Here is a 57671-nt window from a genome sequence, read left to right on the forward strand (position 1 = left end):
ACTGAGCGAAGTTAGGACTTGCCCGATTTTTTTGCAAACACAAAAAAAGGCCGTCTCATTTTGAGACAGCCTCTTTTTACTTAACCTAAATCTAACCTTTAAATCATAGTCTATGAAAAATCGATTCACTAACCAATCATATTATTAATTTAATTTGTAAACCTCACTTCCGGCGAGCAGGAAACACCCTACTCCAAAATCTTCAAAATCGGGTACTTTATCGTATGTGACAGGTTGACTGTCTTTCGGTTCTTTTCCGGTTCCTTGTACAAGTCCTATGAAGCCGTTAGGGTGAACGGCATCCTTCACCATAGCATTCCATGCTTTCAACAAGACTGGCAGGTATTCTTTTCTGTCCAACAGTCCGTTACGTACCCCCCATGCCATGCCATATACAAATAAAGCGGTGCCACTGGTTTCTTTACCTCCGAAGTTTGATTCGTCATGCATACTTACATTCCAAAAACCATCAGTACGTTGGCAATTTTTGATAGCTTTACTCATGGTCAGGAAGTCATTGATATAGTCGGCGCGATGTTTTTCATCAGTAGGAATTTCATCCAATACACGTACCAGTGCTGCATATACCCATCCATTACCACGACTCCAATAGCAATTCTTACCGTTAGGTTCTTTGTAAGGGGGATCAAAGTCTTGGTCTCTCCACCACAAACCTTCTTTTTGGTTGTACATGCCATTCTCACCATGTTTGTTACGGGTATATTCATACATATCCCACATTTTGTCGAAATATTTTTGTTTTCCGGTCAATTTTCCCAGTTTGGCAAATACAGGCATTCCCATTTGGATGGCGTCAATCCACCACCAATCATTTACTTGAGGAGTGTTGACCAGCATATCTATATTGGCTTTGACCTTACGGATTCTTTCCGGATCGGGACAAATGTTATATAAATCAATGTAAGTCTGGCTGGCACAGTAATCATCAGCATTGCGAGTGGTGGTACCGTTGCGGAATCCCCATTCGTGGTAATTTGACCAATCGACAGCGTATTTATAATAGTCATCGCGTGGATAGACGGAGTAAAGAGCCATTAATCCTTCATAATATACTCCGCGTGTCCAGATATTACTGGGACGGGTTACATTTTTTACAAAAGAAGGAGTACGATAATCGGCATACTTCTTCATGAAGTAATCATTGACTTTTGTAACAGTTTTCAACGTTTCTTTTTTGTCCGGCAAGTCTTGTGCTTTTACAACTCCAAAACCTAATGCAACAAAAAAGAATGATAGTATTAATTTTTTCTTCATCATGTTGTTTTAGTGTTTTAATGGTAGCGCAAAAATAGGATGGTCTGGGATTTCCTACAATGGAAATGTGTACATCTTCCTTGAATATTATGCATGTGTACGCATTTCGAGTGTATTTTTTATTTAACAGTGTTCTTATTGGGTTATTTGTCTTTATTTGCAGACCGTTCATAAATCTTTTCTCCTTCTTTTATCTCTAGTTCCAAACCTTTAAAATTAACATTGGCCACATTTGAGATGCTTAATCCTTTTTGAGCTTTGATATGGCAATTCTCAAAAAAGAATGTATCATTTCCGAATGGAGCCTCTTTAAAACCATACATGGTTCCTGCTGATTGTGCTTCTCCATTTATATTCTTGAAATGGATATTGCGCAAACAGGTCAGCGGATAATGTGCAGGTGAAAGCGGAGGAACCATACGCCATTCCATATTGATATCAAAGATACTGCGCGCTCCTTTGATGGTAATATCTTCAAAAGTGATATTTTCCACAGTTCCGCCGCGGCTGGGCTGACTTTTAAAACGTAAGGGGCTCCAGTTTTCGTTATCCATCAGGCAGGAACGTATGGTCACATTGCGTATGCCGCCTGATATTTCACTGCCCATAGCCACTCCACCATGACCGTATGCAAAATGACAGTTTTCTATCAGAATGTTTTCACTGGGACGTCCTACTCTGCGTCCGTCCTCGTCTCGTCCGGATTTGATGGAGATGCAATCATCATGTGCCTCAATGCGGGTGGAAGTAATCAGTATATCATTGGACGAATCAATATCTATGCCATCGGAACTGGGTATATATTCCAATGCACGGATATCGATTCCATCTATAGTGAAGCCATTTGTGTAAAGTACATGATACAATTGATAGATTAGACTCAAGAATGGGTGAATATTATTTGTTAACTGCAAAAGAATCAAAGTTCTCTTTGTCTGAATATCTATTCTTTTGATAGGGATGCTACCTTGAACTTTGGTTATTGTATGCTTTCTTTTAATTCATATGATAAATCATGGCTTGATTTCATCGTGGAAAGCAGGAATGGCCAGCAGCCATGGATATGATGAGTGTATAAATCTATAATAAAAATAAGGAGGAGATGAAAGATCTTTTATTATGGAATAAGATTTCTCGCATTGTTATGTTATTAGCCGAATGTCTTGACATATCTCCGGTGCGTGCTTTGGATATCTTTTATAATAGGGAGAATTGCCAATTTCTGTACAATTCCAGTTTTGGATTTTATTTGACGAGTTATGTTTATATTTTAGATGATATTATACGAGAACTTCTAACGAAAGGTTACTAATTTTTAAAGGTATAGGCATAAAAGCGCATAATCCTTATCTGAAAAACAATAATGGACCTCTAAATCTAAAGCATATAGATGAAGAGGTCCATATATTATCAGTGATATATTACGGTTTAATATCCCGGATTCTGCATGGCACTTTTTTCTTCATTAGTTAATGTTCCACCGTTTTCATTGGTAATTCCGTCCAAGAATGATTGTGGTAGTGGACGATAATAATGAACCTGAGGATTGAATTCACCCAAGCCACGACTTACTCCATCGTTAAACGCATGCCAACGGTCATTCAGGCTCTTTGTACGGGCTAAATCTTCCCAACGTAACATTTCACCGCAAAGTTCACGGGTACGTTCGTTCAGTAAAAAACACATCATCTTTTCTGCATTGGAAGCACAACCCAATTTTTCATAGATCGGGATGTCTACTTGTGAATTGTACACGTCTTCCACACTGTTCAAGGTCATAACTGATTTGGTGGAAGCTGTAGTTTCCTGACCTTCCATATTATTAGACTCATAATAGGTGTTGATTTCCCAATAAACAGCTCCTTCAGCCGAGTAACCTCCACCTTTTCCTGTACAATATGAATTGTTCTTGTAAGACTGTCCGCCATCTACGTGTTTACTTCGGTCTTCACCTTCAGCATACCCGGCACGGGTACGGAGTTTGTTTATCCATTCAATAGCCTGTGGATAAGAGGATTCACCTTTACGGATATAGGCTTCGGCTATCATTAACACATCTTCAGCGGAACGGGCTATAATGGCATCACGCGTACCAAACTGTGAAGCGATCGAATTACGTGATCCGTCACGATATTTAGACAAAGCGACTGAACGCTTATGGGGAATCACCTGATACCAGTTGCCAGTCAGATTGGAAATGTCAGTATTCCAGTTGTGAGTTTCTCCCTTGAAGTAACGGACAAACGTGTGAGGAGCCTCAATGACATTGTTCTTGGTCACTTTTACATTTTTGTTACCAAATTCATAGTCTTCGTAACGAGTATCTCCCGGATTGTTGACAATATACTTGATGCCCAGTTCACCTCCTGTAAAACGCTTGTCTCCTGCACTTACACCAACAGGAGCTTTGCCGCTTCTGATATCAGCTTCAGTCCAATCGGGTGCACCTTTGGTATTATTACATCCATAAGTGGTAATGAATGATTTCCAGAAACGTGAATCGTTTACACGGTCAAATACATCCATGGTATATTGGGTCGCACTTACATAGCAGAATTCACGGCCACCGGAAATGTCACGGTTCGTTCCATTCATATCTTGATAAACTGAAGGAAAGCATAAGTGCATTTGGTTACCATATCGTCCCCAGGTGGATTCATCGTTAGAGAACTGTGCTGCCAATACTACTTCCGATACTGTTTCGTTAGCACCGTTAGGTGCTGTGTAATCCCATAATTCTACAAAGTCATTGCATAAGGGGTGTGCACTTACCACTTCCTGTCCGTACTTAATTACCGCATCTAGGTCAGCGGCTACGTATTGTGTATTCCAGCTAGAATACAGTTCAGAAGCACGGAATAAATGCGCCTTGGCTAGGAAGTGGGCGGCTGCTGACTTCGTGATGCGTCCAGTTTGCTCCGGCTTTTCGGGCAATAACTTGTAGGCTTCCTCCAAGTCGGCAATGATTTGTGCATATACTTCTTCTTCACTATTGCGGGTGAAATAGGTTTCCACTCCTGTCGAAGGAGTTAATTTCAGAGGAATTCCACCAAACTGTTTCACCAGTTCAAAGTAACCATATCCTCTTAAGAAATATCCTTCTCCCAAACGGGCATTATAAGTAGGAGACTGTGGATTATAAAATGCCGGTACATTTGCTATAATCAAGTTGGCCGGTTCGATAGTACCATACAAGTTGTCCCAAATGGGCTTGATTCCGGTGGTTTCACCTGAATTTAGTGATTGTCCGTAGTGGTTATAGTGTGCAGCTGTATTGTTGCCATCTGTAAACTCATCCGTTCCTTCGCAATAAACCAAGTATCCCCATTGATAGTTAAATTTGGTTTTCAGCATTAGATAGGCGCCATTTACCAAATCATCAATACCTTCTTGTGTCTTGAAATAATCGGTATCGTATGCATTAATTTGGTTCTCGTCTAAAAAAGACTCACTGCAAGAAGTCAATGCTGCACTTCCTAACGCCATACATGCGGCAGCAGAAAATAATATGTGATTCAATTTCATATCGATAATTTGTTTTTATCCGTTATATATTAAAATCCAACATTTAAGCCAACGACGAAACTTTTCAGTGTCGTTGCTGAACCGAAAGTTTTAGTATTGTTATCATAGTTCAGCAAATCTGTATCTAACCAGTCGCATGCTTTATAAATAGAGAAAGGATTCATGGCCTGTACATATACTTTTAAATTACTCAAACCTGTATTTTTCAGTTGTTTGCTTGTGAAATTGTAACCTAATGAAATATTACGTACCTTGATGTAAGAACCGTCCTGATAATTCATTGAAGAATTATAGGTATCAGCTGCCTCGCCGTTTGATCCTGGAGAATAGTATACTGCGTCTTCGTTGCTTCCGGCTACCCAATAGTCTAACTTACGTTGCATGTAGCGCCCATCCAATGTAGCGGCACCTTGTGGCACATCGAATCCCATACGGGTGATGATAAAGCAAGATAGTTCCAAATTCTTATAGCTGAAAGTGTTATTCCATCCTCCTGTCCAACGAGGACGTTCTTTACCAACAATTTGACGGTCATTAGTTGCGTCGATAGAACCGTCATTGTTTAAGTCTTTCACTTTGATTTGTCCTGGCTTGCGACCATATTGGGCTGCCTGCTCAGCTTCTGAGGTCTTCCAGATACCGTCATATACATAGTCATAATAGACTCCGATTTCTTCGCCTACGAACCAACGGTTGTTTACATCTTCTGTGTTTCCGTTTGCCAAGGCATCAATTTGGCTGCGGTCCATAGACCAAGTCAGTGTGGTATTCCAGGTAAAATCATTGGTTTGCACAGGAATAGCATTCAGTTGTAAATCAATACCCCAACCCGATGTTTTTCCAACATTAGCTAGTGTGGAAACATATCCAGTCAGTGAAGGAATGGTCATATCTAGTAACAAGTCCTTGGTTTTGGTCTTGTACACATCAACGCTACCGCTGATACGATTGTTTAAGAAGCCATAATCAATACCGACATTATATTGAGTCGTCTTTTCCCAGGTCAGTTCGTTATTGGCCATTTTACTAGGATTCTTTGCAGAAACATCAGACGGAAGATAGCCGATAGATGGGCTTTCACTTCCCCATTGATAATAGAGTGACTGAATAGCTCCTTTAGTAGAATAAGGGTCAATAGCCGCATTACCAGTAACACCGAATCCCAAACGAAGCTTTAATTGGCTAATCCAATTAATATCTTTCATAAAATCTTCTTGGTCAATGCGCCATGCCAAAGCGGCAGAAGGGAATGTTGCCCATTTGTGTCCGGGAGCTAGTACGGAACTACCGTCCCAGCGAACAGATGCAGTCAGCAAATAGCGATCTTTGAAACCATAGTTCATACGAGCCATGTAAGAAGTCATTTGGCTTTCAGTTAAACCGGTACCAAAACCACTCAAGCTTCCGGCCGAATGCAGATTGTACCATAATTCTTTAGAAGAAGCTACGTTGGTAGCAGTCATATCTCCCATTTCATAATGATATTTGGAAGCCGACTGCATCAATGTCAAACCAAGGCTATGGTCTTTGATTGTCTTGTTATAGTAAATCAAGTTATCCAATGTCCAAGAACGCTTTTGTTCATTTTTGTACTGGGCTTTGTTATTACCGTCACCATTGATACCTTCGGCTGCATTGGCAATACCTAATGTGTAAAATTGGAATTCAGGACCAAATTGGATGCGATAGCTCAAGCCTTCCAACGGTTCCCATATTTTGCCAAAATCTATCTGAGAATACATGCTGGCATTGGCACGGAACGTACGACGCTGGTTAGTATTGTAATCCAATTCACGAATGGGATTGATGATGTTGATATCACCATTTGGAAGGCGAATATAATCACCGTTGGCATCGTAAGGTACTGTCCAAGGGAGCATGCTGCGCAATGCTCCATAAAAGTCTCCGGCACCGGTGACTGATTTGGAGAAATTATAACCATAATCCTGGTCGGCATATGAACCGTTGACAGAGGCTCCCATTTTAAAGAATTCTACGGGATTAGCGTCAAATGACACTTTTAGTGTATAGCGTTCGTAGGCTTGTCCAGGCTGAGTTCCTTTTTGATTCAGGTAACCGAATGAGGCGTAACCTTGGAATTTGTCAGAACCACCTGATGCGCTCAATGTATGTTCGTGTGTGATGCCGGTTTGTTTGCCATGGTCAGTCCAGTTGTATGAGCCTACTTTCGATGGGTCATAGTTTCCGTTTGACCATGCTTGGTCTATGTTTGCCCAAGAAGCAGCTACGCCACCGAAAGCCAAACGGTCTGCTTCATAACTTGGAGCAAAAGCAGCGTCTCTGTTACCGTATGCTCCCATGTTGTATTTTGCTAGACGGGCATAATCCAACCATTCGCTGGCCGACATCATGTCAGTTACATCGTGTAACGTTTCAAATGTAACAGATCCGGAATAGTTTAGAGTAACTCTTCCTTCCTTACCTTTTTTAGTTGTAACCAAGATAACACCATTTGCACCACGTGAACCATAAATGGCGGTAGCGGAAGCATCTTTTAAAATGTCAATAGACTCAATGTCTGAAGGGTTAATATTTTCAATACCGCCATTTTGGATAACCATACCATCAACTACATAAAGCGGACTTTGTTCTGCTTTGATAGAGCGTACACCACGGATATTGATATCGCCTACTTCACCAGGACGCTGGCTGGAAGTAATATCCACACCGGCAGTTTTTCCCTGCATACCTTCGAGGGCATTTTTGACAGGCATGGATTTCAGTTCTTTTTCACCCACACGTGCCATAGCACCAGTCACATCACTTTTTTTCTGAACACCATAACCAACCACTACCACTTCATCCAGTGTTTCGGTATCCTCCTCCAAGATTATTTTAACGGTAGATTGTCCTTTCACTTGGATATCTACGGTCTTGTACCCCACAAAACTTACTTGGATCGTTCCATTATCAGGAACATTCTGAAGTGTGAACTTACCATCAAAGTCGGTAATTGTACCATTGGTAGTACCTTTCACCACCACACTGGCACCGATTACAGACTCACCTGTTTTGTCAAGGACAGTACCCGAAACGGTTTTGCTCTGTGCAAAGGCCCCTACAGCCAATACGGATAACAAAGCAACGAAGAACAGCCGCTGGAACTTCTCCAAACGACGTAACAGACTTGAATTCTTTCTGTCTTTCATACTTTAATTATTAAGTTAAACAAAAGTTTACTTGATATATAAAGTTGAAAGTATCAAAAAAAGCCCATTTCATCGAATTTTATAATATAGATGATACAATAATAGAGAATATAAAGTGCTCTTATTACTGTTGGAAAAAAAACTCTTTTAGTTAGTATTTATGAAATATTTTACTTTGCTCTCAAATTTATATGGAGTAGTTTATATCCTGACTTGAACTTAAAAAATATCTCCAAAAAGTAAGTGTACTTTATCAGCTGTCTAAGTGCATTTGCTTGATTTATGAACCACACTTACTTTTTAAGGTAATACAATAATAACATTTACATGATATGAAAGACATTTATGCATATATAATAACATTGACTATTTAAGCAATTGATCGAAGATTTCTCTAAAAACTTTATCGGCGTGCTCTTGCATTATTCGTATATAATTAAATATAGGACGATTGTTTTTCATACTATGACCAATACAATATTCTATTTTTTCTATTTCGATACCTATATCATAACCATGTTGTGCAAATGTTTTTCTTGCAGAATAATATGAAACCTTTCTATTTATGCCTGCCAGATCAGTCACCTTCCCTATATGTCTAAAGACCAAACTATATACTTTTTCATAAGATTCATATTTGCCAAAAACTAATTTCCCATTTTCAGAAATATATCGTTCAATAATTGTCTGTGCTTCTGGCTGGATAGTGAAAGCTATTTCATTTTCATTTTTTTTGCTATTACGGGTTTTATGTCTTATATATCTCATACAGTTCCCTTTAGTGAAATCATACTCCATTAGGTCTCTTAGATTAATGCCACCTAAATAATAAGTTAACATAAATATATCTCGAGCCATGATATGCACAGACTTGAATAATTTCACATCACGTATTTTTTTTAATTCATCAACGGACAGATCTAGTTCTCTGATATTACTAACTGGCATTTTAAATAAAACAAAAGGATGAACTAAATAAGTTACATAATTCATTTTCCTAGCATAGTTCAATATTACTTTTATTAAAGTGAGGTAAATTCTGATAGAAGTTTCTTTTAATCCTTCAGCCTTCATTACATCAGCGAAACTTTGTATATGTGTCGGACTGAGTTGTACCAAAGGAAAATCACCTTTCATATGTTTAAGGAACTTTGCACAAGCTATATTATATAATTTATGTGATTTTTTACGATCGTCTGCTTCCATCATTGAAAGATATTCTTTCACTACCGTATTAAAGGTTATTCCTTTTTTTTGTTGTTCCCGAGTTATAACATGTATCAATTCAGTGCATGAAATATTCGACTGATAATGAATAGACGAAAGAATCTCTTCGTATTCATTAATCAACTTGCGCAAACAAGCATTTATATTAGCTGCATTTTCATGTTTTACTACTCGTCCATTTTTCATTTGATTTGCAGAATCCAAAATGAATTGGGTTGAAATATATCTCGTTTGTGAACGATGAGCCACTGCGATCCTGACTCTATGTCTACCGTTAGATAATTTTTTAGCAGGTACAATTACTATTGAAAGATTAGCCATATTCAAATTTTAGTTTATACGTTTTACAATACAATATTAAAGTAACAATCAGAAATAAAAGCACTCTTGTATAACAAAAATGCTCTTGAAACTATCCATTTTGAGATTGTTCACAGAAGTTTGTACTATTTTTCAGTTGAAAAGACGGAAAATTCCATGCTTTTGTACAATCCTACATTGGCTTTTTTAATATTCGCGCATATATTTGCAACACTTTTTCACAGGTAGGAGACCTATTTCTCCTGAGAGAATAGAAAACTAACTTTTGTTTAACTTAATAATTAAAGTATGAAAGACAGAAAGAATTCAAGTCTGTTGGGACATCGATTAAAATTTCGGTGGCTTTTTCTCTTTAGTCTGTTTGCAGGTCCTCTGCCCCTTTCCTTTGGAGGACAGTCGGCAGTAGCTGCAAACAATATTATTCAGCAACAAAAAATATCAGTGACCGGTAAGGTCGTAGATAATTTAGGAGAGCCTATTATTGGTGCCAATGTTGTTGTGCAAGGTCAGACAGTAGGTACTATAACCGACATTGATGGAGTTTTTAAGCTGGATGTTCCTAAAGGAGCTAAGTTATTGATTTCATTCATTGGATATAGTTCCAAAACTGTAGAAGTAAAACAATCTAACATTGAAATAGTTTTGGATGATGATTCTCAAATGTTAGGAGAAGTAGAGGTTGTAGCTTATGGCGTTCAGAAAAAGGTTTCTGTGACTGGAGCTATTTCCAGTGTAAAAGGTGAAGAATTGACAAAAACTCCAACAGGCTCCATTTCTAATATGTTATCAGGGCAAATGGCAGGTTTGACTACCGTACAGTATTCCGGTGAACCGGGGAGTGATGCAGCGAATATTTTTGTCCGTGGTCAAGCTACATGGAATCAATCTGCTCCTCTTATTCAAGTAGACGGTGTGGAACGTAGTATGAATGATATTGATCCTAATGAAATAGAAAGTATTTCTATATTAAAAGATGCTTCTGCTACGGCTGTTTTTGGTGTACGAGGTGCAAATGGCGTTGTTTTAATTACGACTAAAAGAGGTAAGGAAGGAAAGGCTAAGATTTCATTTACGACTTCCTCAAGTATTATTGCCCCGACCGAAAGTATTAAAATGGCTAATTCTTATCAATATGCTACTTTTTATAACCAAATAAATACTGGTGATGGTTTGAATCCTACGTTTTCGGATGAAATAATTCAGAAATTTAAAGATGGTTCAGATCCCGTTCGTTTTCCAAGTGTGGATTGGGTAGACTATTGTTTAAAAGATATGACCCTTCAAACACAGCATAATGTTAATATATCAGGTGGTACAGACCGTGTACGTTATTTTATTTCAGCAGGAGCTTATACACAAGGCGGTTTATTTAAAGAATTTGACTTGCCTTATAATCTGTCTTATCAATATAATCGTTTCAATTACCGTTCAAATCTAGATATTGACGTAACCAAAACGACAACATTATCAATGAATATTGCTGGTAATGTGAATAATGCTTCTAAACCTTATACTGGACTGGGTAGTGCCGGGATGTTAATAAACATGTATTATTCCACTCCGTTTTCTAGCCCGGGACTTGTCGATGGCAAACTGGTTAATGCAAGTACGGACTATCCGGATTTGAGAATGCCTTTTACTGGTGGTAGCGGCATGGGATACTATGGTGGAGGTTTTATGCGAACCAGTAATAACACCTTAAATGCTGATGTCCAATTAAAACAAAAACTGGATTTTATAACTAAAGGATTGTCATTCCATATTAAAGGATCATACAATAGTGGTTTTACATCTTATACACAGGCTAGTGCTAGTGTTGCAACTTATACTCCTGTATTACAAGAAGATGGTACGATTGCTTATAAGAAATATGGACAAAATTCTCAGTTGAAATATGAAGATAAGGATCCGGCTAAATCACGTGATTGGTATATGGAGGCAGCCTTAAACTATGCCCGGGAATTCGGTAACCATCATGTTTCAGCATTATTGTTATACAATCAGTCTAAGATATATTATCCTAGTGCATATTCTGATATTCCTCGTGGGATGGTTGGTATAGTGGGACGTGCAACTTATGATTGGAAAAACCGCTATATGGCAGAATTCAATATTGGATATAATGGTTCCGAGAATTATGCACCCGGCAAACGCTTTGGTACTTTTCCGGCCGGTTCTTTTGGTTGGATTGTTAGTGAGGAAAAATTCTGGAAACCTATAAAATCAGTAGTAAGTTTCTTGAAATTTCGTTATACAATCGGTCTAGTTGGTAATGATAGTTTTGACGGAAACAAGCAACGTTTCCTCTATATGTCTGATCCTTATGTAGTTAATAATTCTTCTTTAATTAACCGTGATGGTCATGGTTTTTTGTTTGGTATCAATAATTCCACAGTAAGTCCTGCTGCTTATGAAAATGGAAAGAATAACCAAGATATTACATGGGAAAAAGCGTTGAAAACCAATTTGGGTGTAGATGCTAATTTCCTTAATGATCGTTTACGCACTTCATTTGATTATTATCATGAAAAACGTACAGACATTATGTTGAGTGACGGTACGGCTCCTTCTGTATTAGGATTTACTCCTCCATTGGCTAATCTTGGGGAAATGAGAAGCTGGGGTTGGGAAATCACTTTAAAATGGAATGATCAAATAGGTGACAATTTCAGGTATAACGTAGGATTGAATTTGATGTACAATCAAAATCGGGTGGTAGAGAGAAAAGAAGCTCCGCAAAATGAAGAGTATATGTATCAAAAAGGACGTCGTCTTGGTTCACGCAGTCAATATAAATTCTTTGAATATTATAATTCGGAAACAACCCCTGCTCATTACAAAGAAGTATATGGTACGGATATGCCAGAACAATTAGTCAGTGATTTAAAAAATGGTGATTGTGTATATGTCGATTTAAATAACGATGGTAAAATAGATTCTAACGATATGTCACGTCAATTTGGTTTCACAGATGATCCGGAATACATGGCCGGTCTTAATATGGGATTCAGTTGGAAGGGATTTGATGTTTCAATGCAATGGACTGCCGCATGGAATGTAAGCCGCAGTATATCAAGTGTATTCCGCCAACCTTTTACAGACCGTACAAACTCAGATCAAGGAGGTTTGTTGGAATATATGTTAGATCATACATGGACTCCAGAGAATCCGAATCCAAATGCGGAATATCCGCGTGCGACATTTATCAACGATACCAATAACTATGCGGAATCAACTTTGTGGGAGAAAGATGCTAAGTATCTTCGTTTGAAAAATCTGCAAATTGCTTATAATTTCAATCTTCCGTTTATGAAAAAACTGAAACTGAATACTATGCAGTTAGCGTTAAGTGGATATAATTTATTGACCTTTACTCCATATTTTTGGAGTGATCCGGAATCAAAGGCTAGTAATTCTCCCTCTTATCCGCTGACAAAAACATATTCATTGAGTTTGAAACTTGGTTTTTAATCTTAATAATGCAATCAAATGAAAAAATATAATAAATGGATTTTTAATGTTGCTTCAGGACTGGCTCTGACATCTGTCATCGCTACTTCATGTGTCGATGAGATTAAGTTTGGCAACTCTTTTTTGGAAAAGGCTCCGGGAGGGTCGGTTACAAAAGATACAGTATTTAATAATGCTGAATATACCCGACAATTTCTGACTAATCTTTATGGCATGCAATATTATGGGCTTCCATATAAGAATGTGGCTAATCAGGAAAGTTCCAATCAATATGTAGGCAAGCCTGAAGCTTTAACAGATTTGTATGTTTTCACTTATCCGTCATGTGGAATCTCAGGACCATATTATAAAGGTACTCACACTGCCAATTATGGTAAACGTTCTGATAAATTTGATTATTTAAGAAATAATGTCTGGGAAGCTGTACGTGGAGTATGGATGTTGATTGAGAATATTGATAATGTACCGGGGCTAGGGGAAGATGAAAAAGCTTCTATGGTGGCACAGGCGAAATGTATTCTTGCTTCCCGTTATTTTGATGTATTTCGTCATTATGGTGGCATTCCTTTAATTAAAGGTACATTCAGTGGAACGGATACAAGCTATGAAATGCCTCGTAACAGTGTGGAAGAAACAGTGAATTATATGGTACAATTGCTGGATGAAGCTGCTGCTGTACTTCCTTGGACTGTAGAAACACCTGCATCTGAATCCGGACGTTGGACTAGAGCGGCAGCTTTAGCTTATAAATGTCGTATTCTTCAATTTGCAGCCTCACCTTTATTTAATTCCGACCAGCCTTATTACCCGGGAGCGACAGGCAATCCTGCTATTTGGTATGGTGGTTATAAACCGGAACTATGGGATCGCTGTCTGGAAGCGTGTGAACAATTCTTTAATGAACTGGCTTCTAAAGGTGGATATAGTTTACAGCAGGCGAAAGGTACTCGTCCAGAAGATTATCGTTTGGCATATCGTGCAGGCTATGCTAATTTGGATAGCCCGGAAGTATTGATAAACACACGTGTAATTGATATTGATGCATTCAAATCAAGTCATTATAATTGGCACCAATGGGGAGATCCTCTTATGAGCATTCATCGTGGTTACAGTCCTACACAAGAATATATGGAAATGTTCCCTTGGAAAGATGGTACGCCGTTTGATTGGGATAAGGCCAAAAGTGAAGGAAAACTGGATGAAATGTTTTTGAAAGGAACGGGCACAACCAGTGACGGACTGATAAATATAGAATTGACCCGTGACCCGCGTATGTATGAAGAAATCATTGTAAACGGTCAGCAAGAATCTTTGGATTGGACCACAGGAAATATGTCAGGTTATTGTTTTGAATCGTGGTTGGGGGGAAAGAGTGCCGGCAATGGTCCTACCAGTCAAACAGGTTCATTTGCTACGGGATATGCACCTATCAAATTCTTAATGGGAAACGATATGCTGCGTAGATATGTACATTGGCCTTGTATCCGTATAGCTGAACTGCATTTAATTTATGCGGAAGCATTGTGTCAAAGTTCACGAGGCAGTATGGATAAAGCTATAGCTCAAGTAGATATTGTACGTGCACGTGTAGGAATGAAAGGATTGGCAGAATGTAATCCGGATAAAAATTTACAAAGTAACAAGGATGCTTTTATCGAAGAACTTCTTCGTGAACGTGCTTGTGAGCTAGGTATGGAAGATGCACGCTTCTTTGACTTGATTCGCTATAAACGAGCAGATATATTTGAAAAACAATTGCATGGACTTTTCATTTATCGTTTGGATGACAACGGAGTACGAAGAGATTTGCCTTGGCGTGGAAACGATGAAGGGAAGATGGCTTATCCGACCCATTTTGAATATGAAAAATTTGAATTGAATAACCCAACTCGTTATTGGTGGACAAATGGATTTGACCCTAAATGGTATCTTTCTCCATTCCCGTCAACAGAAGTTAATAAAGGATACGGGCTTGTTCAAAATCCCGGATGGTAATAACTAATGAATACTTCAATTACAATTTGAATTAATTATTATGAGAAAAAATAGATTAATTATTCCGGCACTCCTTGCTTTTTTGAGTCTGCAAGGGTATGCACAGGAACTCAATGATAGCATAACTTCCGGTAAGCCGGCAAAATATTCCGATGAAGTTGTAGAAATCGGATATCATAAAGCTCAACGTCTGGAAGAATCTACCTCATCAATTTCTACCGTATATAATGAAGATTTCAATAAGCGTAGTGCTAAAAATATAGCTAATTCGCTTTTTGGATATGGTACAGGGTTGACAACTTTGCAAGGTAGCGGACGATATGCAGATGCCGAACCTACATTTTTTATTCGTGGTCTACAAAGTTTATCCACTAATAATCCGTTAATATTGGTAGACGGTATTGAACGTGATATTACAGATGTCACTCCTGAAGAGGTAGAAACTGTCACTATATTGAAAGATGCTGCTGCAGTAGCAATTTACGGGCATAAAGGTATAAATGGTGTAGTAAATATTACTACCAAACGTGGTATTTATAATACACGTGAAATCAAGTTTACTTATGATCATGGTTTCGGTTGGCAAGCACGCAAGCCCAAGTTTGTAGACAGTTATTCTTATGCAAATGCCATGAATGAAGCATTGGCAAATGACGGGTTAACAGCGCGTTATACACAAGATGAATTGAACGCATTTCGTAGTGGTCAATATCCATATCTGTATGCTAATGTGGATTGGCTTGGAGAAACTTATCGCGATATGGATGCTACCAATATATATAATATAAGTTTCCGAGGTGGGGCAAGCAAATTCCGTTATTATGCTATGGCTAACTTGACTACTAATAAAGGGTTTATTGCCAATCCTTATATGAATGATGGATATTCTACACAGGACCAATACTCCAGAGCCAATTTACGTACTAATTTGGATATTGATCTGACAGAAAAAACAAAATTGAAATTAAATGTATTAGGTATCCTGTCAGAAACTAGAACTCCGGGAGCGAATGGTCAGGGAGGTGCTAATTTATGGGATATGATTTATACTTTACCTTCCGCTGCTTTTCCCGCTCGTTTGGAAAATGGTACATGGGGAGGTAGTGCGACTTGGGCTGGGACCAAAAATCCTTTAGCTGTATCACAAGCAGCGGCTTACACAAAGTTCCACGAACGTACATTGTTCGCTGATATGACGCTGACCCAGGATTTATCATCTATAACTCCAGGACTAGGAGCAAGCGGTATGTTATCTTATGATAACTATGCCCAATATTGGGAAAATCATTCTAAAACTTTTGTTTATGGTAGTAATTCGGTAACTGCATGGGAAAATGGTGTACCTTCAAGTACGACTTATTATACTGATGGTAAAGAAAGTTCGATGAGTAGTGATGCTAAATGTATTGCATTTACACGGGTATTCAATTTTGCAGCAACTTTATTTTATGACAAACAGATAAATAAGGACAATAAAATTTATAGTCAATTAAAATGGGACTATGAATACCGTAATACCAAAGGGACCGATCAGACCTGGTATCGTCAGAATGCCTCTTTCTATACTCATTATGGATACAAAGATAAATATTTTGCTGATTTGAGTGTAGTTGCTTCAGCGTCTAATAAATTGGCACCAGGACACCAATGGTCTATATCTCCCACTGTTGGCTTAGCTTGGGTCATGTCAAAAGAAAATTTCATGAAAGATCTTTTTTGGATTAATTTTATGAAACTGAGGGCTTCGTTTGGTGTCATTAATACCGACCGTCTTCCGTTGGATGATGACAGTGAGGTTACTAACTATTGGGAACAAACATATGGTGGCGGTGGTTATTATCCATTTGATACAAATTATTCTGTAGGAACGCAAAGTTGGTCATTAGGTCGTTTGGCTTCTTTGAATTCTACTCATGAAAAAGCATATAAATATAATTTGGGTTTAGATGCCAGTATGTTCAATGGGTTGGACGTATCTTTTGATGCTTATTATGAAAGACGTTCAGATATTTGGGTGTCTTCAAGCGGTCATTATTCAAGTGTCTTAGGATTTACTGCTCCTTATGAGAATGGTGGTATTGTCGATAGTTGGGGAGTTGAAATTGGTGCTAATTATCGTAAAAAAATTGCTGACATTACTTTAAATATAGGAGCCAATTTTGCTTTAGCCAAAAATGAGATTATCGAGCAAATGGAAGAACCGCGTATGTATGATAATCTTATAACTACAGGTAAGCCTCTGAAGCAAACTTATGGTATGGAAGTTATCGGATATTTTAAGGATCAAGCTGACATTGAGAATAGTCCTAAACAGTCATTTGGTGATGTAAAACCTGGTGATATAAAATATAAAGATGTTAATGGTGACAATATTATTGATGCGAATGATAAAGTTGCTATAGGACATAGTACTACTGCTCCTGAAATTTACTATTCATTCAATTTGGGAGCAGAATGGAAAGGGTTAGGCTTTGATGCTATGTTCCAAGGGACAGGAAGATATTCTGCTGTATTAAATACGAAGAGTTTATACTGGCCGTTAATAAATAATACAACGATTTCACAGGAATATTATGATAACCGGTGGACTCCAGAAAATCAAGATGCTAAATATCCTCGTTTGAGTTCTCAAAGTAATGAGAACAATTATCAAACTAATACTTTGTGGTTGGCAGACCGCTCATTTTTGAAACTTCGTTCAATAGAGTTGTATTACAAGTTTCCACAAATATGGGTAAAGAAAAGCAAGATATTGAGCAATGCAAAGATTTATGTGAGAGGTGTTGATCTTTTGTGCTTTGATAAGATTAATATTGCCGATCCCGAAGTTTATGGAGCGACTTATCCTTTAACTCGTAGTGTAGTGGCTGGATTAACTATTGGCTTTTAATTGTTGAACTTAAATTAAAAACATGATTATGAAAATCAAAAAAATAGTGAGCGGAATAGCATGTATGGTAACTTTGGCTGCATGTAATCTGGATTATCACGAATATGCCAATTACGGAAAAGACTATATAGATGAAAGTTATGAAAATGTAATTGGTATGATTACCAATGTTTATTCCATATTAGACTATGACTTTGGCCAAACATATAAAGGTGGAATGCTGGCATCTGCTTGTGATGAAGCTGAATATGCTTATACAAACAATGATATATGTGATTTTGTAAACGGATCTTGGAGCCCGGCTAATCCAATGTCTAACATCTGGTCTAGTAGCTATAAAGCAATTCAGATATGTAATCAGTATCTGGCTGAATTTCAAGGATTGACATTTGATGAGCTAAAATTGAATGATGACTATCGTGCACAAATGTTCCGTTATACCAACAGTTTCAAGGAAGCTCGTTTTTTGCGTGCATATTTTTATTTTAATTTAGTACGTGCTTATGGAGATGTTCCATATTTTACAGAAATGGTAACTACAGATCAAGTAAACAGTCTGACACGCACCCCTGCACAGGAAATTTTTAACGCCATTATAGCAGAATGTGACAAATTATCTACAGAATTACCTGCAGACTATACAAAACTTGGATTGGACGGAATTGCCCCAGCAGAGAACGGTCGTGTTACTTGTTATGCAGCTTTGGCATTAAAAGCACGTGCTGCTTTATATGCTGCCAGTCTATTATTTAATCCGGGAAATAACAAAGATTTGTGGCGTAGAGCGGCTGAAGCTAATAAAGAGGTAATTGAAACTTGTACAGCTAATGGTTTTAAATTAAGTAAATATTCAGAATTGTGGGGACCTAACAACTGGTCAAATAATGAAATGATTTTTGTTCGTCGATATAATGGTAACATCAGCACATTGGAAGAATATAATTTTCCGATGGGAGTGCCAGGTGGAAACTCCGGTAATTGCCCAACACAAAATATGGTTGACGCCTATGAAATGAAAGCTACTGGAAAAATGTGGAATGAAACAGGAAGTGGTTATGACGCTTCTAATCCATATGCCGGACGTGATCCACGTTTCGATATGACTATTGTAAAGAATGGAGATACAAAATGGCCGTCAAAGAATGCCAATCCTATTGAAACTTTTTATGGAGGTTTAAATGCTGAACCTCTTTCAGGTGCAACCCCTACCGGATATTATTTGAAAAAATATTTGGATTCAGCCATTGATCTGAGTGCTAATAGTACAACAAAAACCAGCCGCCATTCATGGATCACTTATCGTTTAGGAGAATTTTACTTAAACTATGCAGAAGCCATATTCCAATATACGGGTTCTGCTGATAATGCTGGTGAATTCGGAATGACAGCTTGTGAAGCGGTAAATATCATACGTAATCGTACTGATGTTAAAATGCCGGAATTTCCAACAGGTTTGTCGGCAGATGCCTTTTGGAATAAATATCAGAATGAGCGCATGGTAGAATTGGCTTTTGAGGGACATCGTTTTTATGATCTGAGAAGATGGAAAGATGGTGATAAATTAAAGAGCATCATAGAAATGAAACTTACAAAAAATGAGGATGGTACTATCACTTATAAACGAAATGTTGTCAATCGTGTTTGGGATGATAAAATGTATCTTTTCCCAATTCCACAATCGGAACGTATGAAAAACCCTAATTTGTCTCAAAACGCAGGATGGTAATAGAATAAACGTACAATAATAAGAGGATGCATCAATATGTATAAAGCATCCTCTTTTACCTTTAAATTATAATTTATAGAAATGTCATGAAACAATCTAGATTTTATATCCTCTTTTTCTTTGTAGTTTGTATCGGGCTATTTTGCTCTTGTCTCAGTAATGACGATGATGCGCAATGGTCTAAATTTAATGGTGTATATGTTACGGTTGGTGGAGACAATATTCGTGGCTACAAGTTATACACGGATTTTGGTGCAATTTTAGTTCCAACAGAAGAAAGTCTTAATCGTATACCTTGGTTAAAAGAAGTGCAACGTGCCATAGTTAGTTTTAACTTATTGGATGAAAATGAAAATACAACTCAATTGGAGGACGGAAAAACTTATGATGTTATATTAAACAGTACGAATGGAATGAACCAACAGATTCCTACTTTTACAGTTCATGTTGACACTTTAAGTGAAGAGTATCAAATATTCGGTCAAGACTCTATCCAACTAAAAAATAAGAGTATTTATTCATTAGATAAAACGGCCGGAGCATTCTATATAAAAAATGGTTATATGAATATTGTTCCAACTTTTGAGTATGATTTATATAAGCCGGTTTTCTTTTTATTATACTATGATGGCGAAAAGGATATAGATACTTCTAATAATAAGTTAAATTTAAATTTGTATTTTAATAATAGTATACAAAGTAGTAATAACTCAATTTCTTCGTTTATAAGTCTTGAAATGCCTGGAGAAATTTATTATAAATTTCAAGATAAAGGTATGAATGATGACGATCTTATCGATGTATATTTGAATTCAGAAACCGTTTCCGGGCAAGAACAAATACATTGTAAAATGGCTTTGAAAGATTTTATGCTTCCTTAAAACATTGGATTCTTCATTGTGATAGTTCGTTAAAAATTAGCCAAGTCTAAGCAGCTTTGGCAGTAAAAAAATGAGTTCTTTGAAAAGTTTGTCAATAACTTGTGGGCCTAAGTTAATTTCAAATATGCAAATAAATCGTTCATGTATATAAGCATTGTGTATAACTGACTTGCAAGAGGAATGGAATATGTTATTCCGGGTTTCTTACATATCGCTTTGACCAAGTTGATGGCAACGAGCGATGCATTGAAGTGAAAATCCAGCTTTCTGAAGTCTGTTGACTGACAGTTGGTGATTCCAGCATGTTGTTTGTTGTCTTTAAAGTAAAAATCCAATTGGAATCTGGTTCTGTTAAATTATAAAAAAAACAACGAATTACGTAATTTTTTCTTCTTTGTTATCAGCTATTTAGTTACTTTTTTATCTACAATTCTTATTGCCTAACCATCTGTTTTTGACAATTTTTCAATGATCTCTTATATGTTTATTGAGCTAGTTTCAGTCTGCTCTATGTTTAACTTTTAACATCCCGGTGAAAATTTACCGAAGTAGTGCTTTTATAAAATAGCCTTTTTATATTTTCTTTGTTTAATCTAATAGTTAATAATATAATCGGAAAAAATAAGACTTTGTTTGCTTATTTTTAATAAAACTGTTGACTATTTTTTTCTAATTTGCTTGAAAGAACAATGCCAACATTGATATTATTTTGAATTCAATACGCTTTAACAAATCGGATTGTAACCTTATATTTTATAATTAAAATTTTGTAGTATGAAATCATTTGTAAGGAAATTGTGCGCCGGATTGGTGTGTGCATGTGGAATGTCTGTTTCTGTTTATGCAACAGATTATTATGTGGCAACTGATGGAAATGACATGAATGTAGGTAGCATTGAAAAACCTTTTGCAACCTTGTCTAAAGCTCTAAAGTTGGTTCAACCTGGTGATAATATATATCTGCGTGGAGGAGAATATAATGTTACTGAAGATTGGATAATGGATAAAAGTGGAAATAAAACTTATGCTAAAGTGTTTGATATTAAACAAAAGGGCAATCCATCAAGTCCAATTTGTGTTATTGGCTATAAGAATGAGCGTCCGGTACTTAATATGGAGCAAATCAAACTTACAGATCGTCGTGTTGCCGTATTCTATATTGCTGGTAGCTATTGGAGATTCAAGAATTTTGAAGTTGTAGGCACTCAAGTAGCAATTAAAGGTCATACTCAGTCTGAAGTTTTTCGTATTGAGGGAGGAAATAATAATATATTGGAAAATATAGATGTACATGATGGTATGGCAATTGGCTTTTATTTGGTAAAAGGTATGAATAATTTAGTTTTGAATTGTGACGCTCATGATAATTATGATGGATATTCTGAAGGTGATTCTGGAAATGTAGATGGATTTGGAGGGCATGCAAATAAGGAAACTAGTACTGGAAATATATTTAGAGGTTGTCGGGCTTGGAACAATGGAGATGATGGTTTTGATTTGATTAATTGTTATGCTTCATATATTATAGAGTATTGTTGGTCATTTCGTAATGGGTATAAGCCCCATTCTATAGAATCTTCTGGTGGAAATGGAGCTGGTTTTAAATCTGGTGGATATGGTATGGGAGACATAAAAAAGGTTCCAAATCCGATACCGCAACATACAGTGCGTTATTGTTTAGCATATTATAATCGTCAGCAAGGATTCTATTCTAATCATCATCTTGGAGGATTGATTTTCGAAAACAATACGGCTTATAAAAATCCAAGTAATTATAATATGTTGAATCGAAAATCGTCAAATGAGGCTGTTGATGTACCTGGATATGGACATATTATTAAAAATAACTTATCATTAAGTCCTCGTAATTCGGGAGGTTTTCCACAACATTTAATTAATGTAGATAATACCCTTTCTGAAATTAAAAACAATTCATTTGCACCAAATGATTTGAATTTATCAGAGTCTGATTTTGAAAGTTTGAATGAACAAGAATTAATGGGATCTCGTAAATCTGACGGAAGTCTTCCTGATATAAATTTTTTACGCTTGACAAATCATGCAAATTTTCGTTTTTCTGGTATGGGCTGCTTTATAAATGAAGAGGCTGTTGATTATAGTTGGATACAAGAACCTGCTATTGTATTGGAAAACGGAGTGGCTCGTATTGTTGGTGAAGACTCTAAATCTTTTAATAAATTTTACGTTAATGGAGAAGAAGTAAGTATAGAGAATGGAATTGTGGATTTGACTTCAATGAGTGGTGAATTAAATTTGAAAGCAATAAGTGAAAATGGAGCGGTTACAACTCTTATTATTAATAAATGATAAATATTCATGCTATGAGAAACTTTTTTAACAATCTGTTTTTCTATCTTTTATTTTTAGGAATAGGTACTAATGTGTTAACCTCTTGCAAGGAAGAGGTGGAGAGTATATCTGAGTTATCTCTTGAACAAACTAAAATTCAGATAAAAGAAGGAGAGACAGTTACTGTGAAAATAATTGGTGGAAGTGGAAATTATCAGATTTCTTTATCAGATGAGAAATTAGCTGTTGCACAGATAGAAAATAATGAGATAAATATCCGTGCATTATTGACAGGTTGTGTAACTTTAACTGTTACTGATGAGAACGGTCAAACAGCACTTCTTAATATTATTATTATCTCTAAAATACTGGATTCAGATAAACCAAGGTTTGTTTGGACAAATAGTATTGCTCTAGATGAACCTAACGGTTGGGGATTGACAGTTTTTGGGAATAAGGTTGCTGTTACTTCTTGTGTGGAACAGATTCAATATGTATTAGAATGGGAGGGAGATTCTACAATGGGGAAGAAGTTAAATGCTTTTTTAACTACTTTAAAAAAGGGGGAAGCTCCTGTTAAAATAAAATTAACTGGACTTGAAATATTAGATATTAGGGAACAATGTTACTTTATTACTTTTTCTGTTGATAATAAGATTGGTGAACTTGTTTTTATAAAATAGTCATTAATTCTTTTAAGTTATTTTTATTAATGATTGATTTGCTTCAATTTGACGTGACGCTAATGTTGACAATACTTTGGTAAAAAATTGCTGAAGTATTGTCATTGAATTTGCGTAAGTTTTACCAATGAAAACGGTAGGGGCTTAGTTAATCAAGAAAAATATGATGCAAAACTTGGGAAATGAAATACTGATATATGGATTTTTCAATTGAAAACAATTTGAGCAATCCATATATTAGTATTTTTTTTAAGTCACATCTTTTATAAAGTTAATAGTTTCTAGGTTGAAGTTCTTAGACATCATTCATCTAATAAAGACCATTATTGGGATTATGCAGGAATGTGCAGGTTTTATTATTATTAAAGATACCCAAAGTACATATTGGGAATATGCCAAGATGTTCAGTCAATAACATGGTAATACGGAAAATCTTCTTCTTTTTTATAGATTTATACACTCCTTAAATTCCCAATAAGCATCAAACATCTGTTGACTAAGCATACAAATCTAATAATTGAGTCTTAGTTCTCAATCATGTCAGATCATTGTTTGGACTAAAATTCTCCCTATTTTTATAAAGGGTATTCTACTTTAAAAGAAGAACTATAGTAAAGATCCATCATAAAGTTTTTAGTTTTTTATTTCTGCTTTCATTTTGTATATTCATACTTGAAAAATAAAAATACTTTTAAGAATCGTATCCTATCTTTCCTATGCTTAAAAAGTTATTTAAAAGAATTCGATGTAATGTCAAATTATCGTCAAGGGGAAGGTGTATCAAAAAGCATACCTTCTTTTTTATGGGAGCAGTATATCAGTGAAAAAATCTAGGATATATAGAGAATAGTTGGTTTAAAGTGAACAATTAACCATATAAATGGATAAAATTCTATTTGATATAATTTCTCTCATGCATAAATTTGTCGTATCAGATAAAAAATGACATACTATGAGAAAGACATTTTTAGCTATTACATTATTTTTAGCTTTTAGTAAAGCCGCATTGGCTCAGTTTGGAAACTGCACTGCATCGGAAATGCGGACTTATGTAGATAGTGCGACCGGCAATACTATCACTATGTTGACCGACACGATGAAGAATGACCGTTTTCTTTATCAGACTGATCCCATGTGGACGGCTGATGGCAAATACTTATTGTTCAGGTCTTCCAGCCGTGGAAATGACAAAGAGGTGGAAAGTACGCTTCCTAACGGAGAAAAACGTAAATGGACTCCTACACAGATTTACTTTATTGAAATGGCCACCGGTAAGATTATTCAAGCTACGGAAGGACCGAACTTGGGCAGTGCTTTTTTGGCTAATAAAACGAATCGTATGTTTGTCAGCCGGAAAGAAAAAGAAAACTGGAACATGTATGTAATGGACTTGAATAAATTCTTTGCCGATGTAAAACAAGGAAAAGTAGGTAAACCATCCGCTTATGAAACTTTCATAGGCACTTTCCCCACTGAGATGGGACGTCCGGGAGGATATGCTGTGGATTGTAATGATGATTATGCCTACATAACTGTTGAGCGTGAGGGTACGGAAGAGGAAAAGGAACGTATGATGAAAAACGCTTTCCTGCCTGAAAGTAACCAGCCGGTAAAGATAAAGCCAACTCTTTGCGGAATTCGTAAAATGAATCTCAGTACGGGAGAAGTAACTAAGGTTATTGATACGGAGTTTAAAACAGGACATATACAAGCCAGCCGTTTTACTCCGGGTGAAATCGTTTTTTGTAACGAAACCGGTGGCGATGCCCATCAGCGTATGTGGTTTTGCACGGCAGATGGAACAGTCTTTAAACCTTTATATAAAGAAACTCCGCTAGATTGGGTGACTCATGAAACTTTTGCAACCAAAGATTTTGTATATTTCAATATCTTAGGATTTCAGCCGCGTCTTCGCAAACAGGCAAGTGGTATTGTGCGTATCAATTTGCGTACGGATGATGTAGAGTTGATAGGGCAGGTGGAATTAGAAAAAGACCGCCAAGCGATTGACGGCCAATTGGTAGGAAGAGGTTTCTGGCATTGTAATGCCAGCCGTGATAATAAATGGGCTGCCGGAGATACTTTTGGAGGAAATGTATGGTTGGTTAATGTACAGACCGGGGAGCGTCATTGGTTGGCGTCGGATACCAAGATGAAACCGGATCATGCACATCCCAGCTTTAGTCCGGATGGTACGAAAGTTCTTTTCCAATCCGGACATTTTACAAATGGAAAAAGATTGAATTTAATGATGGTGGATATTTCATCCTTTAAATAAAGTAAGGTTGGATATGAAAAATACACGTAAGATATTATTTTCCGCAGCTTTGTTGTCTTCAGGGCTTACGATGGCCCAGACTACAACGGCAGAGAAATCGCCCAATGTTATTTATATTATGGCGGATGATTTGGGAATAGGTGATTTGGGATGCTATGGTCAGCGTCAGATTAAGACACCGAATATTGATGGGATAGCTCAGAACGGGATGAAGTTTATGCAGCATTATTCCGGTTCTACGGTCAGTGCTCCGTCCCGTTGTGCTCTGATTACAGGAAAGCATATGGGACATGCCGCAATCAGAGGAAATGCAAAAGTGGCAGGTTCGGATGGATTGTTATATGAAACTCCGCTTCCTGCCGGTGAAGTTACCGTAGCCGATATTTTTAAAACAAAGAATTATGTTACCGGATGTGTAGGCAAATGGGGAATGGGAGGACCGGGTACGGAAGGTATGCCCGGCAAACATGGTTTTGATTATTTCTACGGTTATCTGGGGCAACGTTTTGCTCATAGTTATTACCCTGAGTTTTTGCATGAGAATGAGCAGAAGATTATGCTGGATGGGAAATATTATTCGCATGACTTGATGTTGGAAAAGGCTTTGAATTTTATTGATGAAAATGCGCAGAAACCTTTCTTCCTTTATTTTTCACCGACCATACCCCATGCGGATCTTGATATAATGGGGGAAGCGATGACGGAGTATGAGGGGGAATTTTGTGAAACTCCTTTTGGAGGAAGCAGAGACGGTTATAAATCGCAGCAAACTCCGCGTGCGGCGTATGCGGCGATGGTTACTTATTTGGATAAAAGTGTGGGTTTGATTATTAAAGAGTTGAAAGAGAAAGGTTTGTATGATCATACGATCATTGTTTTTACTTCCGATAATGGAGTCCATTCGGAGGGAGGGCACGATCCATCTTATTTTGACAGTAATGGTCCGTTCAGAGGCCAGAAAAGAGATTTATATGAAGGAGGTATCCGTACTCCGTTCGTCATTCAATGGCCGGGAGTTATTCCACAAGGGGTAGTTACCAATCATATTTCTGCATTTTGGGATTTTTTGCCTACTATAGGTGAATTGGTGCAGGCGGATATTCCTCAAAATATTGATGGTATATCTTATTTGCCTACTCTTACGGGAAAAGGTACTCAGAAGGAGCATGATTGTATTTATTATGAGTTCTTTGAATTTGGAGGAAAGCAATCTATTATGACACCTGATGGTTGGAAGTTGGTGAGACTGGAAGTTAGTGATTCGTCTAAAACTTATGAAGAATTGTATAACATTTATACAGATCCGGCAGAAACTACTAATGTGATAAAGCAATATCCTGATGTGGCAAGGAAATTAAAGAATATGATAGGTGCTCAACGTGTTGAAAATGCCCGTTTCCATTTTTAAACAAGTAAGATTTATGAAGCAATCCTTATTTTTAAAGAAATGCAGTAAGTTCTGTTATGTACTTTTTGCAGTTTGTGGCTGTTTGGCTTGTACACAGAATCAGAAGATTGAATGGCCGCAAGTGACTAACGAGACCAAGCCTTGGACGCGATGGTGGTGGGAAGGCAATGCGGTCAGGACTACTGACTTGGATACGGTTATGCGTAAGTACCAGGAGGCAAATCTGGGTGGATTAGAGATCACTCCTATTTATGGAATACATGGTTATGAGGACCGCTTTAAAGATTTTCTTTCTTCGGAATGGGTTGATTTGTTTCTGTATACTTTGCAGGAAGCAAAGCAGTTGGGGTTAGGAATTGATTTGGCTAATGCTTCGGGATGGCCGTTTGGAGGACCTTGGGTTACTCCCGAAGATGCGTGCAAGACGGTGGGTTATAAAACTTATCAATTGAAAGAAGGCGAACAATTAGGTGAACCTGTCCGATATAAGGAAGAAGGCTTTGTCAGATTGGCAGGGCATACTCCGGTAAAACTGGCGGATTTGAAAGAACCGGTCAGTGCGAATGCTGATTTACAGACATTGGCATTGGATCAGGTACGATATAAAAAGGAACTTCCTTTGATTATAGTGACTGCTAATAGTGATAAAGGTGAATGTCTTGACTTGACTTCAAAAATAAAGCCGGATGGTACATTGGACTGGACGGCTCCTCAAGGTGACTGGACTATTTGCGCTCTGTTCCAAGGTCATCATGGAAAAATGGTAGAACGTGCAGGACCTGGTGGTGAAGGTGATGTGATAGATCATTTTTCAGCTTCGGCCATTGATCATTATCTCAGTAAATTCGATGAGGCTTTTAAAGGAAAGGATATCAGTTATCTGAGGTATTATTTTAATGACTCTTATGAAGTGGACGATGCAAGAGGCGAGTCGAATTGGACTCCTGCTTTTTTTGACGAATTCCAAAAATATAGAGGATATGACTTGCGTCAGCATTTACCCGCATTGTTAGGTATGGATACACCGGACAAGAATGCAAGGGTGTTGTATGATTATAGACAAACCATAAACGATTTATTGATAAATCATTATTCCATTCGTTGGCAACATTGGGCGGCAAAACAAGGAAAGGGTATAAGGAATCAGGCTCATGGTTCTCCTGCCAATATTCTGGATTTGTATGCAGTGAGTGATGTGCCCGAAATAGAAGGGCGTGATTTGGTCAGTATAAAAGCGGCTCCGTCTGTAGCCCATACGGAAGGAAAGAAACTCTCATCTTCGGAAAGTGCGACTTGGCTGGATGAACATTTCCAATCGAATCTGGGAGATGTAAAGAAAGCACTTGATCTTTTCTTTTTGGGTGGGGTGAATCATATTTTTTATCATGGCACTTGTTTCAGTCCGCAGGAGGCTCCTTGGCCGGGATGGTTATTTTATGCGGCAGTCCATTTTCATCCGAATAATCCGTTTTGGGAGGATTTTAAATATTTGAATCAGTATGTTACTCGCGTGCAGTCATTTTTACAGGATGGCACTCCTGATAATGATGTTCTTTTATACTATAACATAGCCGATGTGATGTCTGAACAAGGGAACAGAAGTCTTCAGCATTTTAGCGGATTGGATCGTAATATGTTGGAATCTTCGGTCAGAGAAAGTGCGGTAACTTTAACAGAGAATGGTTATGCGTGGGATATGATTTCTGACAAGCAACTTCTTAAAACTAATATTGAGAAAGAAATGATTGTAACGCCCGGTGCCGCATATAAAACCGTTCTTGTTTCGGCGGCGCAATATATTCCTTATGAAACAATGGAAAAACTGATGGCTTTGGCTGATGAAGGTGCTACCGTTGTGTTTCATAAGGGAATTCCTCAAGATATGGCCGGAATGATTCTTTCGGAAGAGAAACAGGCTCATTTTAAAGAAATGCTGGATGCTCTGGACTTTCATGCTGAAGGTGCTGTTAAATGTGCTCGTGTAGGTAAGGGGAAGATTTGTTTGTCAGATGATATTAATGCTCTGATGAATGAGGCGAATGTGGGTGCCGAGAAAATGTATCAGGCAGGTCTGCAATGTATCCGAAGAAATAGTGCGACGGGAAAATATTACTTTATAGAAAATAGTAGTGACCGTAAAATAGAGGATTGGATTCCACTTCGTACAGAAGCTCGGAGTGCGGCGATTTTCAATCCGATGACTGGTGCCAGTGGTTTGGCTGCTATGAAACGCAATGACGGGCAAACAGATGTTTACCTGGAATTGAATCCGGGTGAAACTGTCATTGTATCAACTTCCAGTCAGAATTTTACAGGAGATGCCTATGCTTATTATCAAAATGCAGGTGAGCCAAATCCTGTTTCCGGCAGTTGGACTGTTTCTTTTGTTCAAGGAGGTCCTCAACTTCCTGCTTCTATAACGGTTGACAGTTTGGGCTCATGGACTGATTTTGTAGGGGATGAATATAAATCTTTTTCTGGAACAGCCGTTTATACGACTACTATAAATAAGGTGCCTGTAGCGGATGTGATCAAATTGGATCTTGGCTCTGTAGCGGAAAATGCATCTGTCTATTTGAATGGAGATTATATCGGTACAGTGATTGACTCTCCTTATCAATTGTATATCCCTGCTGAAAAATTCAAAGGACAGGATGAGTTAGTTGTCAGAGTAGCCAACTCTATGGCGAATCGAATTGCTTATATGGATAAGAAGGGAGTGGACTGGAAGATTTTCTATAATGTAAATATGTCTGCAAGAAAAAAGGAAAATGTGAAAAATGGTATCTTTGATGCTTCTGATTGGGAACCAAAATCTTCAGGGCTATTGGGACCTGTAACGTTGACTCCGGCTATGGTGAAGCAATGAATTATATAGTCCTGATGTTGCAACCTATAGAATAAATGTTTCAGGGTGTTTGTGTAATATGTTGAGTATTAATGCAATATGTGAATATGCGCAACATGAATACCCTGAAATTTCGTTTTGAACGAATTTCTATATAAATGTATCTTATTCTATGGTAGGCAAGAGGACTTTATGCTAGTTTTGCAACAAACAATTTGAGATAGCTATGAGAAACAAAATTCTTTTATTTTTATTGACTTTTATAGGAATAAGTCAGATTGCGGCAGCATCATCTGTCCGTGATAAATACAATTTTAATTCTGAATGGTTACTTTATGTTGGCGATACACCGGAAGCCAAAGAGGTACGTTTCCAGGATACGGATTGGAAGAAAGTAACATTACCCCGTCCTTTTAATGAAGATGAAGCTTTTCGTTTGAGTATAGAACAACTGACAGATACTGTGATGTGGTATCGTAAACATTTCCGTCTGCCTGCCGATAGCAAGAACAAAAAAGTCTTTGTTGAATTTGAAGGGGTTCGTCAAGGAGCTGATTTTTATATCAATGGCGAATATATCGGCTTGCATGAAAATGGTGCGATGGCTGTAGGTTTCGATTTGACTCCTTATATTAAATATGGACAAGAGAATGTAATGGCGGTCCGCATTGATAACAATTGGAATTATAAGGAACGTGCTACCGGCACCAAATATCAATGGAGTGACCGTAATTTCAACGCCAATTATGGAGGTATACCAAAGAATGTATGGCTTCATGTTACTGATAAACTTTATCAGACACTTCCCTTGTATAGTAATTTAAAAACGACCGGTGTCTATATCTATGCGGAAGATATCCGTGTGAAGTCTCGTAAGGCTGTGGTTCATGCGGAGTCTGAAATAAAAAATGAATATAATCGGGATAAGAAAGTCGCTTATAAGGTTGAAGTGTTTGATCGTGACGGGAAAAGCATAAAAAGTTTTGAGGGTACTCAGACGGTAGTAAAACCGGGTGAAACTGCGACTTTGGAAGCTTCAGCAGAAATAGACGGACTTCATTTCTGGAGTTGGGGATACGGATATTTGTACACAGTAAAAACCAGTTTATGGGTGGATGGCAGAAAAGTAGATGAAGTGGCTACCCGTACCGGTTTCCGTAAAACTCGTTTCGGCAAAGGAATGATTTGGTTGAATGACCGGGTGATTCAGATGAAAGGTTTTGCACAGCGTACCAGTAATGAATGGCCGGGAGTCGGTATGAGTGTTCCTGCATGGCTGAGTGATTATAGCAACGGTCTGATGGTGGAAGATAATGCCAACTTGGTTCGTTGGATGCATATCACCCCTTGGAAGCAGGATATTGAATCGTGTGACCGTGTCGGATTGATTCAGGCGATGCAGGCCGGTGATGCAGAAAAGGACCGTGAAGGCCGTCAATGGGAACAACGTACAGAATTGATGCGTGATGCCATTATTTACAACCGTAATAATCCGAGTATTTTATTCTATGAATGTGGAAACGAATCAATCAGTCGTGAACACATGATAGAAATGAAAGCGATTCGTGATAAGTATGACCCTCATGGAGGCCGTGCCATCGGTTCCCGTGAAATGCTTGATATTCGTGAAGCCGAATATGGTGGCGAGATGCTTTATATCAATAAGAGCAAACATCATCCGATGTGGGCCATGGAATACTGCCGTGATGAAGGTCTGCGCAAATATTGGGATGAATATTCTTATCCATATCATAAAAATGGGGAAGGAAATAATTCATTCCGTTCTGCAATGACTAATAAGGTCCAGAAAAAGGTGGATGCCCGTGCTTATAATCACAATCAGGATTCCTTTACTATTGAGAATGTGATTCGTTGGTTTGATTATTGGCGTGAACGCCCGGGTACAGGTGACCGTGTCAGCTCAGGAGGTGTGAAAATCATCTTCTCGGATACGAATACACATTATCGTGGTGTGGAGAATTATCGTCGTAGTGGTGTGACAGATGCCATGCGTATCCCTAAAGATCCTTTCTATGCACATCAGGTGATGTGGGACGGATGGGTGGATATAGAGAATCCCCGTATTCATATCGTTGGTCATTGGAACTATAAAGAAGATGTGGTTAAACCTGTTTATGTGGTATCCAGTGCAGAAAAAGTGGAATTGTTCCTGAATGGTAAATCTTTAGGAAACGGTCAAAGAGATTATCATTTCTTGTATACTTTCAAAGATGTGGCATTTGTTCCGGGCAAGTTGGAAGCTGTAGGGTATGATAAGAATGGAAAAGAATGTTGCCGCGCTGAATTGCAGACTGCCGGCAAGCCGGAACAGATTAAACTTAGTGTGATTCAAAGTCCTAAAGGCTGGAAAGCGGATGGAGCTGATATGGTATTGCTTCAAGTGGAAGTGATGGATAAAGATGGCAGACGTTGCCCGCTGGCTAATGATCTGATACATTTTGACGTAGAGGGACCGGCTGAATGGCGTGGTGGAATAGCACAGGGCAAAGATAATTATATTCTTTCAAAAGATTTGCCTGTAGAATGTGGAATCAACCGGGCTTTGATACGCTCTCTTACGACTCCGGGAGCAGTTCGTATAACAGCCAAGGCTGATGGATTGCAATCTGCCGAAATCAGTCTTTCTTCCGCACCGGTTGAAGTGAAGAATGGCTTGAGTAACTATATTCCGGGAGATGAACTGGAGGGCAGGCTGACCCGTGGAGAAACTCCGTTGACTCCTTCTTACAAAGATACGAAAGTCGATGTGAATATCTTATCGGCGGTTGCCGGAGCCAACCAGGATGAAACGATAAAAAGTTTCGATGATAATGAATTGAGTGAATGGAAGAATGATGGCAGACTGAACAGTGCATGGATAACTTATAGTTTGGAACGTGCGGCCCGTGTGGATGAAATTTGCATGAAACTTACCGGTTGGCGTTTGCGTAGCTATCCTTTGGAAATATATGCAGGTGATGAACTGATTTGGAGTGGTGAGACTGAAAAGAGTTTGGGATATATCCACCTGAATGTAAAACCTGTATTGACAAATGAGATAACCATTCGTTTGAAAGGTGCCAGCAAGGAAGGTGACGGTTTCGGACAAATTGTAGAGGTTGCTGCGCCTGCTGCGGGTGAATTGGATTTGTTTAAGGCAAAAAATGGCGATAAAACCAATCACGAGTTACGCATTGTTGAAATTGAGTTTAAAGAGAATTTGTGGCAATAGAGATGTGGATATTTTTTAGAGGTAAAGATTGATAGACAGGAGTTTCTTTTTTAAGTAGATAGGCGGGGAAACTCCCCGCTTGTATTAAGGTTTTATAAATTGTTAGATGAAACATTGGGTTATGATGAATATGCTTCTGCTTGTCGGAAGCATATTCGCTTTCTCCCAACCTTATAGTGGAGAAAAGCTTTCAAGAGGATTGATTGGAATTCCTACAGAGGAAGGAATGTATTTTAGCTGGCGCATGACCTTGGAGGATGCAGCCGGATTACAATTTGATTTATACCGTAGTTCCGGTGGAGGTGCGGAGGTAAAATTAAATAAAGAACCGATAGATCGGACTTCCGATTTTTTAGACCGTACGGTTGATTATACGGTGGATAATCGTTGGACTTTAAAAGCAACTACCGGGGAAGTCGCTACCTGGACCCGTTTGAAGGGAGAGAAACGGAATCCTTATTTAAGTATTCCTGTTTGTAAACCGGAGGACGGAGAAATAGCAGGTGAATCATTCACTTATACAGCTAATGATTGTAGTGTAGGTGATCTGGATGGTGATGGAGAGTATGAGATTATTTTAAAATGGTCTCCTTCTAATTCAAAGCGACCGCCACAACGTGGCTTTACCGGTAATACCTATTTGGACGCATATAAAATGGATGGAAGAAGATTGTGGCGTATTGATTTGGGACCGAATGTACGTTCCGGAGCAGCCACTACTAATTTCTTGGTTTTTGATTTTGATGGAGATGGATGTGCGGAAATCTGTTGTAAGACAGGAGATGGTACTGTCGATGGGCTGGGACATCGGATAGGAGATGCCCAAGCCGACTGGAGGACATGGGATAAAAAAAGTCCTACGTATGGTAAGATAGTAAATGGCCCGGAATACCTCACGGTTTTTGAGGGACGTACCGGAAAAGAACTGGATTCGAAAGAATATATTCCAACCCGTTATCCCTTGGATGGTTGGGGAGGTGTCGGTGGCAATTGTGGTAATGATAATACTGGTGGTCGTTCAGACCGTTTTACAGCTGGAGTAGCTTTTCTGGATGGAAAAACGCCTTCACCTATCATGGTAAGAGGATGGTACGGACGGACGGTGGTGGCTGCATGGACTTTTACAAACGGGGCATTGAAACATACATGGACTTTTGATAGTGCGGCACCGGGGTGGGAGGCCTATTCGGGCATGGGAAATCATAGTGTGACCGTAGCGGATTTTGATGGTGATGGTTGTGATGAAATCTGTGTGGGGGCTATGACTGTAGACCATGATGGTAAAGGACTGTTTACTACGGGCTTGCGTCACGGTGATGCTTTACATGCCGGACGTTTTATTCCTTCCCGTCAAGGTATGCAGGTTTTTGGCGTGCATGAAAATGAAGGCGATAATGAAATTGTAAAGCGTACTCCTGCCGTAGCTATGTTTGATGGAGCGACCGGAGAAATTATCTGGCAGGATGGTTTGGGACAAGATGCCGGTCGTGGAGTAGCTGCTGATATTGATCCGCGTTATGATGGAGCAGAGTGTTGGTGCAATATAGGAGGTTTGAGAAGAGGGGATACCGGAGAAATAATCAGTAATAGAAAGCCTGACTCCTGTAATTTTACCATTTATTGGGACGCTGATCCCTTAGCGGAATTACTGGATCATGTTTCCATCAGTAAATGGAATTGGAATGCGGAAAGTACAGATTTATTATTGAAAGCCGAGGGAGTTGTTTCCAATAATGGAACAAAAGGTAATCCGTGTTTGTCGGGTGATATTTTAGGAGATTGGCGAGAAGAGGTCATTTGGCCTTCCGAAGACCAGACGGAATTACGTATTTATTCTACTACCATACCGGCTGTGGACAGACGTGCCACATGGATGAATGACCGTCAGTACAGGTTGGCGATAGCTTGGCAGAATGTAGCGTATAACCAACCGCCGCACCCTAGTTTCTAGCCTTGTCGCTACTCTGATTAGGATATATGTACTATTGGTTGAACGAATAAACAGGAAAATGAATGAATTTCTATTCTCCGGTTTGTTCGTTCATCTTATTTTTGTGAGAAATTTGAAATGCAATAAAAGAAAAACACTATAAATGTCATGAAAGGAAACAAACTTTGTTTATGCTTTTTGTTAGCTGCCGGAGTAGGATTGGGAGCACATGCTCAAAATAAAATAGCTGCTCCGATGAAGGATGTGAATCAAGTCGTTGATAATACACTTGATAGTTTGAATGTGGCGCGTTCCGCCCGTCCTGTTTCAGGTTCCAGCCGGAAAGGGGATAATCCGGTGTTGTTCCTTGTTGGAAATTCAACGATGCGTACCGGTACGTTGGGCAATGGAAATAACGGTCAATGGGGATGGGGATATTTTGAACACGAGTATTTTGATGAAAATAAGATAACCGTTGAAAATCACGCATTGGGAGGAACCAGCAGCCGTACTTTTTATAACCGGTTATGGCCTGATGTCTTGAAAGGAGTTCGTAAAGGTGACTGGGTTATCATAGAATTGGGACATAATGACAATGGTCCGTACGATAGTGGCCGTGCCCGTGCCTCTATTCCGGGAATTGGCAAAGACAGTCTGAATGTGACTATTAAAGAGACAGGAGCAAAAGAGACCGTATATACGTATGGGGAATATATGCGTCGTTTTATTCATGATGTGAAGAAAAAAGGCGCTCATCCTATTTTGATGTCCCTGACTCCTCGCAACGCTTGGGAAGATGCAGACAGCACTATTATTACCCGGGTAAATCAGACATTTGGATTATGGGCGAAGCAGGTAGCTAAAAAAGCGAGAGTTCCTTTTATTGATCTGAATGATATCTCGGCACGCAAATTTGAGAAATTCGGCAAAGAAAAAGTAAAGTATATGTTCTATCTGGACCGCATTCACACAAGTGCTTTTGGCGCACGTGTCAATGCAGAATCAGCAGCCGAAGGAATCCGTAATTATAAAGGGTTGGAACTGGCTCGTTATTTGAAACCGGTAGAAAAAGATACGGTTACGGGGGCTACCCGTAAAAAGGGGAATCCTGTATTGTTTACGGTGGGAGACAGTACTGTGAAGAATGCCGATAAAGATGAAAAGGGTATGTGGGGATGGGGAAGTGTTATTCACGAACTGTTTGACACGGAAAGGATCTCTGTAGAGAATCATGCGAAAGCGGGCCGCAGTGCGCGTACTTATTTAGATGAAGGGCGTTGGGATAAAATCTATCATGCACTTCAGCCGGGAGATTTTGTTTTGATACAATTCGGACATAATGATGCAGGTGACATAAACACAGGGAAAGCGCGTGCGGAATTACCCGGTTCAGGAAATGAAAGCAAGGTCTTCAAAATGGAGAAAACCGGCAGCTATCAAGTGGTTTATTCTTTCGGCTGGTATTTGCGTAAGTTTATTATGGATGTAAAAGAAAAGGGAGCTGTTCCTATTGTCCTGAGTCATACACCCCGCAATAAGTTTGATAATGGTGAGATAGAGCGCAATACCAGTTCTTTTGGTAAATGGACGCGTGAAGCGGCAGAAGCGGCCGGGGCTTATTTTATAGATTTGAATAAAATATCAGGAGACAAGCTCCAGGATATGGGATACAATCAAGGTTTGCGTGTAGTAGGAACGTATTTCAATCATGACCATACCCATACCTCTTTGAAAGGTGCCCGTATGAATGCCCGGAGTATTGCTGACGGGCTGAAAGCTACGGACTGTCCGTTAAAAGACTTTTTAAAGTAAATGAAAACAAAACAACATCGTATGAAAAATCTGTTTCTGTTTTTATTTCTATTAGTTGTCTTTACGTCAAAGGCACAGGATAATAGGGTTTCCGGTTTAAATTCCCGTCAGTTTACTAAATACTGGAAGGTTGAATCGGAATCGCCTGATTATAAAGTGACGTTTCAGGGAGATACCGCTGAAATAGTATCTCCCAAAGGATTGACTCTTTGGAGAAAAGAGAAGATGAGTGGAAAAGTGACCATTGAATATGATGCATGTGTGGTGGTGGAGTCGGATGGAGATCGTCTGAGTGATTTGAACTGCTTCTGGATGGCATCAGACCCTCAATATCCCGATAATTTATGGAAGCGCGAAAAATGGCGTAGCGGTATATTTTTGAATTGTTATTCTTTACAGCTTTACTATTTGGGATATGGTGGCAATCATAACTCTACTACACGTTTCCGTCGTTATGATGGGGATGAGTCGGGTATTACAAATCCTAAAGCCCGTCCTGCTATTCTAAAGGAATATACGGATGCCGGACATTTGCTGAAGCCGAATCATTGGTATCACATCAAGATTACCAACGAGAACAATAGGGTTAGTTATTACATAGACGGTGAGCGCTTGGTGGACTTCAGGGATGCTGAACCGTTACGGGAAGGCTGGTTTGGTTTTCGTACCACTTTGTCGCGTACTCGTATTACAAATTTCAGTTATGAATGCTCATCGCAAGAGGCGACTGCTGTTCCCTTGCAATGGATTGGTGAGACTCCCCGGCAGGATAAGGTCGTAAGTTTCGGAGTGCCTTTTGATAAAGGGGAAGTTTTTCCGGAAAACAAGTTACGGCTATCTGCAGAAAGTGGTGAGGATATTCCTATTGATACCTGGACTTTGGCTTATTGGCCAGATGGTTCTGTAAAGTGGGGAGGAATAGCTGGAGTTATTCCTGCCGGAACAGAAAAACTGACTCTGGAAAAGGCGGTAAAGAAATCTAAAGCGAAATCCAAACTGCCGGATACAGATAAAAAGAAGTCCGTTTCTGTGGCAGAAACATCACAGGGTATTCATATTTCTACCGGAGTCATTTCAGCATATATACCTCGTCAAGGCGAATTTTTGATAGATAGTCTGTTATATAAAGGTGTGAAAGTAGGAGAAAAGGCTAGGCTTATCTGCCATACGCAAAGCGAACCGGTACTTGAAAGTACTTCTCAAGTTTCTTTCACTAATTATATAGGAGAACTGAAATCTGTGACTGTAGAGCGTGCCGGTTCTGTGCGTGCGCTTGTTAAATTGGAAGGGGTACACAAAAGTCCGAATGGTCGTGAGTGGTTGCCCTTTGTGGTACGGCTTTATTTTTATGGTGGCAGTGAGCAAGTGAAAATGGTGCATAGCTTTGTATATGACGGAGATCAGAACAAAGATTTCATTCGCGCCTTGGGAGTTCGTTTTGACGTTCCTATGCGTGAGGCTTTATACAATCGCCATGTAGCTTTCTCTTGTGCCGATGGTGGAGTCTGGAGCGAGCCCGTTCAGCCTTTGGTGGGACGACGCATACTTACATTGGGTAAAACCGGAAATGGAGAATCTTCATTACAGCAACAGCAGATGGAAGGAAAACGCATTCCTTCTTATGAAGCTTTTGACGAAAAGAACCGTGCTTTGCTTGATCATTGGGCTTCTTGGGACAGTTATCGTCTGTCCCAACTGACAGCGGATGCATTTTCAATCCGTAAACGTGCCAATGACAATAATCCTTGGATAGGTACTTTTTCCGGTACACGTAGTGAGGGTTATGCCTTTGCCGGAGATATAACCGGAGGCATGGGGCTTGAGTTGCATGATTTCTGGCAGTCTTATCCGTCTTCTATTGAAATCTCGGATGCAAAAACTCCGGTGGCTGCTCTTACCGCATGGATATGGAGTCCGGATGCTGAACCGATGGACTTGCGCCATTATGATAATGTGGCCCATGACTTGAATGCCAGTTACGAAGATGTGCAAGAAGGAATGAGCACCCCTTACGGGATTGCCCGTACAACGACTCTTACCTTGATACCTCAGGGTGGTTATAGCGGAAAGAAAGCTTTTGCAGAACAAGCTAAACAACTTGCCGGACCGGGAGTGCTGATGCCTGTACCTGACTATTTGCATGCCAAGCAGGCATTTGGTGTTTGGAGCCTTCCCGATCGTAGTACTCCTTTCCGTGCCCGGGTGGAAGACAGGCTGGATGCTTATATCAGCTTCTATCAAAAAGCGATAGAACAAAATAAATGGTATGGTTTCTGGAATTATGGGGATGTGATGCATGCATACGATCCTGTCCGCCATACCTGGCGTTATGACATCGGAGGTTTTGCATGGGATAACACGGAACTGGCTTCTAATATGTGGCTATGGTATAATTTCCTGCGTACCGGACGTGCTGATATCTGGCGCATGGCAGAAGCTATGACCCGTCATACGGCGGAAGTGGATGTGTATCATATCGGTCCGAATGCAGGATTGGGTAGCCGGCACAACGTCAGTCATTGGGGATGTGGAGCCAAAGAAGCACGGATCAGTCAGGCTGCCTGGAATCGTTTCTACTATTATCTTACTACGGACGACCGATGCGGTGATTTAATGACCGAAGTAAAAGATGCCGATCAGAAACTGTACACGCTGGACCCCATGCGTCTGGCGCAACCTCGCAGTCAGTATCCTTGTACGGCACCTGCACGTCTCCGCATCGGTCCCGACTGGTTGGCATACGCCGGAAACTGGATGACTGAATGGGAACGTACCGGCAATACGGTTTACCGTGACAAAATTATAGCCGGGATGAAAAGTATTGTGGCACTGCCCAACCGTATCTTTACAGGTCCGTTGGCTTTAGGTTATGATCCGGCTACAGGGATTATTACCAGCGAATGTGATCCCAAGTTAGAAAGTACAAATCATTTGATGACCATCATGGGAGGTTTTGAAGTCATGAATGAAATGATCCGTATGGTTGATTATCCCGAATGGAATGAGGCATGGCTTGATCTTGCCGCCCGTTATAAGCAGAAAGCATGGGAGTTAAGGAAAAATCGTTTCCGTATATCCCGTTTGTTGGGATATGCAGCCTATCATACCCGTAATGCAAAAATGGCGGAAGAGGCTTGGACTGATTTGTTTTCCCGCTTGGAACATACTCCGGCTCCACCTTTCCGTATAGAAACTGTTCTTCCGCCGGAAGTTCCCGCTCCTTTGGATGAATGTACAAGTATCAGTACCAATGATGCCGCCCTTTGGAGTCTGGATGCCATTTATATGCAGGAAGTGATTCCGGTGGATGGTATGAGATAGGATATTTTCGTATCTGTTTGATGATATCATTGTATAGCTTATCATCCTGAACATGAGTGAAGAATCTGTTTACAACAACTCTTTTATTGTTTACAGATTCTTCACTAATATTCAAAATAATAGAAATGACAGAATCATTATTCAACAATCCATTTTTCAATATTCCGTGTTTCAGCACTGAAGTTCACTCCTATTTTAAACAGTCTTCGTCCGTCTGTTTCAAAAGGAAGTGCGTAATGCTTGTCGTTAATCTGCTGTAAGGCTTCTTCCGCTGTTCCGTTCAGTTTAAACTCCATTATATAGATAAACTTGTCTGTCTGCAAAACGAGGTCTATGCGGCCCCTGCTGGTGTGATACTCCACTTTGACATAGAAACCTACCAGCTTAAAGATGATGAAAAGTACATTCTCGTAATGCAGTTCCTGTTCACGGATAATCTCGTATGTAGTGTCTGCAAAGAAGCTTTGCAGGCGTTGGAAGAAAGAATTGTAGTCGCCGGAACGTATTTCACGGACAAACTTTTATATCTCAAATGGAGATTCAACGTTGTTCATGCTGGTATAATAAGGTACAAGAAACTGTATGAACCCTTCTTCCACTTCTTTGTTTGGAAAGCCCAAATGATAGATACCGAACTCTTCATCATATCCTTTTATAGTAAGATATCCACTTTGATAGATAACAGGAATGGGACTGGTTGACTCCGAATCAATGCTGTTCAACACTTGGGCATTGGTCTCTTCGTGTGCCATCCGTTCCAGATTGTAATGATGTCTTTTTAGCAGTTCCACCAAGTAAGTAGGAGTCCCCGTCTCGAACCAGTAACTGCCAAATTCCTTGCGCTTGAAAGCATTGAGCAGACTGAACGGATTATACATGCCGATGGAGTTGTGGGTGAAGTGATAGCCATCATAATATTGTCTTAGTTTTTCGCAGAAGCTGTCATAGGTCATCTTCTGTACATCTGCAAATTCATGAAGTTCGGTTTCCAAATTCTTATGAATTTCTTTTTCGCTGATGCCACATAATTCTATATATTCATTCCACATCGAAATATCATCCAGGTTATTCAGATCACTGAATACACTTACTTTTCCAAACTTAGTTACTCCTGTCAGCATGGCGAATTTGATGCAGCCATCCTTGCTTTTCAATGCTCCGTAGAATGCTTTAAGTGTTTCGCGAAAACTATTTTGCAATTCTTTATTGCCGATGGCTTGCAACATGGGCTTGTCATATTCGTCTACCAGAATCACTACACGTTGGCCTGTTTGTTCATAAGCGCGCTGAATGGTGCCTTCAAAACGCATGGACAAGGAATCTTCGGCAGGCTCGCTTCCATATAGCTTTTCCCAGGTTACCAATGTACGGTTCAGTTTGCTTTCCAAACTTTGCGGACTATCATATTTCTGTGTATTCAGGTCAATGTGCAGTATGGGATATTTTGTCCAGTCCTTTTCCAGTTTTTCCATAGCCAGTCCTTGAAAAAGTTCCTTTTTCCCTTGGAAATAAGCTTCCAGAGTGGAGATAAGCAGGCTTTTTCCGAAGCGGCGTGGGCGGCTCAGGAAATAATAGCGTCCGGATTTCACCAATTGATAAATCAATGCTGTTTTATCAATATAGAAATAGCCATCCAGGCGGAGACTTTCAAAATTCTGTATACCGATAGGATAAATCTTATTGCCCATACTTTTTTGTTTTTAAATGATAACATACAAAGTTACTGATTTCCTTTTTATTTCCTGTATTTTCAGCGAATTCTTTTGGAATAATGTTTTGTTTTTAAGTAGGTATGTCACAGAGGGGAATACAGAAACTTTTCATCTTTTGTTCTCTCCTAAAAGGATTTTATGATCTTTTGTTTCTTAATTTATGTCGATGGTTGATGTGGATAAAGTATAATTTATGAGATACCTTATTAGAAATAATCAGTAACAGGCAAAAATGGGTTCATCTGAAGAAATTTATTGGAACATGGCAAAAAATAATAGAAAGTTGGACGCGAAAATGCCCTCATGCCCTCATTTTTGCCATAACTTATTTATAATGAACTGCTTATTAGTGGTGGTAGCATCGGTGTTAGTGAGGGCAATGCCCTCACTAACACCGATGCTTAAAAATAAATTATTCAGACTTTATCGCATGATACAAAGTACTTTTATTGCTGGCTTTTGGGGGAATGCTCAGCTTGCAGAGAATGCGTCTGGAATAATTTATATTGTTGATTTATAGTTCTTTTTATGCGTATGTCCTTTCGGGTAATTGAAAATCTTCATGAGCGGTCTCCCTTCTTCCTTCTTCTCTGAAGTAGCAGAAGAAAAGTGATATTTGAAAAACTGCTCCAAAGGCAAAATTTGCTCAAATTCGGTGTTGTTTTGCCACAATACCCTACTCTTTTTCATCATTCACCCCCTAACGTTCGTTCTTATAAAGCAGCTGCATGGCTTGTGAATCGAGTTGGTGGTAGTCTATGTGTGCATATTTCCCTGTCTCTTATTTCTTTTCTTTTCCTACTTTTTATATGTTTGTAATTGCTTATCTACCTAGGTGGTTAAGTCTAACCACAATAGTGGTTAAAGTTAACCACAAAGGTGACTAGACTTAATCACATCCGTGGTTATGGCAGATGCATTATATTTTTTACTATATTATTCCTTGTTATTTATTTGTTATATTGTTGATTATTAATGTGTTATTATTTGATTATGTCGATTGTTTTTCTTGTCTTTATAAGATATATTAAAACATAAACTAACATGAAAATTGGTATAATTGACCTTTGTAAACAAATAGAAGATCCTAGGATGAACCGCAAAAAAGTCCATAAAATGGAAACTATTATCTATATATCCATTGCTGCTGTAATCTGTGGCGCCCAATCCTGGAATGAGATTGAGGAATTTGGCAATGCGAAAATTGCTTTTTTCAAGAGTCGCATACCTAGCCTGGAGTTCATCCCCAGTCATGATACTTTTAACAGATTCTTCAGTATGATAAAGCCCGATTATTTTGAGTTGATCTTCCGTAATTGGGAAAACAAGTCTGTCAGGAGGTGAAAGGCGTTGTAGCTATAGATGGCAAGCTCATGCGTGGTCCAAGCCAATGTGATGGAGAACATACTAGGGGAAAAGAAGGATTCAAATTATGGATGGTTTCCGCCTGGTCTGCCGCTAATGGAATTTCTTTAGGTCAGGTGAAAGTAGATGACAAAAGCAGTGAGATTACAGCTATTCCATTGTTGATTAACTCTTTGGAACTAAGTGGTTGTATTGTTACAATTGACGCGATGGGATGCCAGAAAGATATAACCCAGACCATTATTGAGCATGATGCAAATTATATTATCGCTATAAAGGAGAATAAGAAAAAAATTATCAACCGGCTAAACAAATCATTGATGATTATCAGGATAGAGATGAAATAATCAATAGAGTCATCAGGCATGTGTCGGAAAAATGCCGGACATGGAAGGATTGAGAAAAGAAACTGTACTGTAGTCAGTTATGGATCTATAATGGAGAAAATGTTCAAGGAGAAACTTGTGGGGTTGAAGTCTGTTGTAAGGATAAAGTCGGAAAGAACAATAGTCGCAATAGGGGAATATACTCAAGAGGTCAGATACTATGTAACTTCACTTGATAATACCCGACCTGAGAAGATTGCATCTGCCATCAGGCAGCATTGGTCTATTGGGAATAATCTTCATTGGCAACTGGATGTTACCTTTCGAGAAGACTACAGTAAAAAGGTGAAAAATGCTGCCGGAAACTTTTCGGTGGCAACAAAGATGGCGCTTACCACACTTAAGAATGAGAAAACAACAAAAGGAAGTATGAATCTGAAAAGACTAAAAGCGGGATGGGATGAAAACTATTTGTCACAACTTTTGCAGGACAATAATTTTTAATGCGTCGGCCCTGTAGTTTGGTTGAGCAATCATGAAGGAACTTTGATGTAAACCTGTTCCTATCCTTGCGTAACTACATCCCTATGTTTGTATCGTATAATCGGGAGATATGCTTTGTGCTATCGGTATAAATCCGTAAAGGCTGCATTGGGCATGACATGGAAGAGAAAAAGCCTGAAAAACGGCTGTTTCTTGATTTTCGGGAAATAGATAAATGTTAATGTATCTATCTGATAATAAGTAATATATGTCTGTGTGAGAAAGTAAACACAGTGAGGGCATGAGGGCATTTATGAGAGCATAAAGATGATACACTCATAATATAGTGCATTGTTAATGAGATGATTATCATCGTTAATGAGGGCATGAGAGCATATTGTCTTCCAACTTGTTCTGTAAATCTGTATAAGAAATATGCCTCTTTGAAATCTATAGAGTTAGAAAAATTACTGTATTCTTAGGTTATAGATGTCTTTAGACGGATAGGGTAATATTTTATCGCACCTATTTTGTATTTTTGTAAAAAGGAGCGTTTTGTATGAAGAACATAATCAGAAAGATAAGAACCTACTATTCTGTTTCGGAGTGAAGCGTTGGGAACATTGACACAACTTTTGGAGAGGCATATATTCCCGGCAGAAACACTTCTTATCATCATATCAGTTATGAAGTGATAGGGTATAAGGATATAATAGGATGTACGGGTTCCTATTAAGGGGCAAAAAAGAATAGAAGTAAGGGTAAGTAGTCTTTTAATTCTTTCCGTAATTGTTTTAGTGCCTGTTGAATTCTGTAATCTACCGTTTTGGAAGATATGTTTAATTCTTCTGCAATTTCCTGATAGGTCTTATTTTGGAAACGGTGCATTTCAAAAGCTATCCGATAAGATTCTGGAAGATTAAGTATTGCTTTTTCTATTTTTTGTGTTAATTCTTCTATAATATAAAAATCAGGATCTTCGAATAGTTCCTGTATGTCCGGAGTGAGTATATTTTCTATTTGGAATCGAAGAGAATTTCTGGTCATTAAGGTATAACATTTGTTTTTTACTGCCTTGAACAAATAATGATGAACAGAAGAATCTATATGATTTGTTTTTCTATTTTCCCATATCTGTAACATGGTATCTTGAACCACTTCTTCTGCATCTTCTAATGAAACAAAACTGCGGGCAAAAGCACAAAGCATAGCATAATATTTGATGAATAAAGTATCAAATGCCTTCTTATTGCCCTGTTGCATGGATATATACAGTTGCTTGTCTATCAAATTATCATTTGTGGTTTCCATAGATTATAGAAGAAAATGTTATTGCAAAAATACATAATTTTAATCATGAAAGTACCTATTCGAAAAATAATTCAAAAAAAACAGTTTTTGGTTTAGGAACTTTTGATCTTGGTTAGACTTATTATAAAAGGACATTATGATAAATTCAGATACCCGAATAGATGAAGCGCTTTTACTCCGTTATTTTGAAGGAGAAGTGACTCTAAGTGAGAAAGATGAGATTGAAAAATGGATTATCTCTTCCGAAGCAAATAAAAAGCTGGCCAAACAGATTTATTATCTTTCTTTTGCCACAAAAACAATGGATACCTTAAAACGGACTGATGCACGGGCTGCCTTGAAGGAAGTCAGAGGCAGGATAAGAAGGGAACGACAGCTACAATGGGGGCGATGGGCACAACGTGCCGCTGCTATTCTTGCCATACCTTTGTTGCTGTCTACTTTGTATTTATATTATAATGCCGATAGACAGGATGAGATGAGCTTTATTGAAGTCCGCACTAATCCGGGAATGATTACAACTATTGTTTTGCCAGATAGTTCCCGCGTATGGCTGAATTCGGAATCTTATTTGAAGTATCCCGTTCGTTTTGCTAAAAATGAACGAAATGTAATATTACAAGGAGAAGGATATTTTTCTGTTAGAAAAAATGTGGATAGCCGTTTTACCGTTCAGACTCCTCATCACACTCAGATTCAAGTGCTGGGTACTGAGTTTAATGTAGAAGCTTATGAAAAAGAGGATGAAGTAAATACCACCTTGGTATCTGGAAAAGTACAGTTCCAATATGATTCAGAAAGAGGAAAAAAACGAATGGATCTGTTGCCTGGTGAGAAGATTACCTATAATTCTATATCAGGGGAGGTTTTTGTTTCACGGGCGGCTGTTCTGTCGGATATTTCTTGGAAAGAGGGTAAGATTATACTTTATAAAACTCCTATTGAAAAAGCGTTACGTATGCTAAGCAAACGGTTCAATGTGGATTTTGTGATAACAGATCCGGCATTGAAAGAAAATTCGTTTACTGGAACTTTTATACATCAACGTTTGGATCGTATTTTGGAGCATTTTAGAATATCTTCCGGGCTTCGTTTCCGTTATATTGAAACAACAGATAGTACACAAGAAAAGAGTAAAATAGAAATTTATTAATCCATCTGAAGCTAATATGAGAAACAAACATCCACCAAAAGAAAAATACGGGAAAATAATGGCGTATTCTCCCGTATAAAACAAAGTCTTTTCAGAAATCCCTGCTTATTTGACGATGAGCAGAAATTGTAAACTTTAAATCGATACAAATTTATGCAAAATTATCTATGTACCCAATTGTTTTGGGTTGTAAAAACACATTGGTTAACCTTAAAAAAAATTCCATTATTTATGCGACTATTTATTATTATGTTTTTATTTGCCGTCGGAGTAATGAGGGCGGCGGATAGCTATTCACAAAATGTGTTGCTTGATATTGAAGTTCAGAACCAAACCATAGAAAAGGTCTTGGGGGAGATTGAAAAACAGTCTGAGTTTACTTTCTTTTATAATGATAAACAGATAAATGTAAATCGTTTGGTATCTGTCACCGTTACAAAGGAAACGATTTTTAAAGTATTGGATAAAATTTTCAAAGATACAGGTATTTCTTATTCAATTCTAGATAAAAGTATTATACTTTCAAATAGAAAAGCAAATATAAATGTTGGGCTTGAAAATAAGAAAATTAATGGAACGGTGTTTGATGCAAAAGGAGAGCCTATTATTGGTGCCAATGTTCGTGTAAAAGGTAGCACTTTGGGGACTATAACGGATTTGGATGGAGTTTTTTCTTTGGATGTTCCGGAAAATGCAATATTGGAAGTTAGTTATATCGGTTATGAAAGTCAGACAGTTCATGTTGCCGACAAGACTCAGTTCTCTTTTATATTGAAAGAGGATACTGAAGTGTTGGAAGATGTCGTTGTGATTGGCTATGGTAGTGTCAAGAAATCTAATCTGACAGGAGCTGTTGCTTCCGTAAAAATGGAAGAAGTTCCACAAACAGCTACTACTGAGGTCTCTAATTTACTGATAGGACGTGTTCCCGGATTGTCTATTCGTCAGAATTCAGCAGCTCCCGATGGCGATTATAAAATGGTTATTCGTGGTTCTGCTTCAACGAATGCAGAAAATATTCCATTGTATGTTATTGATGGTTTTCCTGGAGGGGATATTAATGCGGTTAATCCAAATGATATAGAATCAATTGAGGTTTTGAAGGATGCTAGTTCTACTTCCATTTATGGTGCTCGTGCTGCCAATGGGGTGATTTTGGTTACTACGAAACGTGGAAAACAAGGTAAAGTGAATATTAATTTTAAAGCAAATGCTTCTTTCCAGACTATGGCTAATCCTTATGATATGATGGATGCAAAGGAATATATGCAAATGTCTAATGATTTTTTTATTGAAGATTGGAAGTATAATAATAAGATTTATCCATATGGTAATGTTGATCCTAATACGGTAACTAGTAAACCTAAAATAGCATTTACAGATGACCAGTTAAAGAATGCGCGAAATGTAACCGACTGGTTTGATGAAGTGACCCGTACCGGTATCATTAATAATGAAAGCTTGTCTATTAATGGAGGCTCTGATAATTCTCGTTATTTGCTTTCTTTGGGGCATTTTGGACAAAAAGGAGTTGTATATAATAGTGGTTCCGAAAAATTTATGGGGAGATTAAGTATGGAAGTTGATCTCGCCAAATGGTTGACAACAGGTATGTCTGTTTCAGGGACTCAAATTTCAAATGATAAATTAGTATCGGCTTCTTCTGATAGTCAGGCAGGAGTTATTTCTGATGCATTGTTATATCCTAAATATCTTTCAATCTTTGATGATGAAGGTAAGTATCTGATTAATCCGGATCATCCTAATCATGCCAATCCGGTATCATGGAAAGAAATTACGAATGAAACAATAACTAATCGTTATCTGATAAATAATTTTTGGAATGTAACATTGACAAAGGAGTTGGTATTCAGAATGAGTTGGGGAGTCAATTCAAGCTTTGCCCGTACTAATCAATATTATCCTAAAACAATGTTGACCGGTTATGAGGCTAATTCAAAGGCTTATACGAAAGAGTTACGGAAAAATGATTATTTGTTGGATGCTACTTTGACTTATACAAAAGATTTGTTCAAGGGACATACTTTGAAAGTAATGGCAGGTTATGCCTATCAGAAATTTATAGAAGAATATATTGAGGCCGGTAATTCTGATTTTTTGACTGATGCTTTTGGAGTTAACAATTTGAATGCTGGTGGTGATCTTACAAAGACTGTCGGTAGTTCTAAGACAGTTACTAAGTATTTGTCTTATTTCGGACGTATTAATTATGATATTTCTGATAAATATTTGTTTACATTTACTCTTCGTGCTGATGGTAGTGATCGTTTCGGTAAAGATAATCGTTTTGGTTTCTTCCCATCCGGAGCTTTTGCTTGGCGTGTTATCGAGGAAGAATTTATGAAAAGACAAAGTGTATTGTCTAATTTGAAATTACGTTTAAGTATTGGTCAGACGGGTAATGCAGAAATCGGAGGTAACACTTATGGTTATTATGGAACTGGTTATAACTACGTGTTTGGAAATGCAGTGGTTAATGGGGTGGCAGAAAAGCAACTTGCTAATCGTAAATTAAAATGGGAAACTACAACGGAATGGAATGTGGGGCTTGACTTTGGATTTTTTAATAATCGTTTGACCGGTTCATTTGAATATTTCAATAAAATTGTTAGTGATTTGCTTGATAAACGTAATGTGGGATCTTATTATCCGGTATCTGAAGTAGCTGATAATTTGGGTGAAACACAAAGCTCAGGTGTAGAATTGCAATTAAGTTCCGTAAATATCCGTACTAAAGATTTTCAGTGGAGTACTGATTTGAATTTGTCCAGTTATAAAGATCGTTGGAGAAAGAGAAATCCATATACTATCTTGTCAGTGTATAATACGACAACAGATCCTTTACATGTGAAATGGGGATATGTGAGTGATGGAATTATTCAGATAGGTGAGAATGTCCCCCACATGTCTGATGCAGCACCTGGTAGCATAAAAATAAAAGATTTGAATGGTTGGTTGAAAGATGCTAATGGTGATTATATTTTAGATAAAGATGGGCGCAAGCAGTTATCCGGTGAGTCTGATGGAATGATTGATGATGCTGATAAAGTTATAATTTGCCGTGAAACTCCAGATTTGAGTTTCGGTATTGGCAATACATTAAATTACAAAAACTGGGATTTAAGTTTCTTCTTTTATGGTGAAATAGGCCGTGAACTGTACAATAATACTCGTTCGCAGTTTTTGAAGGCAGAACGTTTCCGTTATAGTGATAATGTCCCGACTGATGCACGAGACCGTTGGTCAAGTACTAATCCTGAAGGTAAGTATCCGTCAGGTTTGTATACTAAGTATTATAATGATACTGATTTTTGGGTGGAACCTGCTGATTTTGTCCGCTTGAAAAATATTACATTGGGATACACTTTTCCTAAAAAAGCTTTTGGGGGTATTTTTAGCAATGCGCGTCTGTTTGTAGATGCTCAAAACTTGTTTTGTATAACCAATTATACGGGAGCGGATCCTGAGACGGATAATAGTTATTCTTCTTATCCTAATCAAAGGACATTCTCATTTGGTATTGATTTAACTTTCTAAATAGTAAAAGTCATGAAAAATAAATTTGTAAAATATATTTTATCTGTAGCTGTCGCAAGTTGTATGACCGGATGTTTCGATCTGGACCATGAAGAATTTTATAATATCGATGCGGATGGTTTCCCAAAATCGGAGGCGGAACTGGATGCATCTATTGTAGGTGTATATAATACATTGGCTGATAGTTATATACAGTCGGGAATGGATAATTGTGGAGCTATTCTGAATATGTTGCCGACTGATGAAATGAATACTTCGTGGGAACATACTTGGAGGCAGCAGGATCGATTCTTATGGACGGCAAATGATTGTACAGCTCCGGAAAATGTTTATTTCAAATATCAAAGAGGGGTAACTAAAGCCACTCGAATCATTGATGCTTTGGAAAAAGCTGATATAGCCGAAGCTAAAAAGAAAAGAGGAATGGCTGAATTGAGAGTACTTAGAGTATTATATATGCAATTGTTGCATTCTTTATTCGGTCCTGTTCCTGTTGTCATAGATCCGAAAGTGGCGAATGATGTTTCTGTAGAGTGGAAACCTTCTCGTCCGACAGAAGATGAGATGCTTTCTTATATGGTAAAGGAAATTGAAGAGTCCTATCGGGATTTGGCTGTTGTCCCATCGGCTGCTGATTGGGGGCATTTTACACAGGGAGCGGCATTGACGTTATTGATGAAGATATATATGGGTGCCAAACAGTTTGACAAAGTCAATCAGGTGGCTGATGAGATTATAGGCTTAGGCACTTATGAATTATTGCCTGATTATAAAGCTGTTTTTGATATAAATAATGAAGGTGTAACTCATAAGGAAGCTATATTTGTAATAGGGCAGACTACTTCAAATGCCAAGTATGCTTGGACATGGTTTGCTTGTGTTATGCCATCGAGTCCATTATATGCGGGAACTTATTTGAAAACGATTTGGGGAGGTTTGAAAATGCCTTGGACTTTTTATGATAAATATGAAGAACAAGACAAACGTTTAGAAACGATAGTTCGGTATTATACGGATACGGATGGGAATAAAGTGGATTATAGACAAGTGGATCATCCCAAAGCGACAGGTGCTGCTCCGATGAAATATTCGGAAGACCCGGAACAGAAAGGTGAAAGGCAGTCCAATGATTTTATTATGTTCCGCTATGCGGACGTTTTATTGGCAAAAGCTGAAGCTATGAATGAGTTGAATGGTCCGTCAGAGGAGGCTATAGAATGGGTTAATCAAATACGTCGTCGGGCAAATGCAACAGAAATAAAACTGGTCGATTTTAATAAGGATACGTTTCGTGATTTTATTTTAGATGAACGGGGACGTGAACTATATTGTGAAGGACATAGACGGGATGATTTAATCAGACATGGAAAATATATAGAATATGCCCGTAAGGATGGGATGGATGCAAAAGATTATCATATTTTATTCCCGATTCCACAAAAAGCCTTGAATGAAAATAGTAATTTAAAACAGAATCCCGGATACGAAAATTGATACTTAATGTGGGGAAGAGAAAATTCTTATATGCTCTTCCCTATATTTTTATAAATTTATTGTAAGTGTAAAAAGCACCGTAAATACGATAAATAATACAGGCTTTATGGACGAATTTCCATATTATTGTATCTTATTCTATGGAATCTAATTCCATTTCGTCTTATTTTTGCAATATTGAAAATAAAAACTATGAAATACAAAAAACTCATTTCTTTTCTAGCTTTCTTTTTAGCTGTTTTGTCAGTATATGGACAGAACCCTTTTATCTTGAAATCAGGTGAACCGGTGACTATTGCCTGTGGTAATTCAGAGGAAGAAGTTGTACATACAGCTTTGAATTTGCTCAATCGTGATGTGGAGTCTGTTTTTTCTACCCGCATAATCGTTACTCCGGAAAGTAAAAAAGGAATGATTATAGTCGGAACCATCGGACAAAGTAATTTGATCGATAAGGCAGGGGTTGATTTGTCTCCTATAAAAAATAAAAAAGAAGCTTTTCTGCTGACCGTTTCTTCCACTGGTAAATTAGTTATAGCCGGCAGTGACAAGCGTGGTACTGCATACGGCGTCATGGAACTTTCACGGTTGATAGGCGTTTCTCCATGGGAGTGGTGGGCAGATGCGACGCCTGCAAAGAAAGAGATTTTTCAACTACCGGCTTCTTATCGGAATGTGCAGTCTCCTTCTGTAGAGTATCGGGGAATTTTTATCAACGATGAGGACTGGGGGCTTACCCCTTGGAGCTGGCAGACATACGAACCAAGTGATGTGAAAGGACAAATCGGTCCGAAAACACATGAGCGGATTTTTGAGTTATTGCTTCGTCTGCGTGCCAATACCTTCTGGCCGGCTATGCATGGCTGTTCTGTACCTTTTTATTTTACACCGGGCAACAAAGAAGTGGCTGATAAGTTTGGTATTTTCATTGGAACTTCTCATTGTGAACCGATGATGCGGAATACCAATGGTGAGTGGAAACGGGATGGAGTGGGAGAGTATGACTATGTTCACAACAGTGCTCATGTCTTGTCTTTTTGGGAGCAACGCGTAAAGGAGGTGGCAGAGTTGGATAATCTGTATACTTTAGGTATGCGTGGCGTACACGATGGTGCGATGAATGGTGCTAAGACCATAGAAGAACAAAAAGCTGTTTTGACCAAGGTATTGAAGGACCAGCGCGATTTGTTGACTAAATATGTAAATAAGGATGTGACCCAGGTGCCTCAAGTCTTTATTCCTTATAAGGAAGTTTTGGATGTATACCATGCCGGGCTGCAAGTGCCCGATGAAGTGACGCTGATGTGGTGTGATGATAATTATGGTTATATCCGTCATTTCCCTACAGCGGAAGAGCGTGCCCGTAAGGGAGGAAACGGAGTGTATTATCACGTGTCCTATTGGGGGCGTCCGCATGATTATCTTTGGTTGGGAACTGCCCATCCTTCCTTGGTATACCAGCAAATGTCTTTGGCATACGAGCGGGGTATACAGAAAATGTGGATATTGAATGTCGGAGATATTAAACCGGCTGAATATCAGGTAGAACTTTTCCTGGATATGGCATGGAACTTGGAAGCGGTGAAGCAGCAGGGGGTTGCTGCCCATCAACGTCATTTCCTGGAGCGTGAGTTTGGAAAAAATAGGGCTGACCGGTTACAGCCCGTCATGCAGGAAGCTTATCGTTTGGCTTATATCCGTAAGCCGGAATTTATGGGGAATACCCGCACGGAAGAGAAGGATCCTAAGTTTAAAGTGATCAGTGATTTGCCTTGGTGTGAGCAGGAAATCAATGAACGTCTGGCCGCATACAGACAATTGTCAGATAAGGTGGAGCAGGAATGGCATGCGCTTCCTGCACAGAAAAAAGAAACTTATTTTCAGTTGGTGAAGTATCCTGTTCAGGCGGCTGCTCAAATGAATAACAAATTGCTGACAGCCCAGTTGGCGCGTCATGGAAAGGCTGATTGGGCGGATAGTGACAGGGCGTATGACAGTATAGTTTCATTGACAAAAACCTATAACACAACAAAATGGAACCGTATGATGGATTTCCAACCACGCAGACTTCTGGTTTTCAACCGGGTGGAAAGAAAAGCACTATCGTCCGGGCTGCTTGAAAAACCTCAGGCAGTTTATACATGGAATGGCGCTGATTGTGTTGAAGGGGCATCGGTTATTTGTGAAGGGCTGGGCTATGAAGGAAAGGCGGTAGCGGTGGAGAAAAAGAAAGAACTGACTTTTGAATTTGCTGCATGGGAAACGGATTCTGTCGAGGTGGAAGTACGGTTGTTGCCTAATCATCCGGTAGAAGGAGAACGGTTGCGTTTTACCATTTCTTTGGATGGAAGTGCCACGGAGGCTGTTTCGTATGAAACTAAAGGACGCAGTGAAGAATGGAAGGAGAATGTTTTGTGTAATCAGGCTGTTCGCCGGATGATTCTTCCTGTTGCACGGAAAGCTTCCCATCGTTTAATTTTTACCGCATTGGATGAAGGTGTGGTATTGGATCAGATATGCCTTTATATGCCTCGGATAAAATAGGGTGAACAAAGATATTCAGGATATTTGTGCATACAGAAATTACAATGAAAAACAACTGATAAAATGAAGAAGACTTTTTTAAAATCCTTGGCTGGTATTGCGGCCGTAGCTTTTGCCGTATCATGTACGGCACCGGCTCCAAAGTATAAAACGGTAGTTGTCGATGCTCCTTTTGCTATGGAACCCATCAAAGAATGTGTTTTTCCCGAACAAGATTTTTCCATTGTGGATTATGGTGCGGTGAAAGGTGGGGAAACAGTGAATACGGAAGCTATCGCCAAAGCCATAGCAGCTTGTAATAAGGCCGGAGGAGGTCGTGTGGTTGTTCCTGAAGGGGAATGGCTGACAGGACCTGTTCATTTTAAAAGTAATGTAAATCTTCATTTGGAAGAAAATGCCATATTACGCTTTACAGATAATCCCTCTGATTATCTGCCTGCTGTGATGACTTCATGGGAAGGTATGGAATGTTATAACTATTCTCCGTTGCTGTATGCTATGGATTGTGAGAATATTGCTATTACCGGAAAAGGGACACTGGCTCCTATCATGGATACTTGGAAAATCTGGTTCAAACGTCCTAAACCTCACATGGATGCTTTGAAAGAGTTATATACGATGGCTTCTACCGATGTACCTGTAGAACAGCGTCAGATGGCAAAAGGAGAAAACCATCTTCGTCCTCATCTGATTCATTTCAACCGGTGTAAAAATGTGTTGCTGGATGAATTCAAGATTCGCCAGAGTCCTTTTTGGACGATACATCTTTATATGTGTGATGGTGGTATCGTACGTAATTTGGATGTAAAGGCTCATGGTCATAATAATGATGGAATTGACTTGGAAATGAGCCGTAACTTCCTGATAGAGAACTGTGTGTTCGATCAGGGAGATGATGCTGTGGTTATAAAGGCAGGGCGTAACCAGGATGCATGGCGTCTGAATACTCCTTGTGAGAATATTGTGATACGCCATTGTGATATCTTGAAAGGACATACGTTACTGGGAATCGGTAGTGAAATGTCTGGTGGTGTACGGAATGTGTACATACACAATTGTACGGCTCCCGATTCTGTATTCCGTCTTTTCTTTGCCAAAACCAATCATCGTCGTGGTGGATTTATTGAAAATATCTGGATGAAAAATGTGAAGGCGGGAAAGATGCAACGTGTACTCGAAGTGGATACGGATGTGCTTTACCAGTGGCGTGATTTGGTACCTACCTATCAGGATAGCATTACATTCATCAACGGACTTTATATGGATAGTGTGACTTGCGACCGTACCGAGGCTGTTTATGATTTGAAAGGCGATGCCCGCCTTCCTATCAAAAACGTGGAAATAAGGAATGTGACTGTGGGGGAAGTGACAAAGTTTGTGAAGAATGTGGTAAATGCGGAGAATGTGGTGGAGGAAAATATAATTTACAAGGAGAAACAAGATAAACAATGAAAACACAAAAAAAACTATGGAGTGCTTTAGCAGCTCTGTGTGTGGCAACCGGTACGGTTGCCCAACCGGCCTACAATTATTCCAAACTGCAAAAAGAGCAGTTGGGGCGTGGCGTTGTGGCCATTCGTGAAAATCCATTGGACGTAGTGGTGTCGTGGCGTTACCTGTCTTCCGATCCGATCAATACTTCTTTCAATGTATATAGAAATGGAGAGAAAATAGCGGAAGTCCCCCATTCTACAGGTACTTTTTACCGGGATACTTACTCAGGTAATGAAAAAGCGGTATATACTGTAAAACCGGTGATAAATGGGGTTGAAACAGGTAAGTTGAATGGAAATTATACTTTGCCGGCTAATGCTCCGTCAGGTTATATCGATATTCCTCTGGACAGACCGGCGGAAGGTGTGACTCCTTCGGGACAAAAATACACCTATAGTCCTAATGACGCATCTATAGGTGATGTGGACGGCGACGGTGAATATGAAATTATCTTGAAGTGGGACCCCTCCAATGCACATGATAATGCACATGACGGTTATACAGGAAATGTTTATTTTGACTGTTATCGCCTGACCGGAGAAAAACTATGGCGTATTGACTTGGGGCATAATGTCCGCGCCGGAGCACACTATACCCAGTTTATGGTGTTTGATTTGGATGGAGATGGTAAAGCAGAAGTAGTCATGAAGACTTCTGATGGAACAAAGGATGGAAAAGGAAAGATAATAGGTGATGCCAAGGCTGATTACCGTGAACCGGGTATCACAGACGGAAATTCCCACGGAAATACACCTCGTAACCAGGGACGTATTCTGACCGGTAACGAATACTTGACCGTATTCAACGGACTGACAGGAGAAGCGATGAAAACAATAGATTATGTTCCGGCTCGTGGTAAGCTGACCGACTGGGGAGACAACCGTGCCAACCGCAGTGACCGTTTCCTGGCTTGTGTGGCTTATCTGGATGGAGTACATCCCAGTGTGGTGATGTGCCGCGGATATTATACCCGCACTGTGCTGGCGGCATTCGACTGGGATGGTAAGAACTTGAAACAACATTGGGTGTTCGACAGCAATAATCCGGGGTGTGGAGACTATGCCGGGCAGGGGAACCATAATCTTCGCGTAGGCGATGTGGACGGTGACGGATGTGATGAAATAATGTATGGTTCTTGTGCCATTGATCATGATGGAAAAGGATTGTATTCTACCCGTATGGGGCATGGAGACGCTATGCATCTGACACAATTTGCTCCCAGATTAAAAGGCTTGCAGGTTTGGGATTGTCATGAAAATAAGAAAGATGGTTCCACTTTCCGTAATGCGGCTACGGGTGAAGTGCTGTTTCAGGTGAAAAGTAGTATAGATGTAGGCCGGTGTATGGCTGCTGATGTTGATCCGCGCAATCCGGGAGTGGAGATGTGGTCATCCGATTCAAAAGGAGTACGTAATATAAAAGGTGAAGTGATTCGTCCTGACCTCAAGAGCTTTTCAGTCAATATGGCTGTATGGTGGGATGGAGATTTGCTTCGTGAGTTGCTGGATAAAAACAGGATAACCAAGTATGATTGGGAAGACGATGTATGTCGTCCGTTAATGATATTTGATGGAACGGATTCAAATAATGGTACGAAGTCCCATCCTTGTTTGCAGGGAGATATAATAGGTGATTGGCGTGAGGAGGTGCTGCTCCGTACGGAAGATAATTCGGCACTTCGTCTGTATGTGTCGCGGATACCGACTGAATACCGTTTTCATACTTTCTTGGAAGATCCGGTGTATCGTATCAGTATCGCTACTCAAAATGTGGCATACAACCAGCCTACCCAGCCTGGTTTTTATTTCGGACCGGACTTGAAAGAGGGGATATTTAGAGGTTATGAATTTAAAAATAAATAAAGACTATATACCATGAATCTGAAAACATTAAGCATGATGGGCGCTCTGTTGCTGCTGGCTGGAACG

27 protein-coding genes and 4 pseudogenes (1 of these 31 running past the window's edge) are annotated in these 57671 nt (G+C 39.0%); 23 read left to right on the forward strand and 8 right to left on the reverse strand.

Features of this window, described 5'->3' with window-relative positions:
- Positions 1–144: 144 nt before the first annotated feature.
- The 5 genes and pseudogenes from AB5062_RS15070 to AB5062_RS15090 form a co-directional block, all read right to left on the reverse strand.
- The gene (locus tag AB5062_RS15070; protein ID WP_032953122.1) at positions 145–1275 is read right to left on the reverse strand and encodes a glycoside hydrolase family 88 protein; all 1131 of its coding nucleotides are present in this window, start codon (positions 1273–1275) and stop codon (positions 145–147) included.
- A gap of 143 nt (positions 1276–1418) precedes the next feature.
- A pseudogene (locus AB5062_RS15075) lies at positions 1419–2135 on the reverse strand (glycoside hydrolase family 28 protein); the annotation flags it as partial.
- A 568-nt stretch (positions 2136–2703) separates the two neighbouring features.
- Positions 2704–4800, reverse strand: coding sequence for a RagB/SusD family nutrient uptake outer membrane protein (locus AB5062_RS15080; protein ID WP_032953109.1), 2097 nt, complete (start codon positions 4798–4800; stop codon positions 2704–2706).
- 29 nt (positions 4801–4829) lie between these two features.
- Complete coding sequence (locus AB5062_RS15085) at positions 4830–7970, reverse strand: TonB-dependent receptor (RefSeq protein ID WP_032953107.1); 3141 nt, start codon at positions 7968–7970, stop codon at positions 4830–4832.
- Between the two features lie 366 nt (positions 7971–8336).
- Entirely contained in the window at positions 8337–9518 is a 1182-nt protein-coding gene (locus AB5062_RS15090) for a phage integrase SAM-like domain-containing protein (protein ID WP_005841224.1), read from the reverse strand.
- A 288-nt stretch (positions 9519–9806) separates the two neighbouring features.
- On the opposite strand from AB5062_RS15090, the gene AB5062_RS15095 reads away from it, so the two are divergent.
- The 5 genes from AB5062_RS15095 (at position 9807) to AB5062_RS15115 (ending at position 20481) form a co-directional block, all read left to right on the forward strand.
- Positions 9807–12989 (forward strand): TonB-dependent receptor, encoded by a 3183-nt coding sequence (locus tag AB5062_RS15095; RefSeq protein ID WP_032946651.1) that lies wholly within the window; start codon positions 9807–9809, stop codon positions 12987–12989.
- An 18-nt stretch (positions 12990–13007) separates the two neighbouring features.
- Complete coding sequence (locus tag AB5062_RS15100) at positions 13008–14984, forward strand: RagB/SusD family nutrient uptake outer membrane protein (protein WP_005853750.1); 1977 nt, start codon at positions 13008–13010, stop codon at positions 14982–14984.
- A 40-nt stretch (positions 14985–15024) separates the two neighbouring features.
- On the forward strand, positions 15025–17874 hold the full coding sequence (locus AB5062_RS15105; RefSeq protein WP_032953559.1) for a SusC/RagA family TonB-linked outer membrane protein: 2850 nt from the start codon (positions 15025–15027) through the stop codon (positions 17872–17874).
- Between the two features lie 28 nt (positions 17875–17902).
- The gene (locus tag AB5062_RS15110) at positions 17903–19600 is read left to right on the forward strand and encodes a RagB/SusD family nutrient uptake outer membrane protein (protein WP_032953565.1); all 1698 of its coding nucleotides are present in this window, start codon (positions 17903–17905) and stop codon (positions 19598–19600) included.
- 86 nt (positions 19601–19686) lie between these two features.
- Positions 19687–20481, forward strand: a complete 795-nt coding sequence (locus tag AB5062_RS15115) for a hypothetical protein (protein WP_005842398.1) — start codon at positions 19687–19689, stop codon at positions 20479–20481.
- A gap of 36 nt (positions 20482–20517) precedes the next feature.
- Here AB5062_RS15115 and AB5062_RS15120 read toward each other — a convergent pair.
- Positions 20518–20831: pseudogene (locus AB5062_RS15120) on the reverse strand (transposase); the annotation flags it as partial.
- A 424-nt stretch (positions 20832–21255) separates the two neighbouring features.
- On the opposite strand from AB5062_RS15120, the gene AB5062_RS15125 reads away from it, so the two are divergent.
- The 9 genes from AB5062_RS15125 to AB5062_RS15165 all read left to right on the forward strand — a co-directional run bounded on the left by AB5062_RS15125 (position 21256) and on the right by AB5062_RS15165 (position 40303).
- The gene (locus AB5062_RS15125) at positions 21256–22809 is read left to right on the forward strand and encodes a DUF4990 domain-containing protein (RefSeq protein WP_070101536.1); all 1554 of its coding nucleotides are present in this window, start codon (positions 21256–21258) and stop codon (positions 22807–22809) included.
- 14 nt (positions 22810–22823) lie between these two features.
- The gene (locus AB5062_RS15130; protein ID WP_005842404.1) at positions 22824–23474 is read left to right on the forward strand and encodes a hypothetical protein; all 651 of its coding nucleotides are present in this window, start codon (positions 22824–22826) and stop codon (positions 23472–23474) included.
- 952 nt (positions 23475–24426) lie between these two features.
- Positions 24427–25752 (forward strand): oligogalacturonate lyase family protein, encoded by a 1326-nt coding sequence (locus tag AB5062_RS15135; RefSeq protein WP_005853530.1) that lies wholly within the window; start codon positions 24427–24429, stop codon positions 25750–25752.
- A gap of 13 nt (positions 25753–25765) precedes the next feature.
- The gene (locus AB5062_RS15140; RefSeq protein ID WP_032953558.1) at positions 25766–27160 is read left to right on the forward strand and encodes an arylsulfatase; all 1395 of its coding nucleotides are present in this window, start codon (positions 25766–25768) and stop codon (positions 27158–27160) included.
- 13 nt (positions 27161–27173) lie between these two features.
- Positions 27174–30029, forward strand: a complete 2856-nt coding sequence (locus AB5062_RS15145; RefSeq protein WP_032953557.1) for a glycosyl hydrolase — start codon at positions 27174–27176, stop codon at positions 30027–30029.
- Positions 30030–30234: 205 nt separating this feature from the next.
- Positions 30235–33240 carry a DUF4982 domain-containing protein gene (locus AB5062_RS15150; RefSeq protein WP_011964646.1) on the forward strand — a complete coding sequence of 1002 codons (3006 nt, stop codon included), beginning with the start codon at positions 30235–30237 and terminating at the stop codon, positions 33238–33240.
- A 106-nt stretch (positions 33241–33346) separates the two neighbouring features.
- A complete protein-coding gene (locus tag AB5062_RS15155; protein ID WP_005845719.1) occupies positions 33347–35191 on the forward strand; it encodes a rhamnogalacturonan lyase in 1845 nt (614 codons plus the stop codon).
- Positions 35192–35338: 147 nt separating this feature from the next.
- Positions 35339–36982 carry a rhamnogalacturonan acetylesterase gene (locus tag AB5062_RS15160; RefSeq protein ID WP_005845717.1) on the forward strand — a complete coding sequence of 548 codons (1644 nt, stop codon included), beginning with the start codon at positions 35339–35341 and terminating at the stop codon, positions 36980–36982.
- Between the two features lie 21 nt (positions 36983–37003).
- Positions 37004–40303: a DUF6250 domain-containing protein gene (locus AB5062_RS15165; RefSeq protein ID WP_032953563.1), complete on the forward strand. Its 3300-nt coding sequence runs from the start codon at positions 37004–37006 to the stop codon at positions 40301–40303.
- A 137-nt stretch (positions 40304–40440) separates the two neighbouring features.
- On the opposite strand, the pseudogene AB5062_RS15170 reads toward AB5062_RS15165, so the two are convergent.
- Positions 40441–41991 (reverse strand): annotated as a pseudogene (locus tag AB5062_RS15170) (ATP-binding protein).
- A 1140-nt stretch (positions 41992–43131) separates the two neighbouring features.
- On the opposite strand from AB5062_RS15170, the gene AB5062_RS15175 reads away from it, so the two are divergent.
- Positions 43132–43359, forward strand: a complete 228-nt coding sequence (locus AB5062_RS15175; RefSeq protein ID WP_229533075.1) for a transposase family protein — start codon at positions 43132–43134, stop codon at positions 43357–43359.
- A 29-nt stretch (positions 43360–43388) separates the two neighbouring features.
- Positions 43389–44210 (forward strand): annotated as a pseudogene (locus AB5062_RS15180) (ISAs1 family transposase).
- Positions 44211–44921: 711 nt separating this feature from the next.
- On the opposite strand, the gene AB5062_RS15185 reads toward AB5062_RS15180, so the two are convergent.
- Positions 44922–45500 carry an RNA polymerase sigma-70 factor gene (locus AB5062_RS15185; protein ID WP_032953553.1) on the reverse strand — a complete coding sequence of 193 codons (579 nt, stop codon included), beginning with the start codon at positions 45498–45500 and terminating at the stop codon, positions 44922–44924.
- Between the two features lie 136 nt (positions 45501–45636).
- Here AB5062_RS15185 and AB5062_RS15190 point away from each other — a divergent pair, with 136 nt between their 5' ends.
- The 7 genes from AB5062_RS15190 to AB5062_RS15220 form a co-directional block, all read left to right on the forward strand.
- Positions 45637–46653: a FecR family protein gene (locus AB5062_RS15190; protein ID WP_008670314.1), complete on the forward strand. Its 1017-nt coding sequence runs from the start codon at positions 45637–45639 to the stop codon at positions 46651–46653.
- Positions 46654–46806: 153 nt separating this feature from the next.
- Positions 46807–50211 (forward strand): TonB-dependent receptor, encoded by a 3405-nt coding sequence (locus tag AB5062_RS15195; RefSeq protein ID WP_229096972.1) that lies wholly within the window; start codon positions 46807–46809, stop codon positions 50209–50211.
- Between the two features lie 12 nt (positions 50212–50223).
- Positions 50224–51705, forward strand: coding sequence for a RagB/SusD family nutrient uptake outer membrane protein (locus tag AB5062_RS15200; RefSeq protein ID WP_008670310.1), 1482 nt, complete (start codon positions 50224–50226; stop codon positions 51703–51705).
- Between the two features lie 192 nt (positions 51706–51897).
- On the forward strand, positions 51898–54249 hold the full coding sequence (locus AB5062_RS15205; protein ID WP_368326964.1) for a glycosyl hydrolase 115 family protein: 2352 nt from the start codon (positions 51898–51900) through the stop codon (positions 54247–54249).
- 63 nt (positions 54250–54312) lie between these two features.
- On the forward strand, positions 54313–55701 hold the full coding sequence (locus AB5062_RS15210; protein ID WP_217755098.1) for a glycoside hydrolase family 28 protein: 1389 nt from the start codon (positions 54313–54315) through the stop codon (positions 55699–55701).
- Positions 55698–57605 carry a rhamnogalacturonan lyase gene (locus AB5062_RS15215; protein WP_368326963.1) on the forward strand — a complete coding sequence of 636 codons (1908 nt, stop codon included), beginning with the start codon at positions 55698–55700 and terminating at the stop codon, positions 57603–57605. The genes AB5062_RS15210 and AB5062_RS15215 overlap by 4 nt, the downstream gene beginning before the upstream one ends.
- 12 nt (positions 57606–57617) lie before the next feature.
- Positions 57618–57671: the 5' end (the start) of a glycoside hydrolase family 105 protein gene (locus tag AB5062_RS15220; RefSeq protein WP_005841927.1), read on the forward strand. The gene runs 1362 nt beyond the window's last position; only the first 54 of its 1416 coding nucleotides appear in the window; its start codon is at positions 57618–57620; its stop codon lies beyond the right edge, outside the window.

Origin of the sequence: Phocaeicola sp. RTP21359st1_B8_RTP21360_211022 (assembly GCF_040911965.1) — a bacterium.
Taxonomy (GTDB): Bacteria; Bacteroidota; Bacteroidia; order Bacteroidales; family Bacteroidaceae; genus Phocaeicola; species Phocaeicola vulgatus.

Bases quoted from the DNA above. Each gene is read 5' to 3' on its own strand.
- AB5062_RS15070 (WP_032953122.1), bottom strand. From the start codon at position 1,275: ATGAAGAAAAAATTAATACTATCATTCTTTTTTGTTGCATTAGGTTTT.
- AB5062_RS15080 (WP_032953109.1), bottom strand. From the start codon at position 4,800: ATGAAATTGAATCACATATTATTTTCTGCTGCCGCATGTATGGCGTTA.
- AB5062_RS15085 (WP_032953107.1), bottom strand. From the start codon at position 7,970: ATGAAAGACAGAAAGAATTCAAGTCTGTTACGTCGTTTGGAGAAGTTC.
- AB5062_RS15090 (WP_005841224.1), bottom strand. From the start codon at position 9,518: ATGGCTAATCTTTCAATAGTAATTGTACCTGCTAAAAAATTATCTAAC.
- AB5062_RS15095 (WP_032946651.1), top strand. From the start codon at position 9,807: ATGAAAGACAGAAAGAATTCAAGTCTGTTGGGACATCGATTAAAATTT.
- AB5062_RS15100 (WP_005853750.1), top strand. From the start codon at position 13,008: ATGAAAAAATATAATAAATGGATTTTTAATGTTGCTTCAGGACTGGCT.
- AB5062_RS15105 (WP_032953559.1), top strand. From the start codon at position 15,025: ATGAGAAAAAATAGATTAATTATTCCGGCACTCCTTGCTTTTTTGAGT.
- AB5062_RS15110 (WP_032953565.1), top strand. From the start codon at position 17,903: ATGAAAATCAAAAAAATAGTGAGCGGAATAGCATGTATGGTAACTTTG.
- AB5062_RS15115 (WP_005842398.1), top strand. From the start codon at position 19,687: ATGAAACAATCTAGATTTTATATCCTCTTTTTCTTTGTAGTTTGTATC.
- AB5062_RS15125 (WP_070101536.1), top strand. From the start codon at position 21,256: ATGAAATCATTTGTAAGGAAATTGTGCGCCGGATTGGTGTGTGCATGT.
- AB5062_RS15130 (WP_005842404.1), top strand. From the start codon at position 22,824: ATGAGAAACTTTTTTAACAATCTGTTTTTCTATCTTTTATTTTTAGGA.
- AB5062_RS15135 (WP_005853530.1), top strand. From the start codon at position 24,427: ATGAGAAAGACATTTTTAGCTATTACATTATTTTTAGCTTTTAGTAAA.
- AB5062_RS15140 (WP_032953558.1), top strand. From the start codon at position 25,766: ATGAAAAATACACGTAAGATATTATTTTCCGCAGCTTTGTTGTCTTCA.
- AB5062_RS15145 (WP_032953557.1), top strand. From the start codon at position 27,174: ATGAAGCAATCCTTATTTTTAAAGAAATGCAGTAAGTTCTGTTATGTA.
- AB5062_RS15150 (WP_011964646.1), top strand. From the start codon at position 30,235: ATGAGAAACAAAATTCTTTTATTTTTATTGACTTTTATAGGAATAAGT.
- AB5062_RS15155 (WP_005845719.1), top strand. From the start codon at position 33,347: ATGAAACATTGGGTTATGATGAATATGCTTCTGCTTGTCGGAAGCATA.
- AB5062_RS15160 (WP_005845717.1), top strand. From the start codon at position 35,339: ATGAAAGGAAACAAACTTTGTTTATGCTTTTTGTTAGCTGCCGGAGTA.
- AB5062_RS15165 (WP_032953563.1), top strand. From the start codon at position 37,004: ATGAAAAATCTGTTTCTGTTTTTATTTCTATTAGTTGTCTTTACGTCA.
- AB5062_RS15175 (WP_229533075.1), top strand. From the start codon at position 43,132: ATGGAAACTATTATCTATATATCCATTGCTGCTGTAATCTGTGGCGCC.
- AB5062_RS15185 (WP_032953553.1), bottom strand. From the start codon at position 45,500: ATGGAAACCACAAATGATAATTTGATAGACAAGCAACTGTATATATCC.
- AB5062_RS15190 (WP_008670314.1), top strand. From the start codon at position 45,637: ATGATAAATTCAGATACCCGAATAGATGAAGCGCTTTTACTCCGTTAT.
- AB5062_RS15195 (WP_229096972.1), top strand. From the start codon at position 46,807: ATGCAAAATTATCTATGTACCCAATTGTTTTGGGTTGTAAAAACACAT.
- AB5062_RS15200 (WP_008670310.1), top strand. From the start codon at position 50,224: ATGAAAAATAAATTTGTAAAATATATTTTATCTGTAGCTGTCGCAAGT.
- AB5062_RS15205 (WP_368326964.1), top strand. From the start codon at position 51,898: ATGAAATACAAAAAACTCATTTCTTTTCTAGCTTTCTTTTTAGCTGTT.
- AB5062_RS15210 (WP_217755098.1), top strand. From the start codon at position 54,313: ATGAAGAAGACTTTTTTAAAATCCTTGGCTGGTATTGCGGCCGTAGCT.
- AB5062_RS15215 (WP_368326963.1), top strand. From the start codon at position 55,698: ATGAAAACACAAAAAAAACTATGGAGTGCTTTAGCAGCTCTGTGTGTG.